Annotated in this window: 52 protein-coding genes (1 of these 52 only partly in view); 30 read left to right on the top strand and 22 right to left on the bottom strand. The window is 67.3% G+C overall.

The annotated features are described in order from the left end of the window. Positions 1–950 carry the 3' portion of an MFS transporter gene (locus ACFVTE_RS09055; protein ID WP_387099316.1) on the top strand. It extends 268 nt beyond the left edge of the window, so 950 of the gene's 1218 nt are visible here — the last part of the coding sequence; its start codon lies beyond the left edge, outside the window; its stop codon occupies positions 948–950. A 91-nt stretch (positions 951–1041) separates the two neighbouring features. Here the strand turns inward: ACFVTE_RS09055 and ACFVTE_RS09050 are convergent, their stop codons facing one another. The 7 genes from ACFVTE_RS09050 to ACFVTE_RS09020 all read right to left on the bottom strand — a co-directional run bounded on the left by ACFVTE_RS09050 (position 1042) and on the right by ACFVTE_RS09020 (position 8145). Continuing rightward, positions 1042–1722: a hypothetical protein gene (locus tag ACFVTE_RS09050; RefSeq protein WP_387099314.1), complete on the bottom strand. Its 681-nt coding sequence runs from the start codon at positions 1720–1722 to the stop codon at positions 1042–1044. Positions 1723–2089: 367 nt separating this feature from the next. Further along, entirely contained in the window at positions 2090–2692 is a 603-nt protein-coding gene (locus ACFVTE_RS09045; RefSeq protein WP_387099312.1) for a hypothetical protein, read from the bottom strand. Beyond that, entirely contained in the window at positions 2689–3012 is a 324-nt protein-coding gene (locus tag ACFVTE_RS09040) for a hypothetical protein (RefSeq protein ID WP_387099310.1), read from the bottom strand. Before ACFVTE_RS09040 ends, ACFVTE_RS09045 begins: the two co-directional genes overlap by 4 nt. Positions 3013–3542: 530 nt before the next feature. After that, a complete protein-coding gene (locus ACFVTE_RS09035; protein WP_387099308.1) occupies positions 3543–4661 on the bottom strand; it encodes a serine hydrolase in 1119 nt (372 codons plus the stop codon). Between the two features lie 180 nt (positions 4662–4841). Continuing rightward, entirely contained in the window at positions 4842–6113 is a 1272-nt protein-coding gene (locus ACFVTE_RS09030; protein ID WP_387099306.1) for an aminotransferase class I/II-fold pyridoxal phosphate-dependent enzyme, read from the bottom strand. Beyond that, the gene (locus ACFVTE_RS09025) at positions 6110–6967 is read right to left on the bottom strand and encodes a class I SAM-dependent methyltransferase (RefSeq protein ID WP_387099304.1); all 858 of its coding nucleotides are present in this window, start codon (positions 6965–6967) and stop codon (positions 6110–6112) included. The genes ACFVTE_RS09030 and ACFVTE_RS09025 overlap by 4 nt, the downstream gene beginning before the upstream one ends. A gap of 221 nt (positions 6968–7188) precedes the next feature. Then, positions 7189–8145 (bottom strand): phosphatase PAP2 family protein, encoded by a 957-nt coding sequence (locus tag ACFVTE_RS09020; protein ID WP_387099302.1) that lies wholly within the window; start codon positions 8143–8145, stop codon positions 7189–7191. Between the two features lie 128 nt (positions 8146–8273). Here ACFVTE_RS09020 and ACFVTE_RS09015 point away from each other — a divergent pair, with 128 nt between their 5' ends. Both ACFVTE_RS09015 and ACFVTE_RS09010 read left to right on the top strand, forming a co-directional pair. Then, entirely contained in the window at positions 8274–8477 is a 204-nt protein-coding gene (locus ACFVTE_RS09015; protein WP_387099300.1) for a hypothetical protein, read from the top strand. A gap of 51 nt (positions 8478–8528) precedes the next feature. After that, positions 8529–8924 carry a hypothetical protein gene (locus ACFVTE_RS09010; RefSeq protein ID WP_387099298.1) on the top strand — a complete coding sequence of 132 codons (396 nt, stop codon included), beginning with the start codon at positions 8529–8531 and terminating at the stop codon, positions 8922–8924. A 149-nt stretch (positions 8925–9073) separates the two neighbouring features. Here ACFVTE_RS09010 and ACFVTE_RS09005 read toward each other — a convergent pair whose 3' ends face one another. The 4 genes from ACFVTE_RS09005 to ACFVTE_RS08990 all read right to left on the bottom strand — a co-directional run bounded on the left by ACFVTE_RS09005 (position 9074) and on the right by ACFVTE_RS08990 (position 12441). Further along, positions 9074–9391, bottom strand: coding sequence for a hypothetical protein (locus tag ACFVTE_RS09005; protein ID WP_387099296.1), 318 nt, complete (start codon positions 9389–9391; stop codon positions 9074–9076). Between the two features lie 55 nt (positions 9392–9446). After that, entirely contained in the window at positions 9447–9863 is a 417-nt protein-coding gene (locus tag ACFVTE_RS09000; RefSeq protein WP_387099294.1) for a hypothetical protein, read from the bottom strand. A 137-nt stretch (positions 9864–10000) separates the two neighbouring features. After that, positions 10001–10732 (bottom strand): response regulator transcription factor, encoded by a 732-nt coding sequence (locus ACFVTE_RS08995; protein WP_387099292.1) that lies wholly within the window; start codon positions 10730–10732, stop codon positions 10001–10003. Then, positions 10729–12441: an ATP-binding protein gene (locus tag ACFVTE_RS08990; RefSeq protein ID WP_387099290.1), complete on the bottom strand. Its 1713-nt coding sequence runs from the start codon at positions 12439–12441 to the stop codon at positions 10729–10731. Before ACFVTE_RS08990 ends, ACFVTE_RS08995 begins: the two co-directional genes overlap by 4 nt. Positions 12442–12998: 557 nt before the next feature. Here ACFVTE_RS08990 and ACFVTE_RS08985 point away from each other — a divergent pair. From ACFVTE_RS08985 to ACFVTE_RS08950, 8 genes are all read left to right on the top strand, one after another. Continuing rightward, positions 12999–14498, top strand: coding sequence for a BTAD domain-containing putative transcriptional regulator (locus ACFVTE_RS08985; protein WP_387099288.1), 1500 nt, complete (start codon positions 12999–13001; stop codon positions 14496–14498). After that, on the top strand, positions 14491–15882 hold the full coding sequence (locus tag ACFVTE_RS08980) for a sensor histidine kinase (protein WP_387099286.1): 1392 nt from the start codon (positions 14491–14493) through the stop codon (positions 15880–15882). The genes ACFVTE_RS08985 and ACFVTE_RS08980 overlap by 8 nt, the downstream gene beginning before the upstream one ends. 123 nt (positions 15883–16005) lie before the next feature. Continuing rightward, complete coding sequence (locus ACFVTE_RS08975; protein ID WP_387099284.1) at positions 16006–16992, top strand: o-succinylbenzoate synthase; 987 nt, start codon at positions 16006–16008, stop codon at positions 16990–16992. 148 nt (positions 16993–17140) lie between these two features. After that, positions 17141–19231 carry a PhoX family protein gene (locus ACFVTE_RS08970; RefSeq protein WP_387099282.1) on the top strand — a complete coding sequence of 697 codons (2091 nt, stop codon included), beginning with the start codon at positions 17141–17143 and terminating at the stop codon, positions 19229–19231. 154 nt (positions 19232–19385) lie between these two features. After that, on the top strand, positions 19386–20807 hold the full coding sequence (locus tag ACFVTE_RS08965; protein ID WP_387099280.1) for an extracellular solute-binding protein: 1422 nt from the start codon (positions 19386–19388) through the stop codon (positions 20805–20807). Continuing rightward, positions 20804–21775 (top strand): carbohydrate ABC transporter permease, encoded by a 972-nt coding sequence (locus tag ACFVTE_RS08960; RefSeq protein ID WP_387099278.1) that lies wholly within the window; start codon positions 20804–20806, stop codon positions 21773–21775. Before ACFVTE_RS08965 ends, ACFVTE_RS08960 begins: the two co-directional genes overlap by 4 nt. Before the next feature lie 8 nt (positions 21776–21783). Next, a complete protein-coding gene (locus ACFVTE_RS08955) occupies positions 21784–22689 on the top strand; it encodes a carbohydrate ABC transporter permease (RefSeq protein WP_387099276.1) in 906 nt (301 codons plus the stop codon). A gap of 22 nt (positions 22690–22711) precedes the next feature. Further along, complete coding sequence (locus ACFVTE_RS08950; RefSeq protein ID WP_387099274.1) at positions 22712–24121, top strand: glycoside hydrolase family 32 protein; 1410 nt, start codon at positions 22712–22714, stop codon at positions 24119–24121. A gap of 32 nt (positions 24122–24153) precedes the next feature. Here ACFVTE_RS08950 and ACFVTE_RS08945 read toward each other — a convergent pair whose 3' ends face one another. Further along, positions 24154–25242 carry a LacI family DNA-binding transcriptional regulator gene (locus ACFVTE_RS08945; RefSeq protein WP_387099272.1) on the bottom strand — a complete coding sequence of 363 codons (1089 nt, stop codon included), beginning with the start codon at positions 25240–25242 and terminating at the stop codon, positions 24154–24156. Positions 25243–25405: 163 nt separating this feature from the next. On the opposite strand from ACFVTE_RS08945, the gene menD reads away from it, so the two are divergent. Both menD and ACFVTE_RS08935 read left to right on the top strand, forming a co-directional pair. Then, complete coding sequence (menD, locus tag ACFVTE_RS08940; RefSeq protein ID WP_387099746.1) at positions 25406–27127, top strand: 2-succinyl-5-enolpyruvyl-6-hydroxy-3-cyclohexene-1-carboxylic-acid synthase; 1722 nt, start codon at positions 25406–25408, stop codon at positions 27125–27127. A gap of 195 nt (positions 27128–27322) precedes the next feature. After that, positions 27323–28276: a hypothetical protein gene (locus ACFVTE_RS08935; protein WP_387099270.1), complete on the top strand. Its 954-nt coding sequence runs from the start codon at positions 27323–27325 to the stop codon at positions 28274–28276. 128 nt (positions 28277–28404) lie between these two features. Here ACFVTE_RS08935 and ACFVTE_RS08930 read toward each other — a convergent pair whose 3' ends face one another. From ACFVTE_RS08930 to ACFVTE_RS08915, 4 genes are all read right to left on the bottom strand, one after another. Then, a complete protein-coding gene (locus ACFVTE_RS08930) occupies positions 28405–29181 on the bottom strand; it encodes an amino acid ABC transporter ATP-binding protein (protein ID WP_387099268.1) in 777 nt (258 codons plus the stop codon). Then, positions 29178–30143, bottom strand: coding sequence for an amino acid ABC transporter permease (locus ACFVTE_RS08925; protein WP_377949179.1), 966 nt, complete (start codon positions 30141–30143; stop codon positions 29178–29180). The genes ACFVTE_RS08930 and ACFVTE_RS08925 overlap by 4 nt, the downstream gene beginning before the upstream one ends. Before the next feature lie 35 nt (positions 30144–30178). After that, entirely contained in the window at positions 30179–31135 is a 957-nt protein-coding gene (locus ACFVTE_RS08920) for an ABC transporter substrate-binding protein (RefSeq protein ID WP_387099266.1), read from the bottom strand. Between the two features lie 178 nt (positions 31136–31313). Then, positions 31314–32636, bottom strand: a complete 1323-nt coding sequence (locus tag ACFVTE_RS08915; protein ID WP_387099264.1) for an isochorismate synthase MenF — start codon at positions 32634–32636, stop codon at positions 31314–31316. 124 nt (positions 32637–32760) lie between these two features. Between ACFVTE_RS08915 and ACFVTE_RS08910 the strand changes: the two genes are divergently transcribed. From ACFVTE_RS08910 to ACFVTE_RS08895, 4 genes are all read left to right on the top strand, one after another. Further along, positions 32761–33540 (top strand): demethylmenaquinone methyltransferase, encoded by a 780-nt coding sequence (locus ACFVTE_RS08910; RefSeq protein WP_387099743.1) that lies wholly within the window; start codon positions 32761–32763, stop codon positions 33538–33540. A 4-nt stretch (positions 33541–33544) separates the two neighbouring features. Further along, a complete protein-coding gene (locus ACFVTE_RS08905; protein WP_387099262.1) occupies positions 33545–34879 on the top strand; it encodes a geranylgeranyl reductase family protein in 1335 nt (444 codons plus the stop codon). A 9-nt stretch (positions 34880–34888) separates the two neighbouring features. Beyond that, positions 34889–35989, top strand: coding sequence for a polyprenyl synthetase family protein (locus ACFVTE_RS08900; protein ID WP_387099260.1), 1101 nt, complete (start codon positions 34889–34891; stop codon positions 35987–35989). Between the two features lie 440 nt (positions 35990–36429). Continuing rightward, positions 36430–37275 (top strand): type IV toxin-antitoxin system AbiEi family antitoxin domain-containing protein, encoded by an 846-nt coding sequence (locus ACFVTE_RS08895; RefSeq protein WP_387099258.1) that lies wholly within the window; start codon positions 36430–36432, stop codon positions 37273–37275. Between the two features lie 13 nt (positions 37276–37288). Here the strand turns inward: ACFVTE_RS08895 and ACFVTE_RS08890 are convergent, their stop codons facing one another. Continuing rightward, entirely contained in the window at positions 37289–37711 is a 423-nt protein-coding gene (locus ACFVTE_RS08890; RefSeq protein WP_306925158.1) for a hypothetical protein, read from the bottom strand. Between the two features lie 14 nt (positions 37712–37725). Then, positions 37726–38397 (bottom strand): trimeric intracellular cation channel family protein, encoded by a 672-nt coding sequence (locus tag ACFVTE_RS08885; protein WP_387099256.1) that lies wholly within the window; start codon positions 38395–38397, stop codon positions 37726–37728. Between the two features lie 60 nt (positions 38398–38457). Here ACFVTE_RS08885 and ACFVTE_RS08880 point away from each other — a divergent pair, with 60 nt between their 5' ends. The 5 genes from ACFVTE_RS08880 (at position 38458) to ACFVTE_RS08860 (ending at position 44329) form a co-directional block, all read left to right on the top strand. Beyond that, positions 38458–39306 (top strand): sirohydrochlorin chelatase, encoded by an 849-nt coding sequence (locus ACFVTE_RS08880; RefSeq protein ID WP_387099254.1) that lies wholly within the window; start codon positions 38458–38460, stop codon positions 39304–39306. 157 nt (positions 39307–39463) lie between these two features. Next, complete coding sequence (locus ACFVTE_RS08875) at positions 39464–41203, top strand: nitrite/sulfite reductase (protein ID WP_387099252.1); 1740 nt, start codon at positions 39464–39466, stop codon at positions 41201–41203. Positions 41204–41241: 38 nt separating this feature from the next. Beyond that, on the top strand, positions 41242–41964 hold the full coding sequence (locus ACFVTE_RS08870; RefSeq protein ID WP_387099740.1) for a phosphoadenylyl-sulfate reductase: 723 nt from the start codon (positions 41242–41244) through the stop codon (positions 41962–41964). Beyond that, complete coding sequence (gene cysD, locus ACFVTE_RS08865) at positions 41961–42908, top strand: sulfate adenylyltransferase subunit CysD (protein ID WP_314194858.1); 948 nt, start codon at positions 41961–41963, stop codon at positions 42906–42908. The genes ACFVTE_RS08870 and cysD overlap by 4 nt, the downstream gene beginning before the upstream one ends. Further along, positions 42908–44329: a sulfate adenylyltransferase subunit 1 gene (locus ACFVTE_RS08860; protein WP_387099250.1), complete on the top strand. Its 1422-nt coding sequence runs from the start codon at positions 42908–42910 to the stop codon at positions 44327–44329. Before cysD ends, ACFVTE_RS08860 begins: the two co-directional genes overlap by 1 nt. 90 nt (positions 44330–44419) lie before the next feature. Here the strand turns inward: ACFVTE_RS08860 and ACFVTE_RS08855 are convergent, their stop codons facing one another. After that, positions 44420–44857, bottom strand: coding sequence for an SRPBCC family protein (locus tag ACFVTE_RS08855; protein ID WP_387099248.1), 438 nt, complete (start codon positions 44855–44857; stop codon positions 44420–44422). A 92-nt stretch (positions 44858–44949) separates the two neighbouring features. Between ACFVTE_RS08855 and ACFVTE_RS08850 the strand changes: the two genes are divergently transcribed. The 7 genes from ACFVTE_RS08850 (at position 44950) to ACFVTE_RS08820 (ending at position 52580) form a co-directional block, all read left to right on the top strand. Further along, positions 44950–46116, top strand: coding sequence for an RtcB family protein (locus tag ACFVTE_RS08850; protein ID WP_387099246.1), 1167 nt, complete (start codon positions 44950–44952; stop codon positions 46114–46116). 126 nt (positions 46117–46242) lie between these two features. After that, on the top strand, positions 46243–47397 hold the full coding sequence (locus ACFVTE_RS08845) for an ABC transporter substrate-binding protein (RefSeq protein ID WP_387099244.1): 1155 nt from the start codon (positions 46243–46245) through the stop codon (positions 47395–47397). Between the two features lie 55 nt (positions 47398–47452). Then, positions 47453–48178, top strand: coding sequence for an ABC transporter ATP-binding protein (locus ACFVTE_RS08840; RefSeq protein WP_387099242.1), 726 nt, complete (start codon positions 47453–47455; stop codon positions 48176–48178). Further along, positions 48168–49169, top strand: a complete 1002-nt coding sequence (locus ACFVTE_RS08835; RefSeq protein WP_387099240.1) for an ABC transporter permease — start codon at positions 48168–48170, stop codon at positions 49167–49169. The genes ACFVTE_RS08840 and ACFVTE_RS08835 overlap by 11 nt, the downstream gene beginning before the upstream one ends. A 152-nt stretch (positions 49170–49321) precedes the next feature. Continuing rightward, entirely contained in the window at positions 49322–49618 is a 297-nt protein-coding gene (locus tag ACFVTE_RS08830) for a putative quinol monooxygenase (RefSeq protein ID WP_111905088.1), read from the top strand. A 122-nt stretch (positions 49619–49740) separates the two neighbouring features. Next, complete coding sequence (gene cobA / locus ACFVTE_RS08825) at positions 49741–51012, top strand: uroporphyrinogen-III C-methyltransferase (RefSeq protein WP_387099238.1); 1272 nt, start codon at positions 49741–49743, stop codon at positions 51010–51012. A 101-nt stretch (positions 51013–51113) separates the two neighbouring features. Continuing rightward, positions 51114–52580, top strand: a complete 1467-nt coding sequence (locus tag ACFVTE_RS08820; RefSeq protein ID WP_387099236.1) for an FAD-dependent oxidoreductase — start codon at positions 51114–51116, stop codon at positions 52578–52580. Between the two features lie 91 nt (positions 52581–52671). Here the strand turns inward: ACFVTE_RS08820 and ACFVTE_RS08815 are convergent, their stop codons facing one another. The 3 genes from ACFVTE_RS08815 to ACFVTE_RS08805 are packed head-to-tail and all read right to left on the bottom strand — an operon-like array spanning position 52672 to position 55251. Then, positions 52672–54075: an SRPBCC family protein gene (locus tag ACFVTE_RS08815; protein ID WP_387099234.1), complete on the bottom strand. Its 1404-nt coding sequence runs from the start codon at positions 54073–54075 to the stop codon at positions 52672–52674. A 34-nt stretch (positions 54076–54109) separates the two neighbouring features. Continuing rightward, the gene (locus ACFVTE_RS08810) at positions 54110–54937 is read right to left on the bottom strand and encodes a DUF1206 domain-containing protein (RefSeq protein ID WP_387099232.1); all 828 of its coding nucleotides are present in this window, start codon (positions 54935–54937) and stop codon (positions 54110–54112) included. A 23-nt stretch (positions 54938–54960) separates the two neighbouring features. Then, positions 54961–55251: a hypothetical protein gene (locus ACFVTE_RS08805; protein WP_387099230.1), complete on the bottom strand. Its 291-nt coding sequence runs from the start codon at positions 55249–55251 to the stop codon at positions 54961–54963. A 167-nt stretch (positions 55252–55418) separates the two neighbouring features. Here ACFVTE_RS08805 and ACFVTE_RS08800 point away from each other — a divergent pair, with 167 nt between their 5' ends. Next, entirely contained in the window at positions 55419–55952 is a 534-nt protein-coding gene (locus tag ACFVTE_RS08800; RefSeq protein WP_387099228.1) for a hypothetical protein, read from the top strand. The last annotated feature ends 138 nt before the right edge of the window (positions 55953–56090 follow it).

The raw sequence follows: 56090 nt of genomic DNA, 5'->3' as shown, positions 1-56090 counted from the left end.
CGCTGGCCCTGCTGGCCGCGGGGGTGTCGCTGGTGATCGGCAACGGACTCTGGCTGCTCGCGATGGCGATGGCCGTCGTCGGGATGTCCGCCGCCGTCTTCAGCCTGGCCCGGCAGAAGTACCTCACCGAGGCGGTGCCGGTGGAGTTCCGGGCCCGCGCCCTGTCCACGCTGGGCGGCGTGAGCCGCATCGGTGTGTTCATCGGGCCGTTCATCGGTGCCGCGGCCATCGCGCTGGTCGGCATCAGCGGCGCGTACTGGGTGGGCGTTGCCGGCATGGCCGCTGCCGCCGTGCTCGCCGTCACCGTTCCGGACCTGGTGGCGGTGGACGGCTCCGATCCCAATGACGCGGGCCCGGAGCCTACCCTGCGCGGTGTGGCCGTCTCACACGCGGGCGTCTTCCTGACGGCCGGAATCGGCATCCTGCTGCTCAGCGCGCTGCGCGCTTCCCGCCAGGTGGTGATCCCGCTGTGGGCCGACCACCTGGGCCTCGATCCCACGCACGCATCTCTGGTCTACGGGCTCTCCGGCGCGATCGACATGCTGGTCTTTTATCCGGCGGGCAAGGTGATGGACCGGCGCGGGCGGCTGTGGGTGGCCATCCCGTCCACCCTGATCATGGGCGTGGCGCTGGTGCTGATCCCGCTTACCGCCGGGTTCACGGGCCTGCTGCTGGTGGCCCTGCTGATCGGCTTCGGCAATGGGATCAGCTCCGGCCTGGTGATGACGCTGGGCGCCGACTTCTCGCCCGACCGCGGCCGCGGGCAGTTCCTGGGCCTCTGGCGTTTCATGGCCGACGCCGGCTCCACCGGCGGCCCCGTGCTTCTCTCCGCGGTGACGGCGGTAGCCTCCCTCGGCGCCGGAGTGACGGCCACAGGCGTACTGGGGTTCGCAGCGGCAGGCGTGTTCGCCGTCGTTCTTCCCAGGCTCAGGCACCGCCGCAACTACTGACGCTCCACAAAGTCAGCATCTCCGTGACTCCCTCAGCTGCAGATTCGCAGGAGCAGGCACGGTAACGCTGACCGTTAGGGGCTTGGCTGGGTTACAGCCCGGCCCAGCGGCGGAGGGTGCTGTTCACGAGGCCGATGAGCACGGCCGTCCACCAGCACGCCTGCGAGATGCTGAGCGCGATCAGCAGGCGGGTGCGGAGCCGGCGGCCCAGTTCGCTGAAGCTGGTTTCCCGGGGAAGCGCGAACATCTTGTGCATCGCCGGACCGATGCTCAGGCCGTTCAGCATCAGGATCAGCACGCAGCAAAGCTTCACGGCGGTCACCGGGTTGGTGATGTCGGGCTGGATGAGCGCCCCCGACGCCAGCAGAAGCGCGAGGCCGCCCCAAATCAGCGGCTTTGTTGCGCGCTCCAGCTTGGGGGATGCATGCATGTGCACCTTGCCCAGGAGCCACAGTAGGCCCAGCCAGTCGACAACAAGGATGGTGCCGAAGGCCAGCACCAGCGCGAGGATGTGCACGGCAAGCCCGATGTGGTGCAGCACCGGGCCGCAGTCCACGAAGTGCCCGCACAGCAGGGAAGCAAGCCAGCCTGCGGTGCACAGGACACCCAGCAGGAACAGCCGGATGGTCTGCCTGCGGGACGTGGGGGTCCTCAGCGCGGCGCGGTTGCGGCGGATGGGAGCGGCAGGGCGGTGGGGCTGGTACCTGGGTAGGGAGTTTGTTGCGGTTCGGGTTTCAGGGTGGGTCAAGGTGGTGCGGGTGTCGGCGAACATAATGCCGGCCTTTCATCACTGTTGTGCTCCCCTGAATGGTGCCGGGAGCTGGGCTGCCCGGGAGTTCCGGACAGCAGGGAATTGCTGTGCTTGGCTGGGGGATTTATTTAGGAGCCGGGAGCGGCTCGCGCGCTGCGAGTGCAGGGCGCACCCCTTGGAGTTTGCTGCTCCGGGGGAGTTTCGGTCGACCTAAATGAATACGATACAGGTTGATTTACCCGTTAAGCAAAGAAAGATTTATCTATTCGTCGGCGTGTCGATGCTAGATCAAGCCTCATTGTCATGTAATGAGGGTTTGCAAACGGGCGTCCGGCGCGAGTGCAGAAGGCCCGCGTTGAGGGCATTCGCCCGGCGTGTTGATCGTGTCTCAGTCGTCAGAACCTTGCCCGCCGCTGTCTTCGCCGGGATCGGCCGCGTTGCGCTGTTTGCCCTTGTCATCGCCCGGTTCCGGAGCTGTCCGCAGGCGACCTTTGTCGTCGCCGGGCGGGACGGATACGACGGCGGAGCCGGCGTTGGTCTGGGTGCCGGCGGTGCCGCCGGGCTGGGACCCGGCAGACCCGGCGCTTGTCTGGGAGCCGGCGGTGCCGCCGAGCTGGGACTGGGCGGGATCGGCGTCGGACTTTTTTGTAAGGGTGCCGCCTTTGCGGTCCGCGACGGAACCACTTTTCGCCGACGCCGTAGTCCGCCGCCCGCCCTTCTGGCTTTCGGATTCCGCCTTGCCGACAGTCTTCACGGGCGGGGGAGTTGTGCTCCCGCCGTCGACCTTCGGCGTGGCGTTCGGCACCGCCTTCGCGCTGACAACAGCAGCCGGGGCCGGAGAATTGCCGGTGTCGTCCGGCAAGAGGATGCTGTTCGCGTTGCCGGTGCCCGCGGGCGTGGTGTTCAGAACCTGCGTGTTGACCGCCAGGGCGGCGGATCCGGTCACGACGATCCCGGCCACGGATAGCGCGAGGGCTGCCCTGGTTTTCATGGTCGTCCTCTGTCCTGGATCTCGTGCAAATGTGCCAGCATGGCCTGTTCGGGGCGTCCGGGATGTTCGGAGATGTGCCTAAGCAGCGACAGCCGCGTCGCCGAGTCCAGGTTTTCGTCGCCGAGGATTTCGCCGATGAGCCGCATCAGCTGGCGTTGCAGTATTCCGCCCTGGGGTGCGCGCTGAGCCTGCCGGTGACCCACCGGGGTCTCGTCAGGAGCTGCTGCGGGGCCCCCGGCTGCGTGCCGGGCAGGCAGCCTCTCCGGGGTGGGGGACCGCCAATGGCTGTCACCGGGTGAATACGGGTCCGGGCTCATCATCTTATTTACCTTCCACCTGCGCCGCCCCGCGGGCCCTTCCGGCATGCGCTGAGACCGGCGGCGTTGCCGGCAAATCCCGGTGTAAAGGGGAATGCCGTCTTCCGGTATTGTTCCGTTGCTCCATGGTGGATTTGCCGGTGAACCTTGGAGTTCTGCTGAGATTAGGTCCCCCCAGCCGGAAGGCGCGCCAGCAGTGCGCGGAGGCGCGCAGCTGCCGGTGGGTTGGGGGTCTGCGTTTCCCAAGGTTAAACGGGATTTTCCTAGGAACGGCTGCCAGGATCTTCCTATCTGGTCCGACGCCACAGCCGCGAGTGGTCGCTCAACCAGCTGGCCGGCCCGGCATTGCACCCCCCTGACATGCCGGGCTGGCAACCCCCCCAAATTTTTGGCCAGCCGCCGTCTGACTCCCGTGACGGCTGAACGGCCTAGATCCCGCAACGCTGGCGGGACGCGTCCAACCGCAGCCCCAAGCCTCCGCCGGGGACGCGCCGTCGTACGTCAGAACAGACGTACGTCAGGACAGCCGTTCGTCAGAACACCTGGTCCACCACCGCCTGGGCGAGTTGCCGGATGATGATGGTCTGCACGGGAATTTCCGCAACGCTGGCGCCCAGCGAGTACACCACGAAGGCGTAGGCGCGCTGACCCTGGACCAGGATGCTCGCGTCGTGCAGGTTTCCGTTGAGCAGCCCGTACTTGTGGAAAACGGTGACGTCCGGCGGCACTGCGGCGGGGATCAATGACTCGTAGTTGGTGTTCTGCATGTAGGACAGCAGCTCGGCGGTGTGGGCGGGGCTGAGCAGCCGACCCGTGTAGAGCAGCATCAGTATCCTGGCCGTCTCCGCCGGGGACAGCGTGTTGAAGGTCCTGTCGTACGGAATGCCGAGCGACGCCGCGTAGTCCTCGATCCCCTGATGGCCGATGGTGCCGAGGATCAGGGCCCAGGAGGTGTTGTTGCTCTGCTGGATCATCTGCCGGATCTGGAAGGCAGCGGTCTGGCCGCCCGTGGGCGCCGCCAGGGACAGGACGCCCGTCTCGGCCAAATGGTAGTAGGCGGCCGCGGCAAGGATCTTGCCCGTGCTGGCCGCCACGAACTTCTCCCGGACGCCGTACTGGCGGACAACGCCGTCGGACATGTCGACCAAGGCCACCCCCAGCCGGTACCCGCTGTTCACCGCAATGATGGCGTTGAGCTGTTCCCCGAGCGTTGCGTCGGCGGGCGCCGCCGGGGGCGCCGGCTGGGACGGCGGTTGCGCGGGTGCCGCCGTTGGTTTTGGCGCGGAGGGTGCCGGGGCGGGACGGACGACGGCGGTAGGCGGGGACTGTCCCGCCCGCTTGGTGGCCGTCTGCCGGGGTTTGGCAGGTTTTGCCGGGCTGGGAGCCGGCGTCGCCGCCTCTCGGACTGGCCTGGGTGCCTGCGGTGCCGCGGGCTTGGAGGGGGAGAGTGCCGCCGCTGGCACTGCCTGTGAAGGTGCCGGCGGCGGGGCTATTGCTGACGCGTAGGCGGTGGTTGCCGTCAGCACAATTGCAGTGCAGACGATCAGGAACGGTCCCGGTGGCTCTGACGGCCAGGGAACTGACCGGGTGGTTGCTGCTGTGCCAAGCCGGTGGCGGCTGCGGGCGCGATGCCGGCCGGGCGACCTGCTCATCGCCCGGACCTCATAGCCAGGACCGGAAATGTGTAGCGACCACCACTCGCCTCACCCCAATTCGTGTGCCGCCTTCATGAGGGGCGGCCTACGGCCACGCTGGCACCCGGAGATTGGGAAAAGGTGGGGCTCTGGCTGTGAAACGGTTGACCTAGGCCACCAAAATGGGGGATGGCCCGGTCAGGGCAGTTTTCTGGGATTCGCGGGAACGATGGGGATCAGACCCGTGGGGAGCTTGATTTCGGCGTCCTCCGGGCGGTCCTGCCCGGCCCTTTCGATGGCGGCCCGGAAGTGGGGCAGGCTGCGCTCCACCATGTCTTCGCTGGCTGTGAGGGAGATCCGGAAAAACCCCGGTGTCTCGAACAGGACTCCCGGCAGCACAAAAACGTCCTCCTGGCCGAGCGCTTCGGTGAACGCCTCGTCGTCATCAATGGGGGAGTGGACGAACAGGTAAAAGGTACCTTCGGGCGGCCGGAGCCGGTACCCCATGCCGCCCAGCTCCTGGACCAGCCGGTCGCGCTTTTGCTGGAGCCGGCCGACGTCGATGGTGAACGTCTCCAGCCGCGGCAGCGCGTACTGCAGCATTGCGTTGGGGTAGATCCAGCCCATGGCCAGCTGCATGGCCTCGACGGCGGCGCCGAGCTCCTTGCGGTCCGGCATGCTCGGCGGCAGCGCCAGGTATCCGACCCGTTCGCCCGGCGACAGGTGCGTCTTGCCGTAGGAGTAGGCCAGGAGCGTGTACGGATAGAACTCCGCGGGGCTATGGAAGCGGGCGCCGTCGAACACAATCCTGTTGTACGGCTCATCGGACACCAGGTAGATCCGCCGGCCTATCCGCGCCGACGCGTCGTCAAGGAGTGTGGCCAGCTGGCTGAGGAGTTCGGGCGGATAAATCCTGCCGGTGGGGTTGTTGGGTGAATTGATGATCACCACGCGGGTCCGCTCCGTGATGGCCCCTTCAATCGCCGCCAGATCGAGGTCGAACGTTTCGAGGTCGATCCTGACCTTGACCGGTACCAGTCCCGCCTCGACGGCGAGCGGCTCGTAGAGGAACCAGGGCGGCAGGCTGTAGATGGCCTCGTCGCCCGGATCCGTAACTGCCTTCAGCGCCAGGGCGATCGCGGTGAAGCCTCCGGTGGTGAGGTACAGGTCCTCGGCTTCGAACGGAACGTCGAGCAGCCGGCCCAGGGATTCCGCCGCCGCCTCCCGGGCATCCGCCTCGTTGGTCTTGTAGGCGAACCACTGGTCGTCGCGCGGGTGGAGGGCATCGCGCAGGGCGTCGACGTAGGCGTCCTGGGGCATCTGGTGCGGGTTGCCCAGGGTGAAGTCGCAGACGCCGGGAATGTGCTTGCGGCGGGCGTAAGTGGAATGGTTCAGGTGCTCGGAGATCCTCCGGAAGGACGGAATGGAGGCCACTTCAAGGGCGCGGCGCGAGGCGGGGGAGTCCGTCACAGCCCGGGTTCCTGGGGCTTGGCAGTGGCCTTCCCGGTGAGCAGCAGATACTCCCATTCCATCTGCGCGGGCGTGTCGCCGTGGGCCTCGATGTACGTGCTGGCAAGTTCCGTAAGGGCCTCGTCCAGGGCTTTGGATTTTTCCTCGTCACCGGCCAGCGACTTGTACACGGAGATGGTGGGACCGTAGTGCGACTTGAAATAGTGCAGGAAGTCTTCGGGCTGGCGGAAGCTGGTGATGGCAACTGTCCGCTTCTGCGCCCGGATCTCGCCCAGCCTGCCGCCGAACAGCTTACGAACATGGTCTTCGTTGCCCCAGAGGGGCGCCGGCTGCGCGCCGGGCGGAGGCGGGGGAGCGAACGGTTTCATGGCGGAGAACATCTGCCCGATGAAGCCCTCGGGTGTCCAGTGCAGCAGGCCAATGGTCCCGCCCGGCTTGCAGACACGTACCAGTTCGTCGGCGCTCTCCTGGTGGTGCGGGGCGAACATGGCGCCGAGGCAGGACAAGACGACGTCGAACTCGCCGTCCGCGAAGGGGAGATGTTCGACGTCGGCCTCCACCCATTCCAGTTCAACGCCGCGGTCGGCAGCCTGCCGCCGCCCGGCGTCGAACATCTCCGGTGTGAGGTCGCTGGCTATCACCTTGGCGCCCATCATGGCCGCGGGGATGGCCGCGTTGCCGGCGCCCGTGCCCACATCCAGAACCCGCTGGCGCGGTCTGATGTTGCAGGCCTCCACCAGGATCGCGCCCAGATCCAGGAGGAGCTCGCTGGCGAGGGCAGGGTAGTCGCCCTGCGCCCACATGGCCCGGTGCTTCTCCTTCAGGGCCTTGTCCGCCCCGGCTTGGTCGTTCATGTCCGCGCACCTCTGCTTTCGCAGGTCCAGTACAGCTCAGATGAGTCAGTGGAGGCTGTGGTGCGACTTATTGTGGGCTTCCCGGCGGGGCTTGTAAAGGTTGCGCACCCCCAACTGGGTAGCACCTCAGGGCGTTATGAGCGCCGGGAACGCCCCCTGCTGCTACTTAGTTGGGTGGGGGACGGGGTGAGGTCGGGGCGGTGGAAGGTGAACGGGGCCCGCTAGTCCCGGCGTCGGACGGCGTAGGCGAACAGCGACGTCGTGGCCACGGTGGCCAGATATCCCGCGATCACGATCAGTGAGATGCCCGCCCAGAAGTAGTTGGTGGTGCTGGCCTCCTGCCCGATGCCCGGGGCGATCATGACCAGCGAATACACAGACACCGCAGCCGAAGCCAGACCCAGCAGCACAGGCAGCCCGATCCACAGCCGCGCCGAACCCCAGTGGCCGCCGAAACCGTCCCAGACGTTCCATTCGTGGCCGTCGTTGCGGAGAATCAGCCAGCCCGCCGGAATCATGAAGCAGCCCACGACCAGGAACGCCGCCACCACGTCCGCCGGCCGGTGCCACTGGTTCACCAGCGTGGACATGCCCGAGGCGATCGCAAACGTGCCGCCGACAAACCCGGCCAGCGGGCGCCACCGCGGGGAGGCCATCAGGAACACGGCCGCCGCCGCGCTCGCCGCCAGCGTGGTGTGCCCGGACGGCAGCGAATTCAGCTCCAGCGTCTCGACGCCCCGGTACGGCCGCAGCGGCAGCAGGTCCTTGAGTACCTGCGTGGCGATGTTCGCCGCGACACATGCCGCGACAGCAATGCCCGCGGCCCGCCACCGTCGGTGAATCACGGTCACCAGAAGAACGACGACGGCGGCCATCACCAGGGAGATGGTGGGCAGCCAGTCCAGGAACCTGGTGGTCACCTTGCCGGCGGGACCGTGGATTTCCACGGCCTCCACCAGGGCGGACTCGTCGATGAACTGGCCGGTGGTGGTGCGGACGAAGTAGTAGTAGGTGGCGGCGAGGCCCGTGGCGCAGGCCAGGGTGGCCACTGCGAAGAGGAATCCGGTGCCCGCCGCGAGGCGCATCTTTTCGGCTGACGGCTGGCGGCGCGGCTTCTGACGGCCCTGCTGCTGGCGGCCTTGCTTCTTACGGCGGGGGTCCCTGAGCTGGAAAGTCATCGTAACAAGGGTGTCACAGTTTGCTGGGAGCCGCCTGTCCGCCCGGTGGGTGAGTCCTGCTGCCCGGCGGCGCCGACGGCTTTGCCGGATGCTCGACTCTGCGGGGCAGGGGGCACTACGTTGGGGGCATGACCGAAAACCCAGACGAGACCCGCACTGTTTCCGGCGGGCCGGTCCGCGACGAATCCGCACCCGACCAAACAGCAGCGGATGAAACGGCGCGGGAGGAAACCGACCTCAGCACCAAGCTGGATCCGGATTTCATCCCGCAGCAGGGCGAAACCGCGGACGCGAAGCGGGCCCGAGAACATCCAGAGGAAACCGGCAGCTGAGGCCCTGAGGTGGGGGCCAGACACCGGCCCGCTGGCGGCTAAGGTTGGTGCATGGGCGGTATCGCGGATGTACTTGGCCCCATCCTGGAAATCATGACGTGGGTGGGCTTCCTCCCCGGCGTGCCGTTGCTCGTGTGGGGACTGATTATCGAACGGCGCCGCTGCGCCTGGACCAAAACCACGGGAGAGGTCTACACGGCCGGCGGCTTCACAGGCTTCCGCTGGACTGACCAGGAGAACGTCCCGCGCCAGACGCTGGTGGACGCCGACGTCGGGCGGGGCCTGGTGGCCGGCACCAAGGTGGAGCTCCATTACGACCTCTGCCACCCGTCGCGCTGGGGCCTGAAACCGCCAAAGCACGACAACATCATCCTGATCCTCGGCTGGATCCTTACCGGTGTGGGCATCGTGAGCACCGTAGGGGGCTTCGTCCTGCTGCTCTTCTGACGTGGCCGGCCCTGAAAGACTGGGCTGCCAGTTTAAACTGGGCCGTACAAAACTGGGCCGGACATGCGTCGGGTACCCGTGCCGCGTCGGGTACCCGGTCTGTGGGGCAGCGTGAGCTGCGTTTTTGTCTGCTCGGCGTGCGCTGCCTGCTACACGTGCGGATCGACTGTTGAAGCCCGGCTATCGCGGGTGGAGCGGCCGCCGCGGCGGTTCCTGTCTCGCAGGTGGTCCAGGAGCGCCTGTTCAGGGTGCCCGGGGTTCTCCGCGAGGTGGCGCAGGAGCCGGCGCCGGACGTCGGAGCGAGGATCGGCTGTGGCGAGCACGTTGTGGATGATGTCCAGGACCTGCTGGTGGAGTTCCGAATCGTCCACCATCACCGTGGTCGGCTGGCCATAGGAGGAGTCAACCGTGGAGCCCCATCGCTCCGGCGGAATGGGCTCATACAAGTCGCGGAATTCCGTGTGCATCACTGGCTCCTTTTTGCGGGGGGACACTGCTTCTTCGGGTTGCCGCCGCGTGCGCTTAGTAGTCACTGGTGCCGCCAGTCCAAATGATCTGGCCCGGTTCCACCAGCTCGACGCCGGGATCATCGGAGGACACGTCCGGGTCCTCGCCGGAAGTGGCCGGGTCGTCCGGGGCCGGTCCGGTCTGGGCCGGTTCTGCTCGGTTCGTGGAAAGGGGCGAGGAGGTGGCAGGATTCAGCGGCGCGGACTTCAGCGCCGGTGACGAGGTTTTGGGCGTGGCTGTGGGGTTGGTGAGCGGCGACAGCCGCGGGGTTTCAGGGAAGCCCTCGATGTTCAGGACCGAGTCGCGGGGGTCCGGTTCACGAACAATGACGCCGGGTTCCTGACCTGTCGGCGCCCCCGTGACAGCCTGTGCCCAGACGGTGATGCTGGCGAGACCCACCAGCGGAATGCTCAGCAAGGACCACCTCTTCATCGGCCTGCCACACCTCCTTCGTGAACAACTTTGCGGCGTGAAGGTGAGGCAGGGATGAGACGCGGATGAGAGTCTTCTCATGCACCCGGCGGACGGGTCTTCGGTGTTGTTAAGAGCCGCTACGTGGAACTGCAGGCCTAGACCGGGTGGCCTTCGGCGTCATCCGCGGCGGGTTCATCGCCGGGACCCGGTGCGGGCGGTCCGGGCAGGCAAACGAGGCGGTAACCCACGCCGCGGACAGTCTGGATGCGGTCCTGGCCGAGCTTGTGCCGCAGGTACCGCACGTATACGTCCACCACATTGGAAGACCCCTCGAAGTGGTAGCCCCACACCCGGCTCAGGAGCTGCTCTCGGCTGAGGACCTTGCCGGCGTTCTCCATAAACGTCCGGGCCATGACGAACTCCCGCGCGGAAAGGTCGATCACGCGGCCGCCAATCTCTGCCGTGCGCAGGTTCACGTCCAGCGACAGGTCGCCGCAGACAAAGGTCGGGGCGGCGGAGACCGCCTGCGCGCCGCGGAGCCGGAGCTTGATGCGGGAGAGCAGTTCCTCGAACCGGAACGGTTTGGTCATGTAGTCGTCCGCGCCGCCGTCGAGTGCCGCCACCGTGCTTTCGACGCTGTCCGCAGCCGTCAGGATGATCACCGGAATCGTGGAGTGCATGTCGCGGAGGTTCTTAAGTACGGTAAGGCCGTCCATGCGCGGCATGCCAATGTCCAGGATGAGGAGGTCGAACTCCCCGGACGTGGCGTAATCCAGCGCCTTAACCCCGTCGGAGACCTGGGTGGTGGTGTAGCCGGCCGCCGTGAGGCCCTTGGCGAGGAACGCCGCTATGCGCGGTTCGTCATCGGCGATCAGGATCCGGGTCACGGCGAACCTCCCGCCCGGGTGGCCAGTTCAACGCCCGACGCCGGTCCCGCCGGCTTTGGTTTGCCGCCCGATGCGCCCGTTCCCTTATGCCGCGGTCCCTTGGCGGCCGGGCCGCTAACGGCCGCGCGAGTAGCCGCGGGATCCCTCGTGCCGCTGCCGCTCCGGCCGGTGGTGTCCGCGGCGGCCGAATCATCCGTTTCGGCGCCCGCGTCCTCACCGTCGGACGGGATCCGGAGCACGAAGCAGCTGCCCTTTCCTTCCTCCGATTCCAGCAGCACGGTGCCGCCATGCGCCTCGGCGATGGCCTTCACGATGGACAGCCCCAGGCCGGAGCCCTCCGAGGCAGCCGAGTTGCTGCCCTTGCCGAAGCGCTCGAAGATGCGCTCATGGTCGTCGGCCGGGATGCCGGTGCCGGTGTCCGACACCCAGATCTCCAGCTCCCGGGATGCCGGCTCTGCCAGCTCCCGCATAACCACCGCCCGACCGCCCTGGTGGGCGCCGTCGTCGTTCTTCACCCAAGCGCCGCCGATGGAGATCCGGTCCGACTCGGTGGTGTGTTTGACCGCGTTCGCGGCGAGCTGCTCCAGCGCCTGGGTGAGCCGGCGCCGGTCGGCGCGGATCAGGCCCCCGGGCTTGGCGTCCAGGCGCCACTGGCGCTCGCCGAGGACCCGGACCCGGTTCAGGACGTCCTCCAGGAGGTCGTCCGCCTCCACCCAGGCGGGCGTCACGAAGTCCGGGCGGCCGCTGCGGGCAAGGATCAGGAGGTCGTCCACTAGTACCTGCATCCGGTCCAGCTCGTCCAGGAGGAGCATTCGGGTCTGGTCGACGTCCTCGGGATCCCCGGCACGGAGCAGCTCCAGGTAGCCGCGGATGATGGTCATGGGGGTGCGGAGCTCATGGCTGGCGTCGTGGACAAAGCGGCGCTGGTTGTCGGAGCCGGACTCCAGCCGTTCGAGCATGCGGTTGAAGTTCATGGCCAGCTGGGCGATGTCGTCGGTGCTGTCCGGCACCTCGACCCGCTTTGTCAGGTCCTCAAAGGTGGTGGCCTCCGTCGCCTCCCGGAGCCGTCGGACCGGCCGCAGCAGTCGCCCGGTGACCAGCCAGCCCACCAGGCCGGTGAGGACGAGCGTCGCCAGGGACGCCAGGGCGAACGTCCACATCGAACCGAAAACCTCGGCACGCTGGGCGCCGATCTCGCTCGAGGCAATCAGCAGGCCCTGCTCCTTGCCGCCGCCCGCCAGCGACACGGACGTAATGGCCAGGCGGACCTGCCGGCCGTCAATGTCAACGTCCCGCATCACGGTATGGCCCGGGGAGCTCCAGTCCCAGACGTGGTCGGTGACGGCGGCGGTCCTCAGATTCGTTGCCTGGGGTGCCTTGGGCAGGATGACGTTGCCGCCGCGGACCATGGTCATCACGGACTCGTAGCCTCCGGGGGCACCATTGCGCAGATAGGTCGTAAAGAGGTCGTGCAGCGAGGTGTATGCGGCGCCTCCCCTGTTCGGCGAGCCGCGGCTTGCGAGGTCCTCCAGATTCGTGCGCGGCACCTGCAGCTCCGTGTTGACGCGATCGTTGAGGCTTTTCAGCTGTGCGGCATGGGTGGCCGCGCCGGCCACAAAGAGGCCCACGGCCATGAAGACGAGCAGCGTGGCCAGCAGCCGGAAGCGGACGGAATGGATTTCCGTGCGCAGTGCGCCGCCCGTGTTCATGGGACTACCCGGCCTCTTTTGATGTGTGACGCGCGTAACACGACACGCGCGCACGCCCGCCGCGGAGAATTTTTTTGAAAATCGCAGCGGCCGGCAAAGACGCTCATCGCCGAGTACTCGGAGTACTTGGTTGTACCCGGCCCGGCCATGGTCCGCCTCATTGGATCACCTATTTCATGCTGATTCGGCGGTCCTCCGGGGACGAGGATCGCAGTAGTACCGCTCTAACTGCGGTAATACGAAGGTAGCCGCGGGTGCTTGGGAAAAACTTGGTGTTTCTGGATACCGCTGCCGTCCTCCCGGCCGTTTTCAGGGGAGCCGCGGGCCGCCTCAACCGGGTGGTGGCGGGTTTATGCAAAAGCAACCAAGTAGTGGCGCCGCCGAAATTCGAGTACTCGCTACTCGTGCCCCTACTTGCCTGAGTGACAAGTATGAATCCAAGCCATTCATGGGGAATGCTGTTCATGGGGATAGTAGGTGCAGACAAGATGGTACAGACGGTTGCAGAAGATACTCGTTGGTCCCGGAGAGTCAACGACGATGAGTACCCGAACTCAATGGAAGACGCCGGTGGCACAACAACGAAGTTGTCCATCAACATCCTGGGTCCGCTCCGTGTCCGCCGCGGCGGCGCGGTGATCGGATCCCACGAACTTGGCGGCCCCAAGCCCCGCCAGGTCCTCGAAATCCTGTTGCTCAAGCTGGGGACCCCGGTCTCCAAGAACCACCTGATCGATGTCCTGTGGAACGGCCAGCCGCCGGCTGAGGCCCTGTCCACGCTTGAGAGCTACGTCAGTGTGCTGCGCCGGCACCTCCAGCCCGGAAGCGGCAAGGGCGGCGCGCTCCGCACCGTCACCGGCGGCTACATGATCGACCGCAGCATGGTTGACCTTGACCTCGACCGCTTCGATGACCTGCTCAAGCAGGCCGGGCATGCCTCACCCGAGGAATCCTTCCGGCTGCTCCAGAAGGCCCTCGAGATCGCGTCCGTGCCGCTGCTGGGCGATGAGCTGCTGGCCGGCTGGGCCGAGGAGGAGCGTGCCCTCCACTCGGCACGCGTCGCCAGCATCAAGGCGCGTGCAGCGGAAGCCGCCGTCGCCGTCGGACATCCGGAGCGCGCGGTGGCCCTGGCCAGCGAACTGCTGGTGGACGATCCCATCAACGAGCGCGCCTGGACCGCCCTGGTCCTGGGCCTCGAGGAATCCGGGCAGTACATGGAAGCGCTGCGGGCCTACGGACGCTGCCGCCGGGTCATGGACCAGGAGATCGGCTGCCTCCCCGGACGTCCGCTGCGTGAAGCACACGCCAGGCTGCTGCAGGCAACGGCCGCCAGCGAGGATGAAATGGACCTCTCAGATTCTGAAGCTCCCATCCCGGCATCGCAGATCACCCGGGAAATCAGCATTCTGACCATCGACGACCACAGCACGTTCACCGAATTGCTGACGGCAGCCCTGGACCGCGAGCCCGACCTGCGCAGCGTCGCGTCGGCCACCACCGCCAAGAGCGGTGTGGAGCAGAGCATCGCCCTCAAGCCCGACGTCGTGATCATGGACTTCCACCTGCCCGACGGCGACGGCCTCACCGCCGCTGCCCGGATCCTGGCCGACGCCCCGAACACCCGGATCGTCATGCTCACCGGCGACCCGACGCCGGAAGCACTGCGGACCGCGGCCTCCATGGGCATCTGCGCTTTCCTGCCGAAGGGCGGATCGCTGTCCACCCTTTTGGATACCCTCCGCTACGCACGGGCCGGCAACATGGTGGTCCACCCGTCGCTGGTGGCCCAGCTGGGGATGTCCACCCCCGCTCCGGCCCCTGCGGCCCGCGAAGTGGAACCGGGCGGTCCCGTCCTGACACCCCGCGAACTGGATGTGCTCCGGTTGATGGCCGGCGGCCATGGCTCGAAGGAAGTGGCCAGCAAGCTGGACATCTCCCTCAACACCTGCCGCGGCTACGTGAAGGCGATCTTCGCCAAACTTGGAACCCACTCGCAGCTCGAATCGGTCATGGAAGCGTCACGGCGCGGCATGCTCGAGCAGCCGAGCAATGGCTAGGCCTTCGCTCCGCAAACCGGCCCTGTTCCGCCCGTTCGAATCGCCGGCCCACCACAATTCCGAGGTTTTCAAGGCTGTCAGGCGGTTCCTGTTGATGGGGCTGGTTGCATTGGTGGTGGTCACCACCCCGGTGGCCTTCTGGATCTGGTCCGAGGCTGAACGCCACGCACTGGAGAACTCCAAGGATGCCACCGACCACTTGGCCAACAACGTGGTGGGGCCGCTGCTGGACGGGGAAGTCCTGTCCGGCAACCCCACCGCCATCGAACGGCTCGACGAGCGCCTCCGTCCCTGGATGGACGACACCTCGGTCTTTGAGATCCGGCTCTGGGACAAGAACGGGCGCATCGTCTACTCGGAAGACCCCAAGCTCATCGGCCACACCTTCGGCCTGCCGCACGAGGCGCAGGAAGTCCTGGACGGCGGGGACGTCCCGGCCAACCTGGAAACGCAGAAGGACGAGGTCAACACGCCCAACGTCGAAAACGGCGAGCTCGTGGAGGTCTATGTGCCGGTCACCGCCCCCGACGGGCAGAAGCTGGTTTTCGAGACCTATTACGACGACGACGGCGTCCGCCAGGAACAGGCTGCGGTTCTGTTCGGCATGGCCCCGCCGTTCCTGCTGTCACTCGCCGTCCTACAGCTGGCGCAGCTGTTCCCCGCAGTCCAGCTGGCCCGCCGGATCCAAGCGTACGAAGCCGGCCGGAGCCGGCTGCTCCGCCGGGCGATCGAAGCCTCCGAGCTGGAGCGGCAGCGCATTGCCCGCGACCTGCACGATGAAGTGATCCAGGAGCTCTCCGGCCTGTCCTACGTGATGGAGTCCGAGGAGCTGCACAGTCCCGTGGGCCAGCGGGCGCTGTTCTCCGACGCCCGCCGCATCCTGCAGGACAACGTCCGCAGCCTGCGGGCCATGACCAGCGAACTGTACCCGCCGGACCTGAACCGCCTCGGTCTTTCCGGAGCGCTGGCCAGGCTTGGCGACCCGCTCGAGGAACGCGGGATCAGCCTGGAGCTCCACCTGCCGGAGCAGTGCGAGCTGGACCGGGACCGCGCGGCGCTGTTCTACCGGGTGGCCCGGGAGGCCCTGGCCAACACCGCCAAGCACTCCAAGGCCACCAGGGCCGAGCTCCACCTCCAACAGGACCGGGACCGCTCGGAGATCCGCATCCAGGATGACGGCTGCGGCTTCGACCAGAGCCAGGGGTCGCCGGAAGGCCACTTTGGCCTGCGGATCATGAAGGACACCATCGGCGAGGCCGGCGGCACGCTCCAGGTGATGTCCGCTCCCGGCCACGGGACCACAGTGATCGCCCGTTTCGGAGTCGGCAGCGCCAAGGTTCCGGCCTCCCTGGACCACGAGCCCGAACCGGTGCCCTCAGGGTAACCTCCCGCCTGAATCGCACCCGACATGCCGCCGGTCCCTCCAATGGCGTGGGGGCCGGCGCAGTTCTGTCCGCCGGTTTTTGGCCTGGCGGGTTGGTGGCGGCAGCGCCGGTACAGTGAATTCATGCCTTTGCCGTACCCGCCCCTCGAGGAGTTGCTTTCTTCCGCCCGGGTGGTGGTGCTGCCCATGCGCGTGAAGTTCCGCGGGATCCTGGAACGTGAAACGCTGCTCCTCCGCGGCCCGCTGGGATGGGGCGAGTTCGGCGCCTTCCCCGAGTACGGCGACGCCGAGGCCTCGCGCTGGCTTGCCGCCGCCGTCGAAGCCGGCTGGCACGGTTTCCCGGAGCCGCTGCGGACCAGCATCCCCGTCAATGCGACCGTGCCCGCCATCACGGCGGACCGCGTGCCGGAGATTCTGGACCGGTTCGGCCGCGTGGACGCCGTCAAGGTCAAGGTGGCCGAACGCGGGCAGACGCTCGACGACGACGCCGGCCGGGTCGCCGCTGTCCGCGCCGCGCTTCCGGACGCTGCCGTCCGCGTGGACGCCAACGGCGGCTGGGACGTACCGGCGGCGGTGGCGGCGCTGACCCGGCTGGCCGACGCCGGGCTTGAATACGCGGAGCAGCCAGTGCCGGACATCGAGGGCCTGGCCGAAGTGCGGCGGCGGCTTCGTGCGGCAGGGGTTCCGGTGCTGATTGCGGCCGACGAAAGTGTCCGCAAGGAGGACGACCCCCTCAAAGTGGCGCGGGCCGGCGCCGCGGACCTCCTCGTGGTGAAGGTGGCGCCGCTCGGGGGAGTCCGGCGCGCCCTGGAGCTGGTAGCGCAGGCGGGGATGCCCGCCGTCGTGAGTTCCGCCCTCGATACGTCCGTGGGGATCCGGGCCGGGCTCGCGCTCGCGGCCGCGCTGCCGGAACTGCCGTACGCCTGCGGGCTGGGAACGGTCTCGCTGCTCGCCGCGGACGTGATTGGTACGCCCCTGGTGGCCGACGACGGCGCCATCACCTTGCGCGATGCCGTCGCCGACGAGGGGCTGCTTGGGCAGTACGCCGCCCCGGCCGAGCGCCGGGACTGGTGGCTCGCCCGGCTCCGCCGCGCCTACGCCCTGCTCTAAACGCGTCCTCACCTCCTGTGGGTTTTCCCCGGACGCGTCCTCACCGGGGGCGCGAGTTCACCGGATCTTCATCTGAGTGTCGGCTTCCGGTTCGCTTTCACTGGAAGGGTGGCGGTGCCGCATCTAAACCCTTGGAAGGTCTCTCCCCATGTCTGAAATCTCCGGACGCAAGTTCGCCCTGCTCCCCATGCTCGGGCACACCAAAGGCAAGCGCAGCCCTATCACCTGCGCCCTCAAGTGCGACAACGCCTGCGCAGGCGACGTCTGCAACACGAGCTCGAACAGCTACTTCCGCGACATCGCCTCCACCACTCTCTCCCGCCGCGCCGCCCTGGGCTTTGGTGCCGCCGGTGCCCTCGCCGTCGTACTTGGCGGTGCCGTAACGTCCGGCGAGAAGGCCGTCGCCGACGGCGGAGCGGGACTGTCTCCCGCCGCGAAGAACGGCTTTGCCCCGGGTGCGTCCAAGCTGCAGTTCATCGCCATCCCCGCCGTTGCGTCCGACGTCGACGCCCTGACCGTGCCGGCAGGCTTCACCTGGCAGCCCGTGATCCGCTGGGGCGACCCGATCTTCAACGATGCCCCGGCGTTCGAGCTGGGCAACCAGACCGCCGCTGCCCAGGAGCGGCAGTTCGGCTACAACAACGACTACTCGGACATCCTTGAGATCCCCGGCAGCAAGGGCCGGCGCGCGCTGCTGTTTGCGAACCATGAATACACGAACGAGAACATCATGTTCCCGGCCAGCATGCCCGCCGAACAGATGCGCGCGGTGGGCGCGGCTGCCCACGGCCTGACCGTCGTCGAGCTGGAGCGCAAGAACAAGAACAAGCCGTGGAGCTACGTCAAGGGCGCGCCGCTGAACCGCCGCTACCTGAACAGCACCCGCTACGAGCTGACCGGCCCGGTTGCAGGCTCGGACTTGGTCAAGACCGTGGCCGACCCCGAGGGCCGCTGGATCAACGGCACCCTGGGCAACTGCTCCGGTGGAACCACCCCGTGGGGCACCGTCCTCTCGGGCGAGGAAAACTTCAATGGCTACTTCGTTGCTCCGGGCACGTCCGCCTCGGACAAGCGCTACGGCCTGACCAACAAGGCCACGGCGCGGCAGTGGGAGCTGGATGACCCCCGCTTCAACGCCAACAACGCCGGCTACGAAAACGAAACCAACCGCTTCGGCTGGATTGTGGAGGTGGACCCGTTCGACCCGACGTCCACACCGAAGAAGCACTCTTCCCTGGGCCGCTTCAAGCACGAGGGCGCCAACGTGATCCTGGCCAAGTCCGGCCACGTGGTTGCCTACATGGGCGACGACGAGCGCTTCGACTACCTCTACAAGTTCGTTTCCAAGGCCAAGTACCGCGAGGGCGACCGCAAGCACAACATGACTCTCCTCTCCGAGGGCGACCTGTACGTTGCCAAGTTCACCGGCAACGCCCCCGCAGCGGAGATCGACGGCAAGGGCTCCGTCCCGTCCGACGGCTCCTTCGACGGGACCGGCGAATGGCTGCCGCTGGTGGTCGGCGGCAAGTCCATGGTTGCCGGCATGTCCCTCGAGGAAGTGCTCGTGTACACGCGGCTCGCCGCCGACAAGGTGGGCCCCACCAAGATGGACCGCTGCGAGGACGTCCAGCCCAGCCTGCACACCGGCAAGGTCTACGTCGCGTGCACCAACAACTCGGACCGCGGCAAGCCCGGCAAGGAAGGCGCCACCGAGGTCAACCCGCGCAACGCAAACCGCGACGGCCACATCGTGGAAATCACCGAGACCGGCGACCAGACCTCCACCAAGTTCACCTGGAACCTGCTGATGGTCTGCGGCGATCCCTCCACCGGCGACGTCACCTACTTCTCCGGCTTCCCGGCCGACCAGGTCTCGCCCATTTCCTGCCCGGACAACCTGGCCTTCGACTCCGTGGGCAACCTCTGGATCTCCACCGACGGCGCCCCGTCCGGCATCGGCAAGGCTGACGGTCTGTTCAAGGTCACCCTGGCTGGCCCCGAGCGTGGCCGTGTGGAGCAGTTCCTCGCCGTGCCCCGTGACGCGGAAACCTGCGGACCGATCGTCCACGACACCGAGCGCAGCGTTTTTGTCTCCGTGCAGCACCCGGGAGAGGAAGGCACCTTCGAGGCGCCGCACTCGTACTTCCCGGACTACGTAGCCGCCGGCGCGACGCCCCGCCCCGGCCAGATCCGGGCTCCCCGCCCTGCTGTGGTCCAGGTGTTCCGCACCGACGCCTAGGGTCTAACCCCGTCCTGAAGCGGGCGCTCCCGCATTTCTCCCGGTTGAGAAGTGCGGGAGCGTTTGGCGTTAAGCGATGGGTGATTCTGTGACGCTTGACACGTGTTAGGTTGATCCCCTACAGTTCCTAACACGTGTTAGGAAGGGAATTGACATGACCGGAGCCACAAACGGGCACCTGCGGGAAATCACCCGACGAACAGCCCTTGGTGCCCTCGGCGCGGGAATCATCGGAGCGACTGTGGCATCGTGGCCGCGGCTCACGGGGACGGATATTCCGGGCCGCGGGGACAACAGCCTCAGCATCGCCATCATGGGCACCGCCGCGGACGCAGCCGCCCGGCAACGCGCCATCGACGCTTTTACCCGGCTTCACCCCGGGATTAGGGTCAAGGTCCAGGCCATCCAGGCCGTGGACTGGAAGGACTTCTTCACCAAGATCCTCACCATGGTTGCAGCAGGCACGCCACCGGACGTGGTCTACGTGGCCACCGAAGGAGCCCAGCTTTTCGCCGAGAAGCTCGCCCATCCGCTGGACGAGTTCGTGCGCCGCGACGCCGCGGACATGCGCGAGTTCTTCGACGACGTCCACCCGAGCCTGGTCGAGGCCTTCATGTACAAGGGCAGCCTGTACCAGCTCCCCATGGACTGGAACGCGGCCAACATGTACTACAACACCACCGCCTTTGCCCAGGCAGGGCTGGAGCGCCCCGCGGACGACTGGACCCACGTGGACTTCCGCAACAGCCTCGCCGCCATGCGGAAGGCCCGCACCTCGGACTTCACCCCCTATTACTGGACCAACCGGCTCTTCGGCGGCGTGGTGCCGTGGCTCTACGCCAACGACACGAGCTTCCTGAAGGAGACCCGGTCCACCGGCGGGGAATGGCTCTGGGACGGCTTCTACGCCAAGGATCCTTCCCGCAGCCTCCGCTCGGGCGGGTACCAGTGGCTGGAGCCCAACGCCGACGACGACCGGGTCTTTGAGTCCTTCGACTACCTTCGCGGGCTGGTCAAGGACGGGCTCGGGGTCCGGCCGGAGGAAGGCGGCGGCAGTTCCCTCGTCGGCCTGTTCGCCTCCAACCGGATCGGCACCACCCCGGCCGGCGGCTACTGGGTGCAGGGCCTGCACGAGGCCGGGATGGGCGCCAACGACTTCGACGTCCAGTTCTTCCCGCGCTGGAAGACGCAGCGCCACCAGTTCGGCACGGCAGGCTACGCGATCATGAAGACCGCCAAGGACAAGGACGCGGCGTGGGAGTGGATCAAGTTCAGTGCCAGCCGCGAGGCTATGGAGCTGATCTTCCCCAACCCCATTACGACGCCGGCCCGGCGTTCCATGGTCAACGAACGGCTGTACGCCGGCAAGGGACCGGCCCACTGGAAGGTCTTCTACGACACCCTGGACAGGTTCCCCACCACCGGACCCATCCCCGCACCGCCACAGCAGGCCGCCGTGGAAACGGCCCTGATGAAGAACGTCTCGCTTGCTGTCAGCGGCGACGAGCAGCAGCTGAAACAGGCCCTCGGCTCCATGCATCGCGACCTTGAACTGGCCCTGAGGAGGCAGTCATGAGCACCACCACACCGCCGCGGCAGCGGCCGAACCAGGCGGCCCGGCGGGGCAGGCCGGGCGCCGCAGCCGCTGCGTCGGCAAACGCGGCCACCGGCAGGCAGAGCCAGCGCTGGCTGCCATGGATCTTCCTGGCGCCCACCATCCTCGGCATGGGACTGTTCACCCTGGTCCCGATCGTGGCCTCCGTGGTCCTGGCGTTCTTCCGATGGGACATCATTTCGGCGCCGACGTTCGTGGGCTTCGACAACTTCTCGGAGGTGGTCCAGGACCCGACCGTCCGGGTGTCCTTCCTGAACACCATCGTTTTCGTTGTGGTGGCCGTGGCCCTCCAGCTTGGCCTCGCCCTGGCCCTGGCAGTCATGGTGCAGGAGAAGATGCCGGCCTGGCTGCGGGTGTTTTTCCGCTCGGCCTTCTTCTTCCCCCTGATCCTGTCAGCGGCCTCCGTCTCCATCTTCATGCGGTACCTCTTCAACGAACAGTTCGGCGTGGTCAACTGGTTCCTGTCGCTCGTGGGCATTCCCGCGGTGCCGTGGCTGACCACACCGGGAGGGTCCGCCGCCGTCGTGGTCCTGGTGTACGTGTGGCAGAACTTCGGGTTCTCCTTCCTGCTGTTCATCGGCGGCCTGGCCTCCATTCCGGTGGAGACCTACGAGGCGGCGTCGATCGACGGCGCCACCGGCTGGCGCAAGCACCTGCACGTCACGCTGCCCCTGCTGAGCCCCACCACGCTGGTCGCTTCGGTGATGGCCATCATCAACGCCCTGCAGGTGTTCGACCAGCCGTACGTGCTGACCCGCGGCGGCCCCGGCGATTCCACCCGCACCGCCGTCATGGTGATTTTCGAATCGGCATTCCAGCGCCTCGAATTCGGCCAGGCATCCGCCATCGGCGTGCTGCTCACCCTGATCATCATGGCCATCACGGCCGCCCAGTTCCGGCTCAGCAAACGATTCGTCTTCTACCAGTAAGGCCAGCCATGACAACCTCAACAGACCACGTCCTGGCCGCCGGGCACTCCCCGAAGCTGTCGCAGGGCCTCCCCGAAACATCGCCCGGCCGGCGCAGGTTCAGCTGGAACTTCGCGCTGCGCATCGTCCTGCTGTTGATCGCTGCGGCCCTGACGCTGGGCCCCGTGCTGTGGACCCTGTCCACATCGCTGCGGTCGCCGTCGGAATCCTTCAGGCTGCCGCCGTCGTTCATTCCCTGGAACCCGGACTTCACCTCCTACGGTGAAGTGTTCCAGCAACTGAATATCTTCCTTCTGGTGCTCAACAGCGCCCTGGTGACCGGGCTGATCGCGGTAGGCCAGATGATCTCCGCAGCGCTGGCGGGCTACGCATTCGCGCACCTGAAGTTCCGCGGCCGCGGAGCACTGTTCTCGATCGTGCTGGCCACCATGATGGTGCCGGTGCAGGTCACGATCGTGCCCGTCTTCATGCTGATCCGGGGCATGGGGCTGTCCGACACTCTGCTGGCGCTGATCCTGCCCGCCATTCCGACGGCGTTCGGCACCTTCCTGATGCGCCAGTACTTCATGGGGCTCCCGGCCGAGCTGGCGGAAGCCGCGTCGATCGACGGCGCCTCCCCGTGGCGGACATTCCGTTCCATCTATGCGCCGCTGGCGATGCCCGGCATGGCGATCGTCGGAATCCTTGCGTTCAACTACCACTGGAACGAATTCTTCCGCCCGCTCATCCTCACGATTTCCGAGCAGAACTTCACCCTCCCGCTGGGGCTTGTGTCGCTCCAGGGCAACCTGGGCACCGGCAGCATCTCCGTGGTGCTGGCGGGCGTGGTCCTGTCCATGATTCCGGCGCTGGTGGTCTTCATGTTCGGCCAACGCGCCCTCCAGGACGGTCTTACGGCCGGCACCGGAAAATAACCTACCCACCGAAAGGCCCACCATGCCCTCCCCGGACCTCGCCGCCGTCCGCTTCGAAGACGTCGCCGCCGCGCACACCGACACCGCCTTCCCGCGGTTCCATCCCCGCCCGGCGCAGGGCTGGATCAACGACCCCAACGGCATCAGCCACATCAACGGCCGGTACCACGTGTTCTTCCAGTACAACCCGGACTCGGCCCGGCACCACAGGATCGCCTGGGGCCACGTGAGCTCCGCCGACCTGGTGCGCTGGGAGGAGCACCCCGTGGCGCTGCGGCCCCAGCCCGGCGGCCCGGACGAGTACGGCTGCTGGACCGGTGTTGTAACGGACGACGGCGGTGTTCCCACCGCGGCGTACTCGGGTGTCCGTGGGGACGGGGGCCACTCACAGGTGGTCATCGCCCGCGGATCGGAGGACCTGGTCAGCTGGGAGCAGACTGGCCACGTGGCGGCCTCCATGCCGGGCGGGCAGGTCACCGCGGTGCGCGATCCGTTCATCTTCCGGCTTAACGGCAAGCGGTACGCGATGCAGGGCGCCGGCCTCGCCAACGGCCACGCCGCATTGCTGCTGTACACGGTGGAGGACATGTCCGACTGGAAGTACCAGGGCATCTGGCTGACCTCGGAAAACCCGGTGGCCGCCGAATTCACGCCCGCCGAGATTTGGGAGTGCCCGCAGCTGGTGCGGGTGCCGGATGGCACCTCCTCCTCTGACTCCGGGACCGGCTCCGGCACATGGCTGATGATGTTCTCGCTCTGGCTCTCCGGGGACGCACACGAGCACGCCAACGGGGTGGGTCACCTGCTCGGCTCGCTGACCGAAGATCCGGCCACCGGGCTGCCGGTGTTCACGCCTCGCAGCGGGGGGAAGTCCGATCTTGGCCGCGACTTCTACGCACCGCAGATTGTTGCCCTTGAGGAGCGGGCGCTGCTCTGGGGCTGGGCCAACGAAGGGCCGGGACGCGACGGACGCCGTGGGCGGAGCCAGGATGAAATCGACGCTGCCGGCTGGGCCGGAGTCCTGACCTTCCCGCGTGAACTCTCCGTGGTGGACGGCGCACTGGCCGTCAGCCCAGCACCCGAGGTCGGGGCCTACCGCGGCGCGCAGGCCGCCAGCGCGGCCCGGGGCACCGTTGAGGTGCCGCCGTTCGCCGAAGCTGTGGTGACGGGAGGAACGTCCGGCGGGGACTCCGCCGTCGAGCTTCTGCTCGTGGGGAACGGCAGCAGCCAGACGGTGTTCCGCGGGACCATTGCGCCGGGGGAGGAGTTGCGGATCTTCGTGGATGCCTCGCTGGTGGAGGTTTACCGGTCAGGTTCCGTGGCCACCACCCTGCGCGCCTACCCTGCGGCGGGGGAGGGATGGGAGCTGCACCTTCCCGCCGGCGCGGTGGCGGATGTCTGGGGGCTGGAGCAGCCGCCGGTCCAGGGCTGACGGCACACCAGGGATGTATGCCCGGCCGGGAATTAACGCCCGGCCGGGACGGGCCCGGTGGAATCACGGATCACCAGCCGGCAGGGAACGGTGGCCTCGGCGCTGGTACCGGACGGCTCAGCGTCAGTGGCGTTGCCGCCGTCGTCGGTCCTGTCCGGGGCCGCTTCCACCTCGGCGAGCAGAGCTGTCATGGCGGCGGCGCCCATCTCCCGGAGCGGGAGGGCCATGGTGGTGAGGGCCGGGACCATGGTTTGGGCGACGCGGAATTCGTCGTCGTAGCCCATGACGGACACATCCTGCGGGACGTTCAGGCCGAGCCGGTAGCAGGCGAGGACGACGCCGATGGCCAGACGGTCGTTGGCGCACAGGATCGCGGTGGGCCGTACGGCCGGCTCGACGCCGTCGAGGAATTTCATGGCGGCGTGGAATCCGGCGTCGATGTCCCAGCCCACCTGAAGGATCCGGTCCTCGTTCACCGGCATGCCTGCCGCACCAAAGGCCTCGCGGTAGCCCTCGATGCGGCGCGGGGCCGCGGGCGTCAGCGAGTCGCCGGCGAGGAACGCGATATCCCGGTGGCCGAGCGACATGACGTGCTCGGCGGCTTCCCGGCCGCCCCTGACCTCGTCCGGGATGACGGCGGGGAGGCGTGATTCGGGGCGGTCGTCGAAGCAGTTGGCCAGGATCGACGGGACCCGGGCCATGTTGGGCGGCACGTGCAGGGGACGCAGACCGACGGTGACGTACATCAGGCCGTCCACCTGCCGGTCGAGCAGGGTTTCGACGGCGCTCTCGTCCCGGGATTCGTCCAACTCGGTGTCCATCACCACGGTGACAAACCCGTGCGACCGGGCAACGGCGTCCGCACCGGCGATGATGTTGCCGTCGAAGGGGCTGGTGACCACCTGGTCCGACACGATCCCGATGATCCGCGACTGCTGGTTCCGCAGGCTCAGGGCAATCTTGTTGGGGGAGTAGTTGAGCGCCGCGGCGGCTTCCCGGATGCGCTGCTGGCTTTCGACGGCGACATTGCCGTCACCCCGCCCGTTCAGCACCAGCGACACGGCGCTCCGGGAGACACCCGCCAGCTTGGCGACGTCCAGTGCGGTGGCCTTGCGGTTCATGGGCTGATCCTTGCGATGGAAAACTCTCTGTTGTGCTGTAGTTTACCTAACTCGTGTGAGACGGCCTCGGTCCTGGCACTGGAGCTTCGAGGTGAGCCGGCGTTTGGGTTGGTGGCAGACTGGTTCGGTGACTTCCTCCGAACCCGCCGAGCCCTCCGCCTCCTTGACCGGCACCCCTGCCGACGCCGATCCCGCGCTGACGTCCGTGGCTTCCGCACGGATTGCCGTCGCGTCGCTGCTCGACGGCGGCGTCAGGTACGTCGTGGTGGCCCCGGGCTCGCGGTCGGCGCCCATGGCCTACGCGCTGGCCGAGGCTTCGGCGGCCGGGAAGGTCGAGCTTCTGGTCCGGATCGACGAGCGCTCGGCCGGATTCACGGCCCTGGGACTGGCTCTTGCCACGGGAGCGCCGGTGGCCGTGCTGACGACCTCGGGGACCGCCGTCGGGAATCTCCTCCCGGCTGTGATGGAGGCCAACCACGCCGCCGTGCCGCTGGTGGTTGTTTCGGCCGACCGGCCCGAGGAACTCCGCGGGACCGGCGCGAACCAGACCACCCTCCAGCTGGACCTCTTCGGCGAGCACGTCCGCTTCGCCGTGGACGTTCCCGCAGGGGAGAGCCCGCAGCGCGCGGTGGAAACCGCGCTCGCCGCCGCCACCGGGGCCTTCGCGGACACGCCGCCGGGTCCCGTCCAGCTCAACCTCGCCTTCCGCGACCCGCTCGTGCCCGGGGCGGGGGAGCGGCTGCCCGAGGAGCGCGGCCACGCAACCTTCCGGATTGGTACCGAACCGCTCACCATGAGCCTCGATCCTGCGCCCGCCGGCCTCCCCGAGCGGCGCACCGTGGTGCTCGCCGGGCACGACGCCGGACCGGTCGCCGAGGCTTTCGCCCGAGCCCATGGACTGCCGCTGCTGGCAGAGCCGTCGTCCAACTCCCGCTTCGGGCCCAACGCGGTGGGGCCGTACCGCCTGCTGCTGGAGCACTTTGGGCCGGACTCGGCGCTGCCCATCGAGCGTGCCGTGGTGTTCGGCCGCCCGACGCTGTCCCGCCCGGTGTCGGCGCTGCTGGCCCGGACGGACATCCCGGCAGCCCTCTATGAACCCGTGCCGGTGGCCTGGTACGAGCCGGGCCGGCGCCGGGAAACGCCCATTGCCAGCCTGGCCGAGCTCGCGGAGTTCGCCGGCCGGGGCTCCGCCGCCTGGCTCGACGCGTGGCTGCTCGCCGGCGCCGCGGCCCAGCATGCCGTCGACGGCATACTCGCTACCGAAGAAGCCGCCACCGGTCCCGCCGTCGGCGCGGTCGTTTGGCAGCACGCCCGCGGCCAGTTGGTCCTCGGCTCGTCCAACGGCATCCGCGACGTCGACCTCGCCGGCCAGCCCGCACCCGAGCCGGCCGCCACAGTCTTCGCCAGCCGGGGCCTTGCAGGCATCGACGGCACCATTTCCACCGCCACCGGCATTGCCCTCGGCGGCCACCAGGAAACCACCCTGCTGCTCGGCGACGTCACCTTCCTGCACGACGCAGGCGGCCTCTTCCTCGGTGCGGGGGAGGAACAGCCGCAGCTGCGGATAATCGTCCTCAACGACGCCGGCGGCGCCATTTTCAGCCTGCTGGAACACGGTGCGGTCGCCGAGGCAGGCGGCTACGGGGACGCCGTCGAACGCCTCTTCGGCACCCCGCACACAGTGGACATCGCGGCACTCGCGGCCGCGTACGGCGGCGGGCATTGCTCGGTGAGTACGACGGCGGGCCTCGCCGAGGCGCTTGCCGCACCGTTCACCGGGCGCACCATCATTGAGGTGCGCACCGACCGGCACGAACTCCGCGCACTGCACGGAAGGATCAAGGCGGCGGTGAGTTCCGCGGTGGCCGGGGTGCTCGCCGGCTAGCCCCTGGCGACGCGCAACCTGCCCGGCGACGCGCAAAATTCCTCCCGCGACGGGAATTCCCTGCGCGCCGGAAAATGTGTGCGTCGCTGGGCGGTCTCCGCATCGCCAGGTGCGGGCGCGTGACGGCGGTCGGATTTCCACATGGCACCATCCATGTCTTTCGGGCCGGCACCAGGACCTGCGAGTGTACAAGCCATGGCCGAACTACCAAGGCTCGTCCTCGCCCGCGAGCACATTCAGCAGGGATTGACGCCCAAGATGCTCGCCCGGCGCTGTGCAACAGGTGCACTTATCCGGCTGCGGCAGGGCGTTTACGTGGACGGGGAGGCGTGGGGCTCTCTCCAGCCCTGGGACCAGTACCGGCTGCGGGTACAGGCGGCGGCCGAAACCTTCACCGCTCCGACGGTGTTCGCACGGCATTCGGCGGCAAGTGTTTGGGGCGTTCCGACTGTCGGCCATCACCATCCGGTGCATGCACTGACGTTCCAGAACGATGGGGGCCGGTCCCGGGCGGGCGTTCGAAGGCACTACGCGGACCCCGCAGGTGTGAAAGTGTTCAGTCACGACGGCCTGTTGGTGACCGGCCGCGTGCGCACTGTCCTGGACTTGGCGGCGTTCACACCCTTCGCCGAAGCCATCGTTCCGCTGGATCACGTGCTTAGACCTGACGCCGCCCGGAACCTGCCGCCGCTGTCCAAGGAGCAGCTCCTCGCTGAAACCGAGGGCAACTACACGGCCGCGGCCGCCCGGCGCATCACCGCGGCCATCGAATTCGCCGACGCGCAGTCCGCGTCGGCGGGGGAGTCGTACAGCCGGGCGCTCGTGCATGTGGCGGGCTTCGAGACGCCGGCCCTCCAGCACGAGATCCGAGACGTGGGCGGCCTCATTGGCTACTCGGACTACTACTGGGAGTCCGCCCGTATCGTCGGTGAATTCGACGGCATCGAAAAGTATCTGAAGCCGGAATACCTGAAGGGCCGGACGACGTCGCAGGCAGTGGTGGACGAGAAATACCGGGAGGACAGGATCCGGGCTACTGGCCGCACCGTGGTCCGGTGGGTGTGGGCCGACCTGATGGTGCCGGGACGGCTGGAACGGAAACTGTCGGCGGCGGGGGTGCCGCGCCGTCGTACACGGTCCGCACGGTGACGTCGCTGCAATGGCGACGCGCAATGCTCCCCGTGATGCGGAAATGCCCCGGCGCTACCGAAATTCCAGTAGCGTCGGGGCATTTGCGCATCGCAGGATCGAATCCGCGTCGCAGGAGCGAATGCAGGCTAGAGAACCCGGCTCAGGAACTCCTTGGTGCGGGCATGCTGCGGGTTGGCGATGATCTCGCGCGGATCACCGGTCTCCACCACCACGCCGCCGTCCATGAACGTCAGGCTGTCGCCCACTTCCCTGGCGAAACCGATTTCGTGGGTCACCACAATCATGGTCATGCCGGACTTCGCGAGGTCCTTCATGACGTTCAGGACATCGCCCACGAGCTCCGGGTCCAGGGCTGACGTGGGCTCGTCGAAGAGCATCAGCTCGGGCTCCATGGCGAGGGCCCGGGCGATGGCAACGCGCTGCTGCTGTCCGCCGGAAAGCTGCGACGGGTAGTGGCCCGCGCGGTCGGCAAGACCCACGCGGTCCAGCAGTTCCAGCGCCTTCTTCCTGGCGGCTTCCCTCGGCTGGCGCTTCACCTGGACCGGAGCCTCCATGACATTCATGAGCGCGGTCTTATGCGGGAACAGGTTGAACCGCTGGAACACCATGCCGATCTCACGGCGCTGCGCGGCGATCTCCTTGGTCTTGAGGTCATGCAGCCGGCCGTTCACCTCGCGGTAGCCAATCAGCTGGCCGCCCACGGAAATCCGTCCGGCGCTGATGCTTTCCAGCAGGTTCACGCAGCGCAGCATGGTGGACTTGCCCGAACCGGACGGCCCGATGACAACGGCCACCTCGCCCTGGTTGACGGTGAGGTCGATGCCACGCAGCACATGGTGGTGCCCGTAGTACTTGTGCAGGCCCTCGATCCGGACCAGCGGCTTTTGAGCGGTGATCGTCATTTTGCGCTCTCCTCGGGGAAGTCCATCTTCAGGGCCGGTTCCGCCTCGGCGCTCGGCGCACCGGCCGCGGCGGCCCTCGCTGCCGCAGGATTCACGACGGCGGGTACCCGGTTGTCCACGCCCTTGCCGTAGTAGGCCTCGATGTAGTGCTGGCCCACCATCAGCAGGCTGGTGATGACGAGGTACCAGATGGCCGCGACGATCAGCAGCGGCACCGGAAGATACGTCCGGTTGGCCAGGTTGTTCGTCGCGAACGTCAGGTCCAGAGTGAATGGAACCGCCAGAACCAGCGAGGTGGTCTTCAGCATGCCGATGGTTTCATTGCCTGTTGGGGGGACAATGACGCGCATCGCCTGGGGGAGGATGATCCGCCACATGATTTTGGTCTTGGCCATGCCCAGCGCTTCGGCGGCTTCCATCTGGCCGCGGTCCACAGACTTCAGGCCGGCACGGAAGATCTCCGCAAGGTATGCCGATTCATTCAGGCCGAGCCCTAGGATTGCAGCAATCAGGGGGTTGATGACGGTGCTGGTGTCCACGCTGAACAGCTCTGGCCCAAACGGAACTCCGGCAGCAATCTTCGGGTAAAGGACCGATACCAGGCCCCAGAAGATCAACTGCGTGTACACAGGGGTGCCGCGGAAGAACCACACCCAGGCCCAGCTGGACCAGCGGAACACCGGATTATCTGACTGGCGCATGAAGGCCAGCAGGATGGCCAGGACGATGGCGAGGACCATCGAGGCCACCGTCAGCAGCAGCGTCCAGCCCACGCCCTGGACCACTTTGACGTCCAGGATGTAGGTGGCCACGATATCCCACCGGAAGTTCGGGTTGGTCACCAGGCTCTGGGCGAATACCGCCAGCACGCCGAGGATGACGACGGCGCTGATCCAGCGGCCCGGGTGCCGCACCGGTACTGAATCGTTCAGGACCGGTGCGGTTTTGTGATGGTCGTCCATCTGTGCACCTGATTTGTGGTCGGTGACGGTACGGCTCAAGAGCTGGCCGCCGGGTTGACTTCGGACTTGGTGATGGCGCCGTCGCCATTCCCCCAGCCATCAAGGATCTTCTTGTACGAGCCGTCAGCCATGAGCTTGGTGAGGGTCTTCTGGATCACCTCGGCCAGGGCCATGTCCGACTTGGCAACCGCGATACCCTGCGGGGCCGAGTCGTAGACGTCGCCGATCTTCTCCAGCTGGCCATTGGTCTGCGTCAGGGCGTAGCCGATGATGGGGGAGTCCGCTGCCATGGCATCGATGCTGCCGTTGACCAGGCGGGTGGTGACATCCGTCTGGTTCTTCAGCGTGACGATGTTGATGGGCTGCTTGCCGTCAGCCGTGCACTTCTTGTTGCGGCCGGACAGATCCGGATCCTCCTGGACGGTGCCGGTCTGGACGCCGATGGACTTGCCGCAGACATCGTCAAGGGAGAAGCCCTTTGGGTTGCCCTTCTTCACGGCCCAGGCGGTCCCGGCGTTGAAGTAGCTGACCATGTTGACCGCGCCGAGGCGTTCCTTATTGATGGTGAAGGAGGAGATGCCCAGGTCGTACTTCGGGCCGAGCGCGGGCAGGATGCCGGTGAACTCGGACGTCTGCACCTTTACCTTCAGGCCCAGGGTTGCGCCGATGGCCTTGGCGATGTCGACGTCGTAGCCCACAGGAGTCTGGCCGTCCGTCCCGATGAATTCGGCCGGCGCGTAGCTGGTGTCCGATCCGACTGTAAGAGTGCCCTTGGACTTAATCGCGGCGGGGACCGAGGCGGCCAGTGCCTCATCCTTCTGGATCGTCGAGGGATCGAAGCTGGCCGCGGCACTGCCCGACGGCGACGCCGCACCACCGGGGGCGGCGGACTCCGAGGCGTTGGTGCAGGCTGAAAGCGCCAGCGCGCCAATGGCGAGAACCGTAGCTGCCTTGAGCTTGGAATTGCCCACGAGCGAACGGGAGATCTGCATATTCTTACCTTTTGTTGCGGGGAGGGATGCGGAACTAGCGGGTTATAGTGTAGCTCTCATTGAGAGATGTGCGTCACAGGTAACTAAGTTTCACTATTGGATAACTGTTTGGGGTCGGAAAGCAAGGGTCCTTGATGGAGGGGTGTCCGGTATGTGAGACAAGCCTACCCGCCTCAGGTCAGCTGCTAATGCCCAGCGACTCCAGCATCGGGCGGAACTTGGCCCACGTCTCCGCGAGCTCCGCCTCCGGCTGCGAGCCCTCGACAATTCCGCAGCCGGCATATAACCGGACGGTCGTGGGCGACTCAATGACCGCGCCGCGCAACGCGATGCCCCACTCGCCATTGCCGGCGGCGTCCAGCCACCCCACTGGGCCGGCGTACGGCCCCCGGTCGAGGTGCTCAAGCTTCCGGATCAGTGCCCCCGCCACCTGTGTGGGCGTCCCACACACGGCGGCGGTGGGATGCAGCGCGTTGATCAGCGCCAGGCAGGTGGGGACGTGGCCCTCCACCTCCGTGAGCTCGGCCTTGACGTCGGAAGCGAGGTGCCACACGTTGGGCAGCTCCAGGATGAACGGCTCGTCGTGGGCATTCATCGCCTCCGAGAAAGGCGCAAGCTGGGTGGTCAGCGACTGGATGGCGATCTCGTGTTCGTGCCGCTGCTTCTCCGATCCGGCCAGGACCCGCTCGGCGTAGTCCAGCGGCAGCCCCGCCTCGCCCACGGCGTCCCGGCGGTCCAGCGTCCCGGCCAGAACCCGGGCCTGGGCGGTGCGGCCCTCCACCTGGATGAGCATTTCCGGCGTCGCCCCCACGAGGCCGTCCACGCCGTAGGTCCAGCATTCCCGGTACCGGCTGGCCAGTTGGCGCAGCACCTCGGCCGCGTTCACGCCGTCCGGAACCGTGGCCACGATGTCCCGGGCAAGGACCAGCTTCTCCAGCTTCCCGGTGCGGATCTCGGCGACGCCGGCGGTGACGGCGTCCATCCAGTCCTCCTCACTGAGGGAACCGGTTTTCAGCGTGGCGGCGTCCGCGTGCGTGAGGTCGTCCGGGTTTACGACGGCGGCAGCCGGGTCTGACTCCAGCCACCCCTTCAGGGCGGCGAACGCGCCCGCTTCGGTGAGTTCGCCGTCGTCGGCCGTTATCTGGGTGAGCCAGGCGCGGCCGTCCCGGACGCCCACCACGATCTCCGGCACGATCAGGCGGGACTCATGCTCCGAAGCTTTGGAGAAGGCGAAGGACCCGAACGCCACGGGGCCGGTGCCGGGGCACTCCACGTGGTCGGTGATGTCCGCCTCGATGACCAGATGCCGCCACCAGATGTCCGCCTCGAGGAAGCGCTCGGGGCCAGTAGCGGTGAACCGCGCCGCCTCGCCGAAGCCCACCAGGCCGGCCTCGCGGCGGGTCCAGCACAGAACATCATCGCGGACCAGATACGACGGCAGCCCCTCGGGAGCCGATTCTCCATCCAAAGGGACTGTCAGGGTGCGGAGCGTGCTGGTCATGATGGGTCAACAGTACTCTGTTCTACTTAGCCCCCTCGGTACCTTTAAGTAGCTCCGGCTCAGCCCACCACGCCCAGCAGCCGCGGTGTCACGGAGCCTGCGGAAGTTTTGAGACAATGTCATGGTGAACCGAGCATCCTTGGATAAGCGTCCGGACGAAGTAGCCACGATGTTTGACGACGTCGCACCCAAATACGACGTCGTCAACGATGTCCTCTCGATGGGGCAGACCCGCCGGTGGCGCAAGGTTGTGGTTGATGCCATGGATGTCCGGGCCGGCCAGCGGGTGCTGGATCTGGCCGCCGGAACGGGAACCTCCAGCGAGCCATATGCCGATGCCGGCATAAACGTGGTGGCCTGCGACTTCTCCCTCGGCATGCTCAAGGTGGGCAAGCGCCGCCGCCCCGACATCGACTTCATCGCGGGGGACGCCACCAACCTGCCCTTCGCCGACAACACCTTCGACGCCAGCACCATCTCCTTCGGCCTGCGCAACGTCAACGAGCCGAAGAAGGCCCTGGCCGAGATGCTCCGTGTAACCAAGCCGGGCGGCAAGCTGGTCATCGCCGAGTTCTCCCAGCCCGTCGTACCGCTGTGGCGCACCATGTACACCGAGTACCTCATGCGCGCCCTGCCGGCCATCGCCACCAAGGTCTCCTCCAACCCGGACGCTTACATCTACCTTGCCGAGTCCATCCGCGCCTGGCCGGACCAGGACCACCTCGCCGCGTGGCTGCAGGAGTCCGGCTGGCAGGACGTCACCTACCGCAACCTGAGCGGCGGCATCGTGGCCGTCCACCGCGCCCACAAGCCGCTTACCGGCAACGGCTCGGCGGACGCCATCGCAGCCCACACCGGCCCGGTGGCCAAGCTGCGCCGCAACCTCCCGCGGACTGCCCGCTGACACTGTGAAAGTACTGATTGTTGGCGCGGGTCCCGCCGGATCCACCGCCGCGTATTACCTTGCCAAAGCCGGCATCGACGTCACGGTCCTGGAAAAGACCAGCTTCCCGCGCGAAAAAGTGTGCGGTGACGGACTCACCCCGCGTGCTGTCCGGGAGATCCAGAAGCTCGGTCTGCCGCATCCCGAACAGGACGGCTGGCGCCGGAACAAAGGCCTCCGCCTCCTTGCCGGCGGCCGCAGCCTCGAACTGCCCTGGCCAGAGGTGTCCGACTTCCCGCAGTACGGCCTGATCCGCACGCGCCTCGGGTTCGACGAGGAACTCGCCCGCCATGCCCAGGCCGCCGGCGCTACAGTGCTGGAACGCCACAGCGTGACCGAGGCGCTGCGCAGCGACGACGGCCGGGTAACCGGCGTGCGTGCGGCGATCCTGGACGAGTCCGGACGGAAGACGGGGGAGACGCTCGACTTCAGTGCCGACGTCGTCCTGGCCGCCGACGGCAACTCCACCCGCACCGCCGTCTCACTCGGCATCCAGAAGCGCGACGACCGGCCCCTGGGCGTCGCCGTCCGCACCTACTTCCAGAGCCCGCGGCACGACGACGACTGGATGGAAGGCTGGCTGGAACTTCCCGGCCGCGACGGCAAGCTCCTGCCCGGCTACGGCTGGGTGTTCGGCGTCGGCGACGGCACGTCCAACGTTGGCCTTGGCATCCTCAACTCGTCGAAGGAGTTCGGCAAGCTCGACTACAAGCAGGTCCTCCGCGAGTGGACCGCCGGCATGCCCGCCGACTGGGGTTTCACGCCGGAGAACCAGGTGGGGGAGATCCGCGGCGCCGCACTGCCCATGGGCTTCAACCGCACCCCGCACTACTCACCCGGCCTGCTGCTCCTCGGCGACGCCGGCGGCATGGTCTCCCCGTTCAACGGCGAGGGCATCTCCTACGCCATGGAGTCCGCCCGCTTCGCCGCCGAGTTCATCATCGATGCCAGCTCCCGTGCCGCGTCAGGCGGCCGGAACGCGTCCGACGCCGACACCCGGCTTGCCGGGTACGCGGACTATGTTCGTGAACAGTGGGGATCCCACTTCACGCTGGGGCGTGCCTTCGCTGCGCTGATCGGCAAGCCCGCCGTCATGAAGCTTGCGCTGCGGACGGGGATGCCGATCCCGGTGTTGATGCGCTTCGTGGTCCGGCTGCTGGCCAACCTTACCGACTCGTCGGCCAAGGGCTTCGAGGACCGCGTGATCCGCGTGCTCGAACTGCTGGTCCCGGCCACCTCCAACACCTCCGCCCTTGCCCCCTCCGGCTCCAAATCAGCGGTTTCCGCAACAAAAAGTTAGGGTTAACCCGTGACCAACTCCGCGAACCACAGCTGGACGCACGCCGGGCACGGCCTGCCGGACTCTGAACCCAGCCTCAACACCACCGCCATCGCCACCGGACTGCAGTTGCCGGCAGGCTTCGCGGCCATCGCGGAAGACCCCGACCTGGGCCCTGCCATCACCACCAACCTGGCCCGGGTGGAGAAGAAACTCCGCGAAGCGATCGCCAACTCCGACCCCCTGGCTGACGCAACGTCGCGTCACCTCGTGGAGGCCGGCGGCAAGCGCATTCGTCCCCTGCTGACCCTGCTCTGCGCCCACCTCGGTGACGCGTCGCTGCCCGCCGTGGTGCAGGCCGCCGTCGTGGTTGAGCTGACGCACCTGGCTACCCTGTACCACGACGACGTCATGGACTCCGCGCCCTTCCGGCGCGGCGCCCCCACGGCCCACGAGGTCTGGGGCAACTCCGTGGCGGTCCTCACCGGCGACCTCATCTTCGCCCGCGCCTCCATCCTCGTCTCTGAGCTCGGCTCCCGCGCGCTCGGCATCCAGGCCCGCACCTTCGAGCGGCTGTGCCTCGGCCAGCTGCACGAAACCGTCGGCCCGCGCCCGGACGAGGACCCGGTGGAGCACTACCTGTCGGTGATCGCGGACAAGACCGGTTCGCTGGTGGCGGCCTCCGGCCAGTTCGGCGCCATCTTCTCCGGCGCCGACGAGGCCTACGAGAACGTTCTGGTGGAGTACGGCGAGAAGGTTGGCGTCGCGTTCCAGCTTGCCGACGACGTCATCGACGTCACGGGCGTGAAGGTCAAGTCCGGCAAGTCCCCGGGTACCGACCTGCGCGAAGGCGTCCCCACCCTTCCCGTGCTGCTGCTCCGCAGGGCCGCCGCGGATGGTGACCAGTCCGCCGTCGAACTTCTCAAGCTGATCGACGGCGACCTCTCCTCGGACGAGGCCCTCGCCGAAGCCGTTGCCGGGCTGCGCGAGCATCCTGTCACGGCAGAGTCCTGGGTGGTGGCCCGCGCCTGGGCGGCCGACGCCATCGCCGCGCTAAGCCCGCTTCCCGAGGGCGTGGTGAAGGCCTCGCTGTCCAGCTTCGCGCACGCCGTGGTGGACCGCGCCAGCTAGATTTCTGCAACGAAGGAAGGCCCGCCCCCCAAGGTGCCGGGCCTTCCTCGTTTAACCGGTGCTGCATGAGCCGGGTCCTGCTTAAACGGAACGGCCCCGGTTCTGAGCAGCGTTACGAGTCATACGCTGCGCGGAACCAGGGCCGCCTCTCCGTTCGCATCAAATCCACCGGAGGCATTCAGCGGATCCAAGAAACACTCTATGACAGCTTTGTCATATCCGCAAAATCTCTTGTTAACTGGCGTGTCACACGTCCCCATGCGGCCTCCGCCAGCCGTCGTGACCTTCTTTGGACTCGGAGCGCAGGCGACACGCCGCAACAGGGGGCACTCTGTACGTTCCGCGGCTGAGAAGAGGTCAGGACGGGGGCCGAGGCCCAGCTGTCCACATGGCGGATCTCAAGACTGCCCGAGGCCCCGCTGCACGGCCACTTTTAACTCATGGACCTTGAACTCTTCCTTGCGCACCGCGGCGGGGTGGCCAGGAGAAGCGACATCCTGCGCGCCGGCTACCAGCGAATCCAGTTAGATGCTTTAGTGGCTGCTGGGCGCCTGTACCGCCCGCAGCGGGGCGTTTACGCAGCGTTCAAGGCAGACGGCGACTTTCTTGCCGCATTCAGGGCCAATGGGCGGCTAACGTGCGTCTCGGCCGCGCGGTTCTACCGCCTTTGGGTCCTTCATCCGCCGCGGGCCGTGCACCTAAGTTGCGGTAACGGTGTGCCCAAACGGGGAGTGATTGACCATGCGGCGTGCACTCACGAAGCCACGCTGGCGTACCCCGTGGCCGGGTTGGCCGACGTACTCCTGCACGCGCTTCGATGCCTACCGGAGCTCGAAGCGTTGGTCATGGTGCAGTCCGCCACTGGTACAGGACAGATCTCGGTCAGTTTCCTGAGGAAGAAGCTCATCGGGAACAGGAACGGCCGTGCCCGCGCGGTGCTGGACCTTCTGATTCCCCGCGCAGATTCCATTCTGGAGATTCTGGCACACACCCATTTTGTTCGCGCGGGCCTCAATGTGAGGATGCACGTCGACCTTCCGGGCGTGGGCGAAGTGGATTGCCTGGTCGAGGAATGCCTTGTGGTCGAGCTGGATGGATCCAGCCACTTCGAACCCAGGCAGATCAAGAAGGATCAGCGGAGAAATAAAGCGGGCATGCTCGGTGGCCACCTGACTCTGCGCTATTTCTACGACGACGTAGTGCACCAGCCAAAGGCGATGGTGGAGGAGATTCGCGCTGTGCTGCACTTATGGGCAACGGGCAGATTCGCGCCCGGCTACTGGTAGGGCAGCGGGGAACCTAGTCCTCGTCGTTGAAGGCCCAGTCGAACATGTCGAAGACGAACTCCGAGAAGGTGCCTTCCTCGCTCTTCCACTGGCCGCGGGCGTTGTTCCGGCGGTACACGATGGGGTCCGGGATGCTCAGGTCGCCGATGCGGAAGCCCCAGGTGAAGTTTTCTTCCTCGTCTTCGAGGAACATGAGGAAGCCCTCGTCGTCCACTTCGAGTTCCTCGGGGTCCCAGAAGTAGTGGTAGGCCTCCATGAGGTCCTCGCACCCGCCCAGCGCCAGGTAGAACTCGCGCAGCACCAGGGGGATGGTGAACTGGTGATCGGAGAGCTCCGCGTCCAGCTCCTCGGCGGACAGCCCGTCCTCTTCCTGCCATTCGTCTTCGAGATACTTCGGAACAAGCGCACGGAACTTCTCGAGGAACATGTCAGTCATGGCTCTTATCCTAGCTAATCCCGGCCCCTCGAATTCCCGGGTTCCAGACCCAGCCGGTGCCACCCCCGGACGGCCAGCGGAATGCGCCACGACCGGCGCCAGGCCACCACGCGGAACGCGAAGACCAGGGCCGCCACGGCGCACGCCGAGAAGGGATCGAACGCGCGAAGTTCCCACAAAATCGCGGTGAGGACGGCGCCGAGCAAGGCAGGCAGGGCGTAGAGGTCCCGGGCGTCGAACAGGCGGGGCACCTCGTTGGCCGTGATATCGCGGAGCAGACCGCCGCCCACCGCAGTCGTGACCCCGAGCAGCGCCGCGGAGACGGGGTTCATTCCATATGAAAGCGCCTTCAGCGTGCCCGTAATGCAGAACAGGGCCAGCCCGGCGGCGTCGAACAGGGTGAGGAGCGACGTGTAGCGCTGCACGCTGGAGAACAGGAAGTACACCAGCCCGGTGGCCAGCAGCGGCGGCACCAGGTAGGCCGGGTTGCTGAACGCGGCGGGCGGGCCGGCATTGAGGATGATGTCGCGGATCACGCCGCCGCCCAGCGAGACCAGGGAGGCGAGCAGGAGGGACCCCATGAGGTCGAACTGCTTCCGTGCGGCGAGCAGCGACCCGGACACCGCGAAAAAGAAGATGCCGGCCAGCTCCAGCCATGCCAGGGCGGTGTCAAAAGAGAATGTCATGGAGCGTCCCGGCATATTTCAAGGGGCGGACAGTGCAGCTCCAACGTTACGCTAGCCCCTATGAATAGCCCGATCCTGATCGCCTGCGCCCATGGGACCTCCAACGCGCAGGGAGCCGCCGAGGTCAACGCCCTCCGTGACGCCATCGCCGCGCTGCGTCCGGGGCTCGACGTCCGCGAAGCGTACGTGGACGTCCAGCAGCCCGATTTGGTGGACGTGGTGGCCGGGCTCCCCGCGGACCCCTCTGCAGTGAAGTCCGACGGCGGTGCTGCCGCCGGCTCGGCGTCCGACGTCACCGCTGGCGCCGGAGCACCCCAGACCGCGGGCGACGCACAAGCCGCCGGGGCCTCCGCCGTCGTCGTTCCCTTGCTGCTCAGCGTGGGCTACCACGTGAAGGTGGACATCGCCAAGGCTGTTAAGAGCCGGCCGGGCACGGCGGCCGCGGCGCCGCTTGGGCCCGACCCTCGCCTCGCCGCCCTGCTGGACCAGCGGCTGCGGGAGGCCGGTGTTACGGACAACGATTCGATCGTCCTCGCCGCCGCGGGCTCCTCCAACCCGAACGCCGCGGTCAGCGTCGAGGAGTTGGCCGGCCAGCTGATGGCGCTGCGCACCAACCGGATCGTCCCGGCTTACGGTGCGTCCGCCAAGCCGTCGGTGCCGGAAGCCGTGGCCATGCTCCGTGAGGAAGCCGCGGGCGGCGCCGGGGCGGGGGAGTCTGCCGGGGGAGTGAGCGTCGGCGGCCGCGTGGTGGTGGCCTCGTACCTCCTGGCTCCGGGCTTCTTCCACGACCAGCTCGCCAAGGCCGGGGCGGACCTGGTGACCGAGCCGCTGCTGCCCTCGCCGGTGGTCGCGGAGATCGCGCTGGAACGTTACGACGCCGCACTGGCCGCCCACGCTGTCAACTCCTGAAAAGGCTCCCGAAAAGCGTCGCGGAGCACTGTAGCCGGAAGCACAGCCGGCGGCGCCGTTCAAGGCCTCCCGGCGAGTCATGACGAAATGTTTCCTTAGGTGACTTAGCATTTCCGGGCCTTTGTGACGTTTTTCGGGGCGGCCCTACAGTCGATGCATGACTGATACAGCTCTAGCCGGAGCGTCCACGGACAAGCCCGCGCGTCCCGCCCGTGCCTCCCGCCCCGCCGCCAAGCCTCACGGCCAGTGGAAGGTGGACGGAACCACTCCGCTTAACGCCAACGAAACCTGGAAGCAGGAAGACGACGGCCTCAACGTCCGTGAGCGTATCGAGTCCATCTACGCCAAGGAAGGCTTCGACTCCATTCCCGGCCAGGACCTGCACGGCCGCTTCCGCTGGTGGGGCCTCTACACGCAGCGCAAGCCCGGGATCGACGGCGGCAAGACCGCAACGCTGGAGCCGCACGAGCTCGAGGACAAGTACTTCATGCTCCGCGTCCGGATCGACGGCGGTGCGCTGACCACCGAGCAGCTGCGCGTCATCGGCCAGATCTCCGTGGACTTCGCCCGCGACTCCGCCGACCTCACGGACCGCCAGAACATCCAGCTGCACTGGATCCGCGTGGAGGACATCCCCGAGATCTGGCGCCGCCTGGAAAGCAATGGCCTGTCCACCACCGAGGCCTGCGGCGATGTTCCGCGTGTCATCCTCGGCTCCCCGGTGGCCGGCATCGCCAAGGATGAGATCATCGACCCCACCCCGCTCATCGAAGAGCTGGGCGAGCGGTTCATCGGCAACCCGCTGCTGTCCAACCTGCCGCGCAAGTACAAGACCGCCATCACCGGCCACCCGAGCCAGGACGTGGTGCACGAGATCAACGACTTCGCGCTGGTGGGTGTCAAGCACCCCGAGCTCGGCATCGGTTACGACCTCTGGGCCGGCGGCGCGCTGTCCACCAACCCGATGCTCGGCAAGCGCCTCGGCGCCTTCGTCACGCCGGAGCAGGCGGCGGACGTGTGGCTCGGCGTCACCAGCATCTTCCGTGACTACGGCTACCGCCGCATGCGCACCAAGGCACGCCTGAAGTTCCTGATGGCCGACTGGGGCCCGGAGAAGTTCCGCCAGGTCCTCGAGGACGAATACCTCGGCTACAAGCTGGCCGACGGCCCCGCCGCGCCCAAGCCGTCCACCCCGGGCGACCACGTGGGCGTGCACGAGCAGAAGGACGGCAAGTTCTTCATCGGCGCCACCCCGATTGCCGGCCGCCTGTCCGGGTCGCAGCTGGTGAAGCTTGCGGACACCCTCGAGGCCCGCGGCTCCTACCGCCTGCGCACCACCCCGCACCAGAAGATCGTGGTGCTGGACGTGGAGAAGAACGAGGTGGAGCCGCTCGTGGCCGAGCTGGACGCCTTGGGCCTGTCAGCCCGCCCGTCCGTGTTCCGCCGCGGCACCATCGCCTGCACCGGCATCGAGTTCTGCAAGCTGGCCATCGTGGAAACCAAGGTCACCGCGGCCACGGCTGTCGCCGAGCTGGAACGCCGCCTGGCGGACCTGACGGAGAGCGGCCAGCTCCCGCAGGCCCTGTCGCTGCACATCAACGGCTGCCCCAACTCCTGCGCCCGCATCCAGACCGCGGACATCGGACTCAAGGGCATGATGCTCCCCACGCCCGACGGCGATCCCACGCCGGGTTTCCAGGTCCACCTGGGCGGCGGGCTGGCTTCCGCCGACCGCGAAGAGGCCGGGCTCGGCCGCACCGTCCGTGGCCTGAAGGTCTACGTCGCTGACCTGCCCGACTACGTCGAACGGGTTGTCCGCAAGTTCGTCGCCGACCGCGCCGAGGGCCAGACCTTCGCCGAGTGGGCACACGCAGCGGACGAGGAGGCACTCCAGTGAGCAAGCACGCATTGGGAATCGACCCGGTCGTTGAGCCTGTGGAAACCCCGGTCAGTGGCACAAAGCGTTCCGTCGAGGAGCTGAAGGCCCTGGCTGAGGCCGGCGCCGCCGAGCTCGGCTGGGACGCCCCGGCCCGCGACGTCATCGCCTGGGTCGAGCGCAACTTCGACATGCCCGCCGTCGCCGTCGCCTGCTCCATGGCCGACGCCGTCCTGCCGGCCCTGGTCGCCGACCAGCTTCCCGGCGTCGACGTCCTGTTCCTCGAGACCGGCTACCACTTCCCGGAGACCTACGCCACGCGCGATGAGGTGGCCGCGAACCTCCGCGTCAACGTGGTGGACGTGCTCCCCGAGAACACGGTGGAGCAGCAGGACCGCCTCCTGGGCAAGGACCTGTTTGCCCGCGACGCCGCCCAGTGCTGCGCCCTCCGCAAGGTGGCCCCGCTCCGCCGCACGCTGTCCGGCTACGAGCTGTGGTTCACCGGCGTCCGCCGCGATGAGGCCCCCACCCGCACCAACACTCCGCTGGTGACGTGGGACGAGGCCAACGGCCTGGTCAAGGTCAACCCGATGGCCGCCTGGACGTTCGACCAGCTGGTCCAGTACTCGGATGACAACCTCCTGCCCGTCAACCCGCTCCTGTCACAGGGCTACCCGTCCATCGGTTGCCAGCCCTGCACCCGCAAGGTGGCTCCCGGCGAGGACCCCCGCGCCGGCCGCTGGGCAGGAACCAACAAGACAGAATGCGGACTACACGTATGAGCACTTTCCTAACTGAGGAGACCACCCTGGTGACCGACGCAGCTGCCTCAACGCGCCTGTCCAGCCTGGACACCCTCGAGTCCGAAGCGATCCACATCATCCGCGAGGTCGTGGCCGAGTTCGAGAAGCCGGCCCTGCTGTTCTCCGGCGGCAAGGACTCCGTGGTCATGCTGCACCTGGCCACCAAGGCGTTCTGGCCGGGCAAGGTCCCGTTCCCCGTGCTGCACGTGGACACCGGCCACAACTTCCCCGAGGTCATCGACTTCCGCGACCGGACCGTTGAGCGGCTGGGACTGAAGCTCGTCGTCGGCTCCGTCCAGGAGTTCATCGACCGCGGCGAACTGGCCGAGCGTGCCGACGGCACCCGCAACCCGCTGCAGACCGTTCCGCTGCTGGACGCCATCCAGTCCAACAAGTTCGATGCCGTCTTCGGCGGCGGCCGCCGCGACGAGGACAAGGCCCGCGCCAAGGAGCGCATCCTGAGCCTGCGCGACGAGTTCGGCCAGTGGGACCCGCGCAACCAGCGCCCGGAGCTGTGGAACCTTTACAACGGCCGCCACACCGTGGGCCAGCACGTCCGTGCATTCCCCATCAGCAACTGGACCGAGCTGGACGTGTGGCGCTACATCGAGCGTGAAAACATCGAACTTCCGGGCCTGTACTACGCCCACGAGCGCGAGGTCTTCGCCCGCGACGGCATGTGGCGCGCCGTGGGCGAGGTCTCCCAGCCGTTGCCGCACGAGGAAGTCATCACCAAGACCGTCCGCTACCGGACCGTCGGTGACATGTCCTGCACCGGCGCCGTTGAGTCGGCCGCCGCCACCGTGCGCGACGTCGTGATCGAAGTTGCCGCCTCCACCATCACCGAACGTGGCGCCACCCGTGCGGATGACCGCATCTCCGAGGCCGCCATGGAAGACCGCAAGAAGGACGGCTACTTCTAATGACTACCGACATTGACACCGCCCGCGCCGCGGCCCTCCTGGACGAGGCCCCGCTCGCGTCCGCCTCGCTGTTCCGCTTCGCCACCGCAGGATCGGTCGACGACGGGAAGTCCACTCTGGTGGGCCGCCTCCTGCACGACTCCAAAGCCATCCTCGCCGACCAGCTCGAGGCTGTTGCCCGCACGTCTTCGGACCGCGGCTTCGGCGGCGACAAGGGCGGCATCGACCTCGCCCTCCTGACCGACGGCCTGCGGGCCGAGCGCGAGCAGGGCATCACCATCGACGTCGCGTACCGCTACTTCGCCACGGACCGCCGCAGCTTCATCCTCGCGGACTGCCCCGGGCACGTGCAGTACACCAAGAACACGGTGACCGGCGCGTCCACCGCGGATGCCGTCGTCGTACTCATTGACGCCCGCAAGGGTGTCCTGGAGCAGACCCGCCGGCACCTGTCCGTGCTGCAGCTGCTGCGCGTGGCGCACGTGATCGTGGCCGTGAACAAGATCGACCTCGTGGACTTCAGCGAGACCGTGTTCCGCGAGATCGAGGCCGACGTGCAGCAGGTGGGCCGCGAGCTGGGCCTCGGTTCCGATGGCATTGCCGACCTGCTGGTGGTTCCGGTTTCCGCGCTCGACGGCGACAACGTGGTGGAGCGCTCGGAGCGCACCCCCTGGTACACCGGACCGGCGCTGCTCGAGGTGCTCGAGACGCTGCCCGCCGCCGATGAGCTCGAAAGCCACCTGGAGAGCTTCCGCTTCCCCGTGCAGCTGGTCATCCGGCCGCAGGGCGCGCTGGCTCCGGACGCAGTGGCCGGCGGGCTCGACGTCGAGGCGTACCGCGACTACCGCGCCTACGCCGGGCAGATCACCGAGGGCTCCGTAAAGCTGGGCGACCAGGTCAGCGTGCTGACCCCCGGCCAGGACCCCCGCACCACCACGGTCACCGGCATCGACTTCGCCGGCGCGACGCTGGAGGAAGCTTCCGCCCCGCAGTCGGTGGCGATCCGCCTGGCCGACGAGTTCGACGTCGCCCGCGGGGACACCATCGCCGCCGCCGGCACCGTCCGCGAAAGCTCGGCCGACCTGTACGCGCAGCTGTGCTGGCTGTCCCCGAAGCCGCTCCGCGAGGGCGCCAAGGTCCTGGTCAAGCACGGCACCCGCACCGTGCAGGCCCTGGTCCGCAGCGTCAACGGCAAGCTGGACCTGGCCACCTTCAACCTCGAGGGTGCCTCCAGCCTGGAGCTCAACGACATCGGGCACGCGCAGCTCCGGCTCGCCGCCCCGCTGCCGCTCGAGAACTACCTGCACCACCGCCGCACGGGCGCGTTCCTGGTGATCGACCCCCTCGACGGCAACACCCTCGCCGCAGGCCTGGTCAAGGACCACCCGGGCGACCACGAGGACGAGCGCTACAGCATCTGAGTCCGCCCAATTCGCCGGAAACCTGCGAGGCCGCCGTATCCGTACGGCGGCTTCGTTGCGTTCCGGCGATCGCGCGTTGCGCGGTGGGCGTTACGCGCCGGCTTCGAGGATCGACTTGAGCTTCTGCAGGTCCTTGCGTGTTGCCCGGCGGATCATTGGCGGCATGAACAGTCCGGCGACTTTTGAGAAGCCCGACGGTTTGCCTGTGTTGCCGAGCGTCATGCGGGTCCCGCCGTTGACTTCCGCCCACGTGTAGGTGGTCTGCATGGGAAAGGGACCCTGGGCGGTCCGCATCACCAGCTTCTCGCCCGGGACGTACTCGACGAACTCGTAGGTGTAGTTCAGGTCCCGGCCCAGGAACCTGGCGGTGAAGGCAACCTTGGATCCGACGTCGATCGGGCCGGTCGTCAGCCGCTGTGAAGAATGGATGTTGTCGTACCACTGCGGGGCGTTGTCCGGGTTCGCGGCATACTCGGCCACCTCATCCCGCCGCCGCCGGATCAGGATCTCTGTCTGAACATTCACCATGCTTGCGTCTCCTCTGGGGGCTGGTCATTTATCCGGGGCCGGGGTTTAGCCTAGGACCTACGGTAGTCCCCGTTCATCCAGTGGGAGGCAGCATGGAATCCGTCACCAGCCGGCTCATCAACTGGGCCTCGATCCTGGACGAGAAGACCCGTGAACAGGCGCTGACCACCTCCCGCCTGCCCTTCATCTACCCGCACCTGGCTCTGATGCCGGACGCGCACCTCGGCAAGGGCGCCACGGTGGGATCCGTCATCCCCACGCTCGGCGCGATCATTCCGGCCGCCGTCGGGGTGGACATCGGCTGCGGCATGATCGCGGTGCGGACCCAGTACACCCTCAAAGAGCTGCCGCGGGACCGGAAGCCGCTGCGGGAGGGCATCGAGCGGGCCGTCCCGCTGTCCGCCGGCCACAACAACCGCAAGGTGACTGCCACCGCCCAGCCGCGCATCGCCGAGCTGCGCAGGCGGGCCGAGAAAGCCGGCTTCAACCCTGCCCAGTACGTGGCGAAATGGGACCTGCAGCTTGGCTCGCTCGGGTCCGGCAACCACTTCATTGAGGTCTGCACCGACGAGACCGACGCCGTCTGGCTGTTCCTGCACTCCGGTTCACGCGGCGTCGGCAACAAGATCGCCCAGCATCACATTGAGGTGGCGCAGGGCGTGGCGCGCGACAAGCGCATTGCCTTGGAGGACCGGGACCTGGCCTACCTGGAGGAGGGCACGCCGCAGTTCACGCGCTACATCAAGGAGCTGCGCTGGGCCCAGCACTTCGCCCTGCTGAACCGTGAGGAGATGATGGACCGCGTGATCCGGCAATTCAGCGACTGGGTGGGCGGGCCCGTCACGGAGACGGAGCGGATCAACTGCCACCACAACTTCACCCAGCAGGAGACGCATTACGGAAAGTCGGTCTGGGTGTCGCGCAAGGGTGCCATCAAGGCGGAGGCCGGCGACCCCGGCCTGATTCCGGGTTCCATGGGGACGGCGTCATATGTCGTGGAGGGACTTGGCAACACTGCTTCCCTGAACTCGTCGCCGCACGGAGCGGGCCGGGAGTATTCGCGTAATGCTGCGCGCAAGACGTTCTCGCTGGCCCAGCTCAAGGAGGCCATGCACGGCATCGAGTTCCGGGCCACCGAGGCGTTCATCGACGAGATCCCGGCAGCCTACAAACCCATCGACCAAGTCATGCGCGACGCCGCCGATCTGGTGAAGGTGCGCCACCGGCTGCGCCAGCTGGTCAATGTCAAGGGGGATTAGCCCCGAAATTCCACGGGCCCGCGCGCAGGCGGATTTTTGTGGCTGAATGTGACGTTGCATGAACCTGCGTGACCCCCGGTTTCCGCTCCGTTGAACCCCGTTTACGCCAGTCCCTATGGTGAATCCATGAGTACCTCCAGGCCGGGCATGACCCGCATTGTGGCCGGCGAAAGCCAGACGCCCAAGCGCCGCCGCGCCCTGGAAGTGGCGCTGACTGTCGGGCTCGTCCTGCTGATCAGTTTGGGCGCGGTTGTCGCGTCGGCGGTGGCCCGGGATTCCAATGCCTCGGCGGCCCCTGACGCGGCGGGCACCCCCGCGGCCGAGCTGAAGCTGGGCTACTTTGGAAACATCACGCACGCGCCGGCGCTGGTCGGCGTCCAGAAGGGCTTCATCGCCAGGGAGCTCGGGGACACGAAGCTGAGCACCCAGGTGTTCAACGCCGGTCCGGCCGCCATCGAGGCACTGAATGCCGGCGCCATCGACGCCACCTACATCGGCCCGAACCCCGCCATCAACTCGTTCGTCAAGAGCAAGGGCGAGTCCGTCAGCGTCATCGCCGGGGCAGCCTCGGGCGGTGCGCAGTTGGTGGTGAAGCCGGAGATCAAGTCCGCGGCTGATCTCCAGGGCAAGACTTTGGCCTCTCCCCAGCTGGGCGGCACGCAGGACGTTGCGCTGCGCGCCTGGCTGGGCAAGCAGGGCTACAAGACCACTCCCGACGGCGGGGGGGACGTTGCCATCAACCCCACCGAGAACGCCCAGACGCTGAAGCTGTTCCAGGACGGCAAGCTCGACGGCGCGTGGCTGCCTGAGCCGTGGGCCTCCCGTCTGGTGCTCCAGGCCGGCGCGAAGGTCCTGGTGGATGAGAAGGACCTGTGGGACGGTTCGCTGACCGGCAAGCCGGGCGAGTTCCCCACCACCATCCTGATCGTGAACAAGAAGTTCGCCGCGGAGCACCCGCAGACGGTGGAGGCCCTGCTCAAGGGCCACGTCGAAGCAGTGAAGTGGCTCAACGACACCCCGGCCGCCGAGAAGGCCGCCGTCGTCAACGCGGCCCTCAAGCAGGACGCCGGCAAGGCGCTGGCACAGAATGTCATTGACCGCTCGCTGAAGAACATTACTTTCACGGTGGACCCGCTGGCCGGATCGTACAAGAAGCTGCTGCAGGACGGCGTCGATGCCGGTACCACCAAGCAGGCCGACCTCAACGGACTCTTCGATCTGCGGGCGCTGAATTCAGTGGCCACCGAAAAAACCACAGCTGCAGGGCTGGGCCAGGACTAGCCCGGCCCGCATCTGCACCGCCGCATTCAACGCACCACGAACAAAGGACGGGACCATGCCAGTCGTACTGGAAAACCTGGGCAAGCGCTTCGGCGAAGGCGCCCCGGTGCTGGACGACGTCAACGCCACCATCGGCAAGGGCGAATTTGTCGCCCTCCTCGGTGCGTCCGGCTGCGGCAAGTCCACCCTGCTGAACATCATGGCGGGACTGGAACCCCCGACGTCGGGCGCCCTCGAAGTGCCCAGCGACGGCGCCGCCTTCATGTTCCAGGACTCCGCCCTGTTTCCGTGGCTCACCGCCCGCGAAAACGTGGAGCTGGCGCTGAAGCTGCGCGGCGTCGGCAAGGCCGAGCGGCGCGTCAAAGCCGCGGAACTGCTGGAGCTGGTCCACCTGGCCGAGGCCGCGGACCGGCGCCCGCACGAGCTGTCCGGCGGCATGCGCCAGCGCGTGGCCCTGGCCCGCTCGCTCGCGCAGGACCGCCAGCTGCTCCTGATGGACGAGCCGTTCGCGGCTCTGGACGCCATCACCCGCGACCTGCTGCACGATGAACTTGAGCGCATCTGGAAGGAAACCGGACGCACCATCGTCTTTGTGACCCACAACGTCCGCGAGGCGGTCCGCCTGGGCCAGCGCGTCCTCCTGCTGTCCTCCCGGCCCGGCCGCGTGGTGCAGGAATGGGAAGTCACCGAAGAACACCGTACCGACGCCGGTCTTGCCGGACAGCTGGCCGGGGTCATCACCGCCCGGCTGCGAGAGGAGATCCGCCGCCATGCCAAGTAACCCATCTCCCGTGGCCGAGTCGCCCGAGGCGACCGACACCCCGCTGGTGGAGCCTGGCCAAACCCGGGCGGCATCCGGCGCTGCGTCCTCCAATGGGGAAAAGGTGCACGCCGCGCTGACCCGGTCCTCGACCGGCTCGGCCGACCTGCGTGAACTGGAGTCCGGGCTGGACTCGCTGCAGTCGGACGCGGTCCGCAAGGCCCGGGTCGACTGGAGCCGGATCCTGCTTCCGGTCGCCGCCGTCGTGGTGCTCATCATCATCTGGCAGTTCTACGTTTCGCTGGGTCTCAAGCGCCGCGACCAGGTGCCCGGCCCCATGGATGTGCTGGAGCAGTTCGGCGCGCTGTGGGCTGAGGGCTCGCTGCAGGAAGCCGTGTGGACGTCGCTGCAGCGCGGCCTCTTGGGGTTCCTGATCAGCGTCGCGATCGCCACGCCGGTCGGGCTGCTGCTGGCCCAGGTGGCGCCGCTGCGCCGGGCATTCGGGCCGCTGATCTCGGGTCTGCAGGTTTTGCCCTCCGTCGCCTGGGTGCCGGCAGCGATCATCTGGTTCGGCCTCACTGACGCCACGGTGTACTTCGTGGTGTTCATGGGCGCCATCCCGTCGATCATCAACGGCCTGATCTCGGGTGTGGACCAGATCCCGCCGCAGTACCGCAGCGTGGGCACTGTCCTCGGCGCTTCTCGGCTGCAGATGGCGGTGCAGGTCATCCTGCCGGCAGCACTTCCGGGATACCTCAGCGGCCTCAAGCAGGGCTGGGCCTTCTCCTGGCGTTCGCTCATGGCAGCGGAAATCATCGCAGTGGGCGGCACCATCGGCTTCGGCCTCGGCTCCATGCTGAACCAGGGCCGTGACCTCGCCGACATGACCATCGTGATGTCCGCGATCCTCCTGATCCTGGCCGTGGGCATCCTGATCGAGCTGCTGGTGTTCGCGCCCATCGAGAAGCGTCTGCTCCAGCGCCGCGGCCTCCTGGCAGGCAGCACCCGCTAAGCACCTCACTAAACGCTGAAAGCCCGACGGCGACCATCGCCGTCGGGCTTTCTGCTGTCCACCGACGGACCCTTGCTCCGCGAACAATGCATGCCTAGACTCGCGATGAGGCCGGCATCCGGCCCGATTCCACAACTGTTCAGGAGGCAGCCGTGGCACCAAAATTTGGACTGCTGGCACTGGTCGAGGCCAAGCCCGGGAAGGAACAGGAAGTTTGGGACTTCCTCGGCGGCGGCCGCGAGATAGTGCTCACCGAGCCCGGCACGAGGACCTGGTACGCCTTCCGAGTCAGCGCGAACACCTTCGGCATTTTCGACACTTTTGACACCGAGGAGGACCGACAGGCGCACCTCCAAGGGGCCATTCCTGCAGCCCTTGGCCAATATGGTCCGTCCCTGCTCGCCAAGGATCCGGACATCCGGCCGATCGAACTCATCGCCGTAAAGTAACGGCCGCGTGGGCGGAGGCGGCCGTACGCCGCCTCCGCACCTATGTGACGCAGCGTTACGTTGCGTGAACTGGTGTTTCCGCTCTATTGGCCGGGTCCGTAACACAGACCTACCGTTGATCCATGGCAATTCAGGACATTTACCCCACGGCGCTGCGCCTCCTCGGCCGCCCCGTGCTGGTAGTGGGCGGCGGACGCGTTGCTGCGCGCCGCGCGAAGGGCCTGCTTGACGCCGGTGCCCGCGTCACAGTTGTTGCCCCCGAGGCCACCGCCGCGGTCCGCGAACTCGCCGACGCCGGCCTGCTCACCTGGGAGCCCCGCACCTACCGCTCCGACGACGTCGACGGCGTCTGGTTCGTTCAGACCGCCACCGGCGATCCCGCTGTGGACACCCTTGTAGCTTCCGACGCCGAGGCGCAGCGCGTCTGGTGCGTCAACGCCTCCGACCACGAATCCTCCGCCGCCTGGACGCCCGCCGTCGCCGTCGTGGACGACGTCAAGATCGCCATCAACGCCGGGGGAGACCCGCGCCGTGCCATGGCCCTGCGCGACGCCGTCGCCACCGCCCTGGAATCCGGCGACCTGCCGCTGCGCCGACGCCGGGCCCACCGGGGATCGGTCGCCCTGGTCGGCGGCGGCCCCGGCGACACCGGCCTCATCACCGTCCGCGGCCGCCGGCTGCTCGGCCAGGCCGACGTCGTGGTCGCCGACCGCCTCGGCCCCCGCGAACTGCTCAACGAACTTGCCCCGGACGTCCGCGTCATCGAGGTCGGCAAGACCCCGGGCCACCACCCCGTGCCGCAGGCCGAGATCAACCGCATCCTCGTCGAGGAAGCCCTGCAGGGACACCGCGTGGTGCGCCTCAAGGGTGGCGACCCCTACGTCCTGGGCCGCGGCGGCGAGGAAGCAGAATTCTGCCGCCGGCACGGCGTCGAGGTGGAAGTGGTTTCCGGAGTGACCTCCGCGATCTCCGTCCCGGCGGCCGCCGGCATCCCGGTCACGCACCGCGGCCTGGCGAAGGGCTTCAGCGTGGTCACCGGCCACGAGGAACTGTCCGAGGTCCCGGCCCGCGCCGACCACACCGTGGTGCTCCTCATGGGCGTCGGCCAGCTGCGCGAGTCTGCGTCCGCCCTCGGCAAAGCCGGCCTGCCCGGCGACACACCAGTTGGTATTGTTGAAAACGGCTACCTGCCGGACCAGCGCGTCACCATCGGCACCCTCGGCACCATCGCCGACCAGGCCGAGGCCGCCGGCGTCGCCAATCCTGCAGTGATCGTCATCGGTGACGTTGTCCGCGTCAGCCCCTTCGCGCCGTCGCACTTCAAAACCGCTGACTACAGCACCACCAGCCCCAACAAGCCCCGCACCAGCACCACCCGCGTTCTCACCCCCTAGCCCCCGAGTCCCAACTAGCTGGCAGTTGTTGTCGTCATGAGCCCTCAAAACGACAACAAATGCGAGTCAGTTGGGTGGGACCGAAGAAAAGGAACACAGCCGTGTCAACCAGCACCACCGTAGGAACCGCCGCCCGCCCCTTGCGCGTGGCCGTCATCGGATCCGGCCCGGCCGGGGTCTACGCAGCCGACATCCTCACCAAGAGCGAGGCCGTCAAGAGCGGCGAACTGACCGTGAGCATCGACCTCTTCGACCGCTACCCGGCACCCTACGGCCTGATCCGCTACGGTGTGGCCCCGGACCACCCCCGCATCAAGGGCATCGTCAACGCCCTGCACAAGGTCCTGGACCGCGGCGATATCCGCTTCTTCGGCAACGTTGACTACGGCACGGACCTCTCCATCGAGGACCTGCGGACACACTACGACGCGGTCATCTTCGCCACCGGCGCCATCAAAGATGCCGACCTGAACATCCCGGGCATCGAACTCGAAGGTTCCTTCGGCGGCGCCGATTTCGTCTCCTGGTACGACGGACACCCGGACGTTCCCCGTGAATGGCCTCTGGACGCCAAGGAAATCGCCGTGATCGGCAACGGCAACGTGGCCCTCGACGTGGCCCGCGTCCTCTCCAAGCACGCCGACGATCTCCTGGTCTCCGAAATCCCGGACAACGTCTACGCCGGCCTGAAGAACTCGCCCGTCACCGACGTCCACGTCTTCGGCCGCCGCGGGCCCGCCCAGGTCAAGTTCACCCCGCTGGAGCTGCGCGAACTGTCCCACTCCAAGGACGTGGACATCATCCTGTACCCGGAGGACTTCGAGTTCGACGAGGAATCCGACCGCCAGATCCAGACCAACAACCAGACCAAGACCATGGTCGGGACGCTCACCAACTGGATCGCCGAGCAGCCCGAGGACGTCTCCGAGCTCAAGGCCTCCCGCCGCCTGCACCTGCACTTCCTGCACAGCCCGGTGGAAATTTACGACGACGCCGAGAACCCTGGGCGCGTCAGCGGCATGAAGTTTGAACGCACCGAACTGGACGGCACGGGCAACGCCCGCGGCACCGGCGAGTACGTCGACTACCCGGTCCAGGCCGTCTACCGCGCCATCGGCTACTTCGGCTCCGCCCTGCCGGAGATCGAGTTCGACCACAAGAAGGGCGTCGTTCCGAACGCCGGCGGCCGCGTCCTGGACGCCTCCGGTGAGCACGTCCCGGGCATCTACGCCACGGGCTGGATCAAGCGCGGACCCGTCGGCCTCATCGGCCACACCAAGGGCGACGCCCTGGAGACCGTGACCTTCCTGCTGGAAGACCGCGAGAACCTGCCGGTAGCCGAGGCACCCGCTGCCAGCGCCGTCGTCGACCTGCTCGAAAGCCGCGGCGTGGAATACACCACGTGGGAAGGCTGGCTCGCCCTGGACGCCCACGAACTCGCCCTGGGTGCCGAGGCCACTGCTGCCGGCGGCTCGCACGGCGTCGAGGTTGTGCGTGAGCGCATCAAGGTGGTGCCGCGCGAGGACATGGTCTCCATCTCCCGCGACGGTGTCGCCGCCAGCGTCTAGCTTCTAACAGCAACGCGGGGTCACTTAGCGCCCATTCCGACCGGAAAATTGGGCGCTAAGTGACCCCGCGTTGCTTTAAGCTGGCGTTGCTTTAGGCTCCCGCGCCGCCGGCGGCCATCAGCTCGAGGCGCTGCAGGGTTTCGCGGTTACGCACCGTGATGATCGGGTCGCGCAGCGCTTTGGGAACAGCCAGGCCTGGGCCGCGGACCGCGTCTTCGATCATCGTGACTCTGCACTGCTCACCGAGGTCTTCAATGGTGAGGATGACCTTGGCCTCGCCGATCGGCCAGCCCCGCGCGATCAGTTCCAGCCGCTGTCCCGGTTCAACAGCCGTCACCTTGGTTGAATCGTTGATGAGCAGCGGCCAGGCGCCCACCGAGTGATGGAGCAGGGCGCCGACCTGCGGCCAGCGCGCGTCCACGGACCGGATTCTCGAGGCACCGACTACCCATCCGGAGTAGAGCCAGCCGTCCGCGATCACGGTCCAGACTGCCGATGCCGGTGAATTGAAGACCTGGGTGACGGTTGACATGGTGTTCCTTTCGTCGGCCGAACCTTCGCGCCGGGTGGCGGGGTTCCGGTCTGCGGCTGTGAAACCGGCGGGATCCGGGGCGCCACTAACGGGGGCACCGGGCCGGCGGGCAGCCCGGTACGAGCGCTCCCGGAGCCGGCGGGCCCAGGGATACGTCCCGGCGCCGGGCAGGGGATGTTTCAGCGGATCGAAGCGGATGGCGGTGTCCCCGCCGGCCGTGTCCGCGCCGTCAGCGTCCCCGGTGTGGGGAACAGCGGCCCTCAGATGCAGCATGCCGGCCTGCACCCACCCTCCGGCCGGGGTGGCGTACGACAGGGCAAGGGTCCAGTCCCCGGTGGCCAGCGACTCCTTGAAGTTTCCGCCGGTGTCCGCCCGGCCGGTCGCGCGCCCGGGCAGGGACAGCGTGCGCAGCCCCAAAAGGACGGGCCCGTTCGCACCCCTGTAGGGCATCAGTGTGTTGAGCCTGGCTGTGCCAACATCCAGTTTGGGCAGCAGGATGAAACGACCCGGGACACCCCAGCCCGTCGAAGCGAACAGGACATCCCCGACGTCGGCCCTATCGGCGGCGGCGCTAGCGTCACCGGCGCCGGAAGCATCTGAAGCGCCGGCGTCTCCGGAAACATCGGAAGCGAGAGAAATCCGCAGGGCCAGGCCCAGTATGTCCGGCAGCGACTCGGGAACGCCTACCGATCGTGAAAAACGCCCGCGCACCTGGTGTGTCCCGGCGTCGTCGAGCCAGGCGATCCCGCTGGCCGCAGGGAGACCGGCGGCAGTGCGTCCGGCGGCACCTGTGAGGACGAGTTCCCCCACCAGGCTGATGCCCCGCGGATGGATGGGACGGACGGGGCGCACTGCTTTGATGGCCCGGAACATCGCAGCGAAACCGCGCCCGGCGAGGTCTGCCGTGCGGTTGGACGTCCGGTGTGGCGCCCCGGCCGGATCGCCGCTGAATCGTCTTTTCATGCTTCGCCTTCCCCTGACCAGACCCTTCCCACGGCTACATCCTGCCGAACTTTGACCGGACCAGCGCGAAGATCCCGTAGCAAATGAAGCCTGCACCGATGGCGAACAGCAGGTAGGGCCCGTACTCGTGGTCGCGGAGGGCCTTCAGGCTGCCGTCGAGGCCGGTGGATTCTTCGGGGGTATGTTTGGCGGCCGCGACGGCGAAGAGCAGGCCGGCGAGGATCAACGCGATGCCCTTCGCCACGTGGCCGGCCACGCCGAGTGAATCGATGAGTTTGCCCCGGCGGGTGCCGTCAAAGTGGAAGAGTTCCTCCTTGAAGCCACGCCGGAGGCCCTTCGCCACAAAGTAGATGCCCACGCCAATGACGGTCAGGCCAAGGGCACTGAGGATCACGCCGCCGAAGGGATGGGTGAGCAGGGCCGCGCTCACGTCCCTCGTGGACTCTCCGGAGTCACCGCGAAGCCCCACCGCAAAGCCGGCGAAACTAAGTCCGACGCTGCCGTAGGCGATTGCCAGGAACCCGGAGGAGATCAGCTTCCCGATCCGTTCCTGGCGGCGCAGGTGGCGGGCCCGGAGGGTGGCCTCGCTGAGCTGCCAGAGGGAGAGTCCCGCACAGCCGATCATGCCGGCCCACATGAGTGCCGGGCCCCAGGGGTTTGCGGCCAGCTGTTCGATGGCGCCGGTGGGCTCGGCCTCGCCGGGATGCCCGAAGGCCAGGGCAATCCCGATGGCGCCCACGATGATGTGCAGCAGTGCCATGACAGCAAAACCGGAACGCGCGACGACGTCGAGCGCCTTGGTGTTCGATGCAGCCTCCGCGGCGTCGGCCGCCTCGCTGATCGTCGAGTCGTTGTCCGTCATGTCCTCCGGTTAGCCGTTCCCGCTTAGCCGTTCATCGGCCCTTCTGCGTGGATGCGCTCCGAGCCTTCACCCACGAGTTTTACCGTGCAGCGCACCACGAGGTCGTCGGGTGCCGTGTCAATGTCGACGAGCGCATCGCCGGCGCTGAGGACGGTGAATACTTCCGAGCCGGCCTCGATGCCGAAGCCCTTGCTCTTGGCGGCCTGGGTGGCGTTCGCCAGCGCCTCGCCCTTCAGCCCGTCTACATAAGCCTGGTCGTTCTCGCGTTCGGAGTCGCCGAATGCCCAGCCGAACAGTGTTCCTGTTGATCCCATGGCGTTGATTTTACGCACAGAACCACTGATATTACGGGCTACCGTAACGTTAGTAAGTGTGCTTACCATGTGGGGACCATGTCTTTGGTGCGGCTGGCGGGCACTTGAACCTCGGGCCCGCGGAAGCCACTGTTCCGGGTTGAACCTCTTGTATTAGGAAGGACATCATGGCTGGAAATCTTTTTGCGCGGTCTGTTCACGACCTCACGGCAGCGGCTTGGTTTGGCGGCTCGCTGATGGGCGCCATCGGCCTGAACGGGGCCACTGCGGAGGCGAAGGACCCGGCCGAGCGTACGCGCCTCTCGAGTCGCGGCTGGATGAAATGGGCGCCGGTCCAGACGGCCGCCTTCGCAACGCACCTGCTGGCGGACCTGTTCATCGCGCTGGAAAACAGGGACAGGATCGCGAGCCAGGAGGGTGTGGCTCGGGACACCATTTACAAGACGGCCGTCACGCTGGCGGGCGCTGCCGTGACCCTGTACGCAGGCGTGCTGGGGAAGAAAGTGGACAAGCTGGCCGATGAAGGTGCCGAAGGCGCCACTGAGCCGCGGCCCGGCTCTTCCGCAAAACTGCAGTCGGCGCAGAAGCAGCTGAAAGCGCTGCAGTGGGCCATCCCGGCTTTCGCTGCCTCCGTGATCGTCCTTGGCGCCAAGCACGGCGAGATGCAGCGGCCCAAGAATGTTTTCAAGGGACTGCGCTGACGGCTTCGCGTAAGTGAATAACGCACGACGGCGGCCGGGCACCAAAGTTGCCCGCCCCCCACGTGGGCCGGTTTACACCGCAGAATAGGTGTGGGGAATTTGGCGGGCAGTGCACCCGCGGCACGTCCGGGGTAAAGT

Origin of the sequence: Arthrobacter sp. NPDC058097, from assembly GCF_042884885.1 — a bacterium.
In the GTDB taxonomy this organism is placed as follows: Bacteria; Actinomycetota; Actinomycetes; order Actinomycetales; family Micrococcaceae; genus Arthrobacter.
The sequence above is the reverse complement of the archived record's forward strand: the minus strand, read 5'-3'. Positions and strand labels throughout refer to the sequence as shown.

Bases quoted from the DNA above. Each gene is read 5' to 3' on its own strand.
- ACFVTE_RS09050 (WP_387099314.1), bottom strand. From the start codon at position 1,722: ATGTTCGCCGACACCCGCACCACCTTGACCCACCCTGAAACCCGAACC.
- ACFVTE_RS09045 (WP_387099312.1), bottom strand. From the start codon at position 2,692: ATGAAAACCAGGGCAGCCCTCGCGCTATCCGTGGCCGGGATCGTCGTG.
- ACFVTE_RS09040 (WP_387099310.1), bottom strand. From the start codon at position 3,012: ATGATGAGCCCGGACCCGTATTCACCCGGTGACAGCCATTGGCGGTCC.
- ACFVTE_RS09035 (WP_387099308.1), bottom strand. From the start codon at position 4,661: ATGAGCAGGTCGCCCGGCCGGCATCGCGCCCGCAGCCGCCACCGGCTT.
- ACFVTE_RS09025 (WP_387099304.1), bottom strand. From the start codon at position 6,967: ATGAACGACCAAGCCGGGGCGGACAAGGCCCTGAAGGAGAAGCACCGG.
- ACFVTE_RS09020 (WP_387099302.1), bottom strand. From the start codon at position 8,145: ATGACTTTCCAGCTCAGGGACCCCCGCCGTAAGAAGCAAGGCCGCCAG.
- ACFVTE_RS09015 (WP_387099300.1), top strand. From the start codon at position 8,274: ATGACCGAAAACCCAGACGAGACCCGCACTGTTTCCGGCGGGCCGGTC.
- ACFVTE_RS09010 (WP_387099298.1), top strand. From the start codon at position 8,529: ATGGGCGGTATCGCGGATGTACTTGGCCCCATCCTGGAAATCATGACG.
- ACFVTE_RS09005 (WP_387099296.1), bottom strand. From the start codon at position 9,391: ATGCACACGGAATTCCGCGACTTGTATGAGCCCATTCCGCCGGAGCGA.
- ACFVTE_RS09000 (WP_387099294.1), bottom strand. From the start codon at position 9,863: ATGAAGAGGTGGTCCTTGCTGAGCATTCCGCTGGTGGGTCTCGCCAGC.
- ACFVTE_RS08990 (WP_387099290.1), bottom strand. From the start codon at position 12,441: ATGAACACGGGCGGCGCACTGCGCACGGAAATCCATTCCGTCCGCTTC.
- ACFVTE_RS08985 (WP_387099288.1), top strand. From the start codon at position 12,999: ATGGAAGACGCCGGTGGCACAACAACGAAGTTGTCCATCAACATCCTG.
- ACFVTE_RS08980 (WP_387099286.1), top strand. From the start codon at position 14,491: ATGGCTAGGCCTTCGCTCCGCAAACCGGCCCTGTTCCGCCCGTTCGAA.
- ACFVTE_RS08975 (WP_387099284.1), top strand. From the start codon at position 16,006: ATGCCTTTGCCGTACCCGCCCCTCGAGGAGTTGCTTTCTTCCGCCCGG.
- ACFVTE_RS08970 (WP_387099282.1), top strand. From the start codon at position 17,141: ATGTCTGAAATCTCCGGACGCAAGTTCGCCCTGCTCCCCATGCTCGGG.
- ACFVTE_RS08965 (WP_387099280.1), top strand. From the start codon at position 19,386: ATGACCGGAGCCACAAACGGGCACCTGCGGGAAATCACCCGACGAACA.
- ACFVTE_RS08960 (WP_387099278.1), top strand. From the start codon at position 20,804: ATGAGCACCACCACACCGCCGCGGCAGCGGCCGAACCAGGCGGCCCGG.
- ACFVTE_RS08955 (WP_387099276.1), top strand. From the start codon at position 21,784: ATGACAACCTCAACAGACCACGTCCTGGCCGCCGGGCACTCCCCGAAG.
- ACFVTE_RS08950 (WP_387099274.1), top strand. From the start codon at position 22,712: ATGCCCTCCCCGGACCTCGCCGCCGTCCGCTTCGAAGACGTCGCCGCC.
- ACFVTE_RS08945 (WP_387099272.1), bottom strand. From the start codon at position 25,242: ATGAACCGCAAGGCCACCGCACTGGACGTCGCCAAGCTGGCGGGTGTC.
- ACFVTE_RS08935 (WP_387099270.1), top strand. From the start codon at position 27,323: ATGGCCGAACTACCAAGGCTCGTCCTCGCCCGCGAGCACATTCAGCAG.
- ACFVTE_RS08930 (WP_387099268.1), bottom strand. From the start codon at position 29,181: ATGACGATCACCGCTCAAAAGCCGCTGGTCCGGATCGAGGGCCTGCAC.
- ACFVTE_RS08925 (WP_377949179.1), bottom strand. From the start codon at position 30,143: ATGGACGACCATCACAAAACCGCACCGGTCCTGAACGATTCAGTACCG.
- ACFVTE_RS08920 (WP_387099266.1), bottom strand. From the start codon at position 31,135: ATGCAGATCTCCCGTTCGCTCGTGGGCAATTCCAAGCTCAAGGCAGCT.
- ACFVTE_RS08915 (WP_387099264.1), bottom strand. From the start codon at position 32,636: ATGACCAGCACGCTCCGCACCCTGACAGTCCCTTTGGATGGAGAATCG.
- ACFVTE_RS08895 (WP_387099258.1), top strand. From the start codon at position 36,430: ATGGACCTTGAACTCTTCCTTGCGCACCGCGGCGGGGTGGCCAGGAGA.
- ACFVTE_RS08890 (WP_306925158.1), bottom strand. From the start codon at position 37,711: ATGACTGACATGTTCCTCGAGAAGTTCCGTGCGCTTGTTCCGAAGTAT.
- ACFVTE_RS08885 (WP_387099256.1), bottom strand. From the start codon at position 38,397: ATGACATTCTCTTTTGACACCGCCCTGGCATGGCTGGAGCTGGCCGGC.
- ACFVTE_RS08880 (WP_387099254.1), top strand. From the start codon at position 38,458: ATGAATAGCCCGATCCTGATCGCCTGCGCCCATGGGACCTCCAACGCG.
- ACFVTE_RS08875 (WP_387099252.1), top strand. From the start codon at position 39,464: ATGACTGATACAGCTCTAGCCGGAGCGTCCACGGACAAGCCCGCGCGT.
- cysD (WP_314194858.1), top strand. From the start codon at position 41,961: ATGAGCACTTTCCTAACTGAGGAGACCACCCTGGTGACCGACGCAGCT.
- ACFVTE_RS08860 (WP_387099250.1), top strand. From the start codon at position 42,908: ATGACTACCGACATTGACACCGCCCGCGCCGCGGCCCTCCTGGACGAG.
- ACFVTE_RS08855 (WP_387099248.1), bottom strand. From the start codon at position 44,857: ATGGTGAATGTTCAGACAGAGATCCTGATCCGGCGGCGGCGGGATGAG.
- ACFVTE_RS08850 (WP_387099246.1), top strand. From the start codon at position 44,950: ATGGAATCCGTCACCAGCCGGCTCATCAACTGGGCCTCGATCCTGGAC.
- ACFVTE_RS08845 (WP_387099244.1), top strand. From the start codon at position 46,243: ATGAGTACCTCCAGGCCGGGCATGACCCGCATTGTGGCCGGCGAAAGC.
- ACFVTE_RS08840 (WP_387099242.1), top strand. From the start codon at position 47,453: ATGCCAGTCGTACTGGAAAACCTGGGCAAGCGCTTCGGCGAAGGCGCC.
- ACFVTE_RS08835 (WP_387099240.1), top strand. From the start codon at position 48,168: ATGCCAAGTAACCCATCTCCCGTGGCCGAGTCGCCCGAGGCGACCGAC.
- cobA (WP_387099238.1), top strand. From the start codon at position 49,741: ATGGCAATTCAGGACATTTACCCCACGGCGCTGCGCCTCCTCGGCCGC.
- ACFVTE_RS08815 (WP_387099234.1), bottom strand. From the start codon at position 54,075: ATGAAAAGACGATTCAGCGGCGATCCGGCCGGGGCGCCACACCGGACG.
- ACFVTE_RS08810 (WP_387099232.1), bottom strand. From the start codon at position 54,937: ATGACGGACAACGACTCGACGATCAGCGAGGCGGCCGACGCCGCGGAG.
- ACFVTE_RS08805 (WP_387099230.1), bottom strand. From the start codon at position 55,251: ATGGGATCAACAGGAACACTGTTCGGCTGGGCATTCGGCGACTCCGAA.
- ACFVTE_RS08800 (WP_387099228.1), top strand. From the start codon at position 55,419: ATGGCTGGAAATCTTTTTGCGCGGTCTGTTCACGACCTCACGGCAGCG.